Origin of the sequence: Blautia sp. CAG:237 (assembly GCF_000436615.1) — a bacterium.
In the GTDB taxonomy this organism is placed as follows: Bacteria; Bacillota; Clostridia; order Lachnospirales; family Lachnospiraceae; genus Blautia_A; species Blautia_A intestinihominis.
Map to the genome: position 1 here is coordinate 45354 of NZ_FR886712.1, position 53711 is coordinate 99064.

Genomic DNA, 53711 nt, shown 5'->3' on the forward strand with positions numbered 1-53711 from the left:
TCGTTGAGGACAACGCCTACAGTCAGTCCGAGGAATTCATGGACTTTACCCATCCACTCAGCATCTCGTTTTGCCAGGTAGTCGTTGACAGTTACGATATGGACACCCTTGCCTTCGAGAGCATTCAGGTATGCAGGAAGGGTAGACACGAGGGTCTTACCTTCACCAGTCTTCATCTCAGCGATACGCCCCTGATGGAGAATGACACCACCGATGATCTGTACACGGTAATGCTCCATGCCAAGAACTCGTTTCGCACCTTCACGAACAACTGCAAAAGCCTCCGGAAGAAGATCATCCAGTGTCTCTCCCTCGTCCAGACGTTTACGGAATTCTCTGGTCTTGTCTCTCAGCTGTTCATCTGTTAATTTCTGCATTTCCGGGCGAAGAGATTCTGTTTTCTCTACCAGTGGCATGATTCTCTTTACCTCATGCTCACTACGTGTCCCGAATACTTTTGAAAATATATTCATACTTTACTCCTGTTTGTCTTTATTCTTGTTTGTTCTTCTTATTTCCCATTCTACAACTCCTGCCCACGGTTTCATGACCGCCCGGCAGTTACTCGTTATGGCTTACTTAACACCTTAACGTCACATCTTCTCTATTTTACCACTTTCATAGAGGGAAAACAATGAATTTTTAATAAACAAAATGTGTCCAGATTTTTGGCAAATCCGCTCCTGTTCGTTAGTACTAACTTTTTCTTGTCATACACAGACAGATATGCTATGATTGATTCTATATGGGAACCTGTAAACCGTAACAAACTAACATTTATCTAAGACAGAGGTTTATTTATTTGAAGAAAAAAGAACTGACATTTATCATTGGTATCGTAGTTTTTGCCCTGATCCTGTGGGGCGGGATGTATCTGGTGCGTCAGGGGCATTACGGTTCGATCCGGATCACGGTAGATGGTGAAGAATATGGCACGTATTCTCTTTCAAAGGATCAGGTGATCTCCATCGGAGATACCAATGTATGCGAAATAAAAAACGGCGAGGTCAAAATGATCGAGGCCGACTGTCCGGACCATCTCTGCCTAAAACAGAAAGCCGTTGACAGCACCGGCGGAACGATCGTCTGCCTGCCGAACAAAGTTGTGATCGAGGGGGAAAAGGGTTCCGGTTCCGATGAAACCTCACCGGAATTTGACACTGTTGTCTGACTCTTATTCTACTTTACAAAGGAAAACATTATGAACCAGAAAAAAATCGCCAATCTAGGACTGTTTGCCGCAGTTGCGATCATCTTTGGCTATGTAGAATCGCTGATCCCGTTTTTTGCGGGGATTCCGGGAATGAAACTTGGACTTGCAAACCTTGCGGTACTTTTTATCCTTGAGAAATATACATGGAAGGAAGCGGCACTTGTCTCCGCTGTGAGGATCGTTGTGATCGGGTTTATGTTTGGAAATCTGTTCAGTATCCTCTACAGCCTCGCCGGGGCTGCACTCAGTCTTACCGTTATGACTCTTATGAAGAAAAAATCTGGCTTCAGCATTCTTGGAATCAGCGTCGCCGGGGGCGTGTCACATAATATCGGGCAGCTTATTATTGCGAGTCTGATCACGATGACGTCCGGGCTGATTTATTATGCGCCGGCGCTGTTGATCTCCGGGGTGATCACCGGATTGCTGATCGGGACTCTGACAAGTGAGGTTTTGAAACGTATTCGGTTCTAGGAAAAACCAAAGGGGACGGGTACAATGGCACTAAATCGCCACTGTACCCGTCCCCTTGGTCTTATGCATCGTTTTTAAAGTATAATTCATTTCTCGATGCTCAAAATAATTTTAACACCAAAATAAAGCATCGCAAAATCACATTTGCTCCTGAACTATTGCACAACCTTTACGGTGTAGGTGTTCTTCATTAACTCAAATCGTTCTTTCATCCCGTCCGTCAAATAGATATTCTTGTCTTCATCCACAAACATTGCATCTGCATCATATTTCTCCAGCAGTTCCATTGCATCATCCATTCCAAGAACGAAACATGCGGTGGAGAGTCCGTCTGCCAGAAGTCCATTGTCGCAGACGATCGTCACGGAATCTAATCCGTTCCATACCGGATAGCCCGTCTTCGGGTCCAGGATGTGGTGGTAGCGTTTGCCGTCTTCCATGAAATATTTCTCGTAATCACCGGAGGTAGAAAGGAACTCGCCGCCTTTGATCGTGATCGCGCCGAGATAATCACCTTCTGTGTCTCTCGGGTCTGTGACTGCTACTTTCCATGGGGAATCGTCTGGTTTCTGTCCATAAGCCATGACACTGCTGCCGCCCAGGTTCAGGATCATTCCCTCGACTTCTTTCTGGTCTTTGAGAAATTCTGAGATCACATCGCAACCAATCCCCTTGCCGGTCGCACCCAGATCCAGAGTGGTATCCTCTGCCAGAGTGACTTTGTTCCCATCCAGAGTCACGTTCTGATAGCCAACATCCTTAAGAAGTGCTTCAAGCTCGGACTGCTCCGGCACATGCGGGTCCTCGCCGTCGATATCCCACAGACGGATCACCTTGCCAAGTGTCGGATCGAAAGCTCCACCTGAATCATCAGCAAGCTGCTCGATCTGTGCAAGATACCCGGCAAGCTCATCGGAAACTTCCGTCATCTCCCCCGCTGCCGCATTCAGCTTCGAAATCTGTGAGTCCTCGTCCGTCCAAGACAGAAGTCCGCTTTCGATCTCCCGGAGCTTGTTTCCGATCTCTGCGTTCAGGTCATCTCCTGTTGTATACAGCGTCTCAGAAACTACCGTATCCATCGCAAAATCTGTATTTGTATATTTCTCCGCATCTTTCGCCAGAACCGGCACTGCTCCCATAAGCGTGCCACAAAGCATCACACCTGTCAGTGTACAGGCGATTTTTTTATGAAAATTACGCATATATTTCTCCTTTATAACCGAAATACGCATCCGCTGTGACATACAACGAATGCGTTTTAATTTTTCGGTTATATCTTACCACAGTTTTGTTTTTGCGGCAAGTTATATATTATTAACTTGTTACTATTCGCAGTAACTTCACCATTATTTTGAAACAGCTGCACTTTTCTCTCGCTTCACTGGTGTTTTTGAAACTGCTGCTTCTTCTTTCAGTTCCTCCACTTCCTGTCCGATCTGGATATTCTTACGCGGGCAGGTTGCCTCGCACGCATGACAGCAGATACATTCACCGGAAAGAGGGGTATCTCCGTCAATATCAAGATGTGCAGGGCAGCGTTTTTTGCAGAGACCGCATTTGGCAGGGCATTTGGAACGGTCTCTTTTGAATAACGCTGACGGCAGGATCGGCATCAGCGCAAAAACAGCTCCCATCGGGCACAGGAACTGGCAGAAGAAACGCTCCTGTGTACACATGCCAATCAGGATCAGGACAAGTAAGATGATTCCGATCTTGTAAGAGGCATTTGGAAGTTTCCGCGCTGTCAGCATGGAAAATACATCCCACGGGCTCATTCCCTGGAGGTTTGCATACCATCCGGTGAAAATGGAAAGGAGGATAAATGCCAGAAGGATATATTTCACTTTCTGCAGACAGCGAACCACTTTTTCCGGATATCCATGTCTGCCTTTCTTATGAAAAACTTTCTGGCGGATAAATAAGGTCAGCTCGTACATGGCATCTCCCAGAGAACCAAAGGCACACGCATATCCGCAGAAATGTCTTCCGAACAGTACCGTGATCAGAAGCAGTGCGCCTGTAACATCGAGGAAGGAATTCCATGTCACCGGCTGTCCTGCCGCGATCGCCTGAAAGATCGACTTAACTCCCGCAAACGCGGTGGAAAAAAGTGCCGGTGCCACAATGAAAAATACAAGCTGTATGGCAGCCCGGATCAGACGGACTTTTCTCTGCCTTTTTTTCATCAGTTTTCCGCCTTTCCTAATGCATCTACAACTGCATTGATGATTCCGGTAGAGCTGAAGGTTGCTCCGGAAATGGTATCAACATCTGTACTCTGTGCGGAGAGAATGGAGCTGATAACGCCCTCTCCCTGTGAGAGATAAGCAGAATCCTCGCCCGGTGCGCTTGTCACCTGGATGTCGGTGATCTCATCGCTGGCAAGTGTTACCTGAACCTGAATGGTTCCACCAAATCCCTGTGCTTCACCTGTGTAGGTTCCGTCTTTGTATACATTATCAGCATCAGATATGTCTGCATTGCTGCTGTCCGCAGCTGTGATATCACCTGCTGTCTCCTTTGAAGAAGCGTTTGCGGCTGCAGCCTTGGCTTCTTCCTGCGCTTTTGCCGCATCTTCGAGGGCAGTCAGCATTTCCTGCTGCTGTTCTTCCAGCGCACTCACGCGGTCTGTAAGCTCTGTGATCTCCTGTGCCTGTGTATCATTTTTCTGCATAAAATTATAGCCCAGGACTGCGCCGATGATCAGGATCAGGCACAGAACTCGCATATAAAAACTATGGTATTTCATTTTTTCTCGTTACTCCTGTTGATTATTTTTTAATATGTGTTAATTCTGAGCCTGACTCAGTGCATTCTGAAATGCCTGAATAATGCCCTGTGAGGAAAAAGTTGCCCCAGATACAGCATCCAGACCGTCAGCTGACTGACTTCCCATTACCTGATTATAAATAGAATTCCATGCTTCATCAAAATACTCTTCATCATCAAGTGTACTGTAGGATGCTTCAACAATCTGTCCTCCGGAGATAGTAACTGTTACTGTTACGCTTCCTGCTCCATAATTTCCGGCTCCGCTTCCCGTGTAAGTTCCATCTCTGTATCTTCCTGCCGGTTCTTCAGTCGGTTCCGGTGTTGGAGTCTCTGTCGGAACAGCAGTCGGTTCCGGTGTTGGAGTTGCTTCTGGTATTACCGTTGGAGTTGGTGTAACAGTAATTTCCGGTGTCACTGTTGGAACTGGGGTTTCTGTTGGGGTTGGCGTAATTTTTGCACCTTCCAGTGCTTTCTGGGTTCCACCAAGAATTCCATTCGAAGAATACGTTGCTCCGCTTACGGTATCAATTCCATCTACAGACTGTTTTTCCAGAATTGCAGGCTGTAATACTTTCCATGCTTTCTTAAAGAAAGAATCTGTGTCTGTGTTCGTATTCGTCAGTTCTATAATTTTTCCATCCTTAATAGTTACTGTAATATAGACAAATCCAGAATACCCTCTTGCTCTCCCTGTGTAAGTACCATCCTGATATTCAGAAGTCGGTGTATCTGGTTCTGGGATATCTGGTTCTGCTGTCGGAGTAGGCGTAGCTGTTGGTTTCACAGTCGGTTTGGCAGTTGTTGTCTCTGCTTTCGCCAGTGCTTTCTGAGCAGCTTCCAGAATACCATTGGATGAGAAAGTTGCTCCACTTACGGTATCTACGCCATATACGCCCTGCTTCTTGAGAATTGCAGGCTGAATCTTAGACCATGCTTTGCTAAAATATTCCTTCGTATCTGTATTTGTATTTGTGATTTTTGTGATTTTTCCGTTTTTGATGGTAATTGTCACTTTAACCGGTCCGTCAAAGCCTTCTGCTTCTGCGCTGTATGTTCCGTCTTTATAGGTCACATTTTCTGCCGGTTTCGGAATAGATGCCGGTTTTGGTGTTGGTTTTGCTGTTACGACCGGCTTCACGGTTGGTGTCGGTGTTGTCTTTGCATCTGTATTCGCCGCTTTTGACAGAGCATCCTGTACTGCCTGAATGATTCCATTGGAGGAATAGGTTGCTCCACTGACAGCATCAACATTCGGAGTCTGACCGGAGATCATCCTGCTGATCACCCCCTGTGCAGAGGCAAAATAAGAAGGAGTTTCGCCGGAGGCACTCAGAACATCAATCGAAGTAATTTTTCCACCGGAAATCGTTACCTGAACACTGACCGTGCCTCCAAATCCTGTGCCGCTTCCCTGATAAGTACCATCCTTATATCCGCCTTCCGGGACGGATACAGTCGGAGTAGATGTAGTTCCCTGTCCTGTCGCAGAAGTTTTCTGAGATTCATCCGGAAGTGTTTTTGCCGTTCCTTTTTTGATTCCGGCTTTTGCCTTTTTGGAAGCAGTTTTGCCTGTTTTTGCTGAAGAAGAAGTTCCATCTGAAAAATCCTCATAGGAATATGCTGTTGTAATCAGCCCGGTCAGTTCTTCTGCATCCTTAACATCGGCACTCTCTGACTGTACTTTCTGCGTACTTCCGGCCTTTCCCTGAACGCCAGTCACCGCCACTGCTGCGATCACTGCCGCTGCCGGAAGAAGCTTGATATAATTTTTTCTGTCCGGAAAATCCTTTTTGTCCTGTTTTTTCATAGTGTCTCCTGTATTATCTCAAAACGTACAAAAGCAGGGGCTGTTAAAAAACGGCCCCCGTCTTTTGTGCTGACTTTATAACTTTTTATTTTACAGTTACTTTAAATTTTGCTGTCATGCCGCTGCATTTCACAGTGATAACTACTGTACCTTTCTTAACGCCTTTTACAACGCCCTTGGAAGTTACAGTTGCAACGCCTTTGTTGCTGCTTGTGTAAGTAACTTTTCCAGTTGGAACTGCACTTACTTTGATGGTAGTTGTTTTGCCTCTGTTGATTGTTGCTGCTGTTCTTGAAAGTTTCAGAGATGCATTTTTAACAGATACCGTTACTACCTTTTTCAGCTTTCCTACCTGAACTGTGATCTTAGCGGTTCCGGCTTTTTTCGCTCTTACAACACCTTTGGAATCTACGGTTGCAATGTTCTTGTTGCTGCTTGTAAATTTCGCAGTTCCGGAAACACCGCTCTTGGTCACTGCGATTGTTGTAGAAGTCTGACCTTTTGTATAAATAGTTGTTTTTGCTGCTTTTGCTGCAATGCTCGGATTCTTAACAGTTACTTTGCAGGTGATCTTTGCTTTTCCGGCTGTAGCTGTGATTACTGCTGTACCTGCTTTCTTTGCTGTTACAACACCTTTGGAGCTTACAGTTGCAACGCTCTTGTTGCTTGTTGCATATTTTACTGTTCCACCGATTGCAGATGTTGCTTTCAGTGTATAGGAAGCAGGTGTTCCTCCAACATAAACTGTGACAGCTGTTTTGTTGATGGACATTGCATTCTTGACAGTTACTTTATAAGTTGCTGTTTTTCCATTCAGAGTAGCAGTGATGTTTGCTGTACCTGCTGCTTTGGCTGTTACAACACCCTTGGAGTCTACAGTTGCAACTTTTGTATTGCTGGATTTCCATGTTACAGTTCCTGCCAGGTTGGTTGTTACCTTGAGGGTTGTAGATGTTTTATCCTGAGTATAAAGTGTTCCTGAAGCAGCGTTAAGTTTGAACTCAGCTTTTACAAGTGAATCAATTGCTTCTCTCAGATGTGTAATCTGCTCATCAACGCCATTCTGTGTCTGTTTGTCAATATTTGCAAGCATTTCTTCGCACTCTTCAAGTTCGTTTGCAACATTTACCCAGCTTGCCGGAGTATAGTCACTTTCTTTCAGTGCTTTTGCTTCTGCGATCACTGCCTCAAGTGCAGTTGTATCCACTTCTTTTTTTGCTGGTTTTACAATATTTGCATCTGTTGCCTGGAACTGTACAGTAAAGTCTTCGTATCCAAGAGCATATACGGTCAGTGTCCAGTATCCTGTTCCGTCGTATCCTTCTGGAAGCTGGCAGCGCAGGGATTTTGTAAGGCCAAGCTGAATACCCATAGATTTGTGCATCCAGTTATCTGCTGCAAATTTTGTTCCGTAAGTCTGAAGTGCATTTGTGCAAGTGCTGTCGTTTCCATAGTATGTCCATTTAACAGCCTGCATTGCAGCACCAAGATCTCCGTATCCATCTCCTGTAAGGTCAACTCTCAGGAACTCACCATAGTTGCCACTTGCTTCTTTTACAGTTGTGGTAATATTTTCTGCTTTTTTGAGGGCTGCATCTTTAACACCTGAATCTGTTCCATTTGCTCTTGCGCTGAAGCTGAATGTACCATCTTCATTCTTTGTAGCTGTCTTAAGACCATTTGTATTTGCCGTAACATCTGCTGTCAGATTATAAGACTGAAGATTAAATTCTCCGTATCCACCAACCAGTGTTCCATCATTTTCTACTACTGTATAAGCCTTTTTGAAATCTTCATAATCCGAAGTTTTTACTTTAACCGGTACATATTTCAGACCGCTTACTTCATAGTCAAGCATTTCATCTGTTGTACCATCTTCAAATGTAAGAGTTCCCCTGCTATATGTAGCTTTTGTTCCGTCTGTGAATACAACTGTTGACTGTCCTTCCCAGTAAGAAACGGCATAAGAACCTTTCTCGCCTTTAATAATTGCAGTTGTCTGGAAGCTTCCTCTGTGAAGACCGTGGTTTGTAGTTGCTCTTGTTACAGTATCAAACGCTCCAAGGTCTGCCTCACCTCTTGTATCTTTGTCTGCTGAAGCAGTTGCATCACCTGCTGCATATACACCTTCTGCTGCCCAGTACTGAGCCCAGGTAAGTCCTGCATATACATATTTATATTCTGCAACTTCATAATCGAACGCAAAATCATCATATCCGCTGGAAGTTACAACAAATTTAGTTCCGTTTGTTACTTCAATACCTGTAAGATCCAGTGTTCCGTCTTCTTTGACGATCACTTTTGAACCTTTTCCGGTGGCCTGATAAGTCTTATCTCCTACTGTTACAGCAGTGATTGTCTTGATGTAAGCTGTCAGCTGCTCTTCTGTAGAGCCTTCTGCCGGTACAAGTTTACTGTTTTCAGCATCGTAAGCTGCCGGTACAGCTGCCTCTTTTGCAGAGAAAGAAGCCTGGATCGGTGCATATTCGCCATTTTCATCGCTGATAACCAGAGTATGGGAACCTGCTGCCAGTGTTCCGGTTGTGATCTTGCCATCTGCATATGCAACTTCTGTTCCGTCAACAGTATATTTTGCTGCAAAACCTTCCGGAAGAGTGCCATCCAGAGTGACTGCTGCTTCTGTATCTGTTGTATGAATGTTTGCAACTGTTGCTTTTACGCCTGTTTTTGTCAGAACCTTTTCATCATTAACATCAAATGTGATAATTCCCTTGTCAGTGTAATAAGTAACACTGTCAATGGTTTTTCCCATCATGGATTTATAATGTTCAGATGAAGTCGGGCATCCATGAACACTTGTAGTAAAACCTGTGCACCATGCCAGTTCATAGCCTTTCCAGATATTTTCCAGATGACGCATACCGTACTCTGTACCATCTGTTGTATTAACCGTTGCACCATAGATTTTATCCGTGCTTGTACTGATCAGGGAAGAGAAGGTTTCATTATTGATCTTCAGCTGATAATCTCCATATTTGCTCTGTGTTTTCAGTTCTGCTGTTGCTTCAACTGTTTTCTCCTGTGCACCCTTAACATCACTGAAGGTAAAGCTTCCATCTTCATTTACTGTCAGTTCTTTATAATAACCCGGAACTTCTGACAGTACATAATAAGAGTAGGAAGCATTCTCGATCAGAGAATCTTTTCCTGTATAAGTATTGCTTGCTGTCTGTCCTTTGTTTGTGACTGTGATCGTTACGGAATCATCGTCTGTCACCTTTTTCTGATCCTTCAGAAGTGCAAGATCACTTACTTTAACAGGGAAGGTGACACCTGCCAGATTTGTTCCTTCTACATCTGTATGATAAGCTGAATTTCCATTCATCATACCCGCTGTTCTGGATTTGTTCAATGTGGCAGAGGTAAATGCATCGACTTTGACATCGTTATTCTTTAATTCTGCCTTATAGAAATCGTCATAAGGAATGTTCATGAGAACGTATGCTTCGCCTGTTGTCTGGTCATCGCCTGCCTGATCAGAAAACTCGTCCTCTGTTAACTCGGAGCTGAACAGATCTTCCTCAGAATCAGTTTCTGCTGTGTCTGCATCCTCATCTTCTACCACATCTACATCTGCAGTATCATCAGCAACTTCTTCTGTATCTACCTCTACTTCTGTCTCAGTCTCCGCATCCGGTGTTTCTTCTACTTCTACAGCATCTGAAACTACATCACTGTCTGAAAAATCAGCCGCCATTGCAACTGTCGGCATACTTGTCATTGCCATAGCTGCACTGAGCACTACCGGAGCTACTTTCTTTAACAATTTCTGATTTGCCATCTTCTTCCTCCTCTTTCTTTCCGTTAGGTATTTCTAACTATTATTTTATACCACAAACCTATATTCCTGTCTATATTTCAGTTAGAATTTTCTAACCTGCGAATTGACTTTTTTTCTCATTTAACATCTTATTGATAATTCTTTTTCAATAAAAGTATAACAAAATACACCTGTTATACCAGGTAAACATTCCCGATACAGCAGGTGCATATTATTTGTCATTTATTCAGTTTTACTTTTGTGGTCCCTTCTGCCGAACTGTCTCTCAGTCTCTCAAAAGCTTCTTTGCTTTCTTTCCACGCTTTCGGTGTACCGCCGATGATCGAGCAGCCTTCGTGGAGTGTGATCGGACTTCCGTCGATCTGTGTGATCACGCCACCGGCTTCTTCCAGGATCACGGATGCCGCCGCATAATCGTATGGCTGGAGTTTCAGTTCCAGATAGACCGTATTGCTTCCAGATGCCGCACGGCAGAGTCCCAATGCCGCTGAACCGCCACAACGGATGGAAAGGCTGTTCTGGAACATATCTTTGACCACACGGAACAGACAGTCGATTCCGGCTTCGTTGTATCTTGCACAGCCGAACTCCACGATTCCCTCCGTGACGGATTTATCCGCAAGCTGGATCCGTTTGCCATTAAGGTAACTTCCCTTGCCGCGGATCGCAATATACATATCATTAATGTACGGATGATAGACAAAACCAGCGATCATCTGATCCTTATGTGCAAGCCCGACAGAAATACAGCTGTGATGATAATCAAACATAAAATTCGTCGTGCCATCAATCGGATCAATATAAAAGGTAAACTCGCCATCTGCCTGTGCACCGGCATTTCCCTCGGTATCTTCTTCTCCGAAGAAAGTTGCTCCCGGAAGGATCTCGCTGAATCCTTTGATCAGGAACCTCTGGATCTCCATATCGTAATCGGTACAGAAGTTCGCAAGCCCCTCTTTCTGATGGATCATTGCATCGGATGGTCTGGCCTTGACCATCTTTTTGCCGGCTTCGCGGATCAGACGCTCGATCGCACGGTATCTGGAATCCATTCGTTCCTTCGGATCTTCTTTGATCTCAGGTGTGGCATTTTCTTCCATTGCTTCTGAAACAGAGCGGTCCATGGATGGATTCTCCGTCATTGCATATGTGCCGGAAGATTTCTGCTCCTCATCCGCGGATCTCCATGGTGTCACATCCCAGCCGCCAAATCTGCGAATCGCACTCTCAATCTTTCTGCGGCTTCTGTCAAATCCCCAGTACCAGATTCCACCGAGAAGTCCGCCCACTGTATTAAAGAACAGGTCTGCAAGCTGGAAGGTTCCCAGTTTGAAAAACAACTGACAGAACTCGATGCCGAGCGAAAACAGGAAACTGATCTTGAAACTTAAGATCAGGACATCTTGAATACTTTTTTCCTTATAATGGTCTCTTTCTTCCTGTGCCCAGAACAAAAGGACGATGAACGGAAGAAACAGGATCAGGTTTTCAAAATTCTCTGTGTAAAGCTCTCCATTATTATGTAAACTCCAAATGCCGAGCACATGATCCAGAGGATTTCCCCAGATTGTCCGGCACAAAAGTGTCCGAAACAGCATCATACTTACATAAAATACCAGGAAAAAATGTTTCCTGAACCAGCCGCTTGTGCGGAACTGACGGATCCATGCCCGAACCACTGGACCGGCTCCCTGTTTCCTGCCAAGCATATAGACGCACATGACAAGTGCCGCCAGCAGAAGGGATGCTCCCGCTGTCTGGTAGAGCGCTGCCAGAACATCTGCGATGATTTTTACAACATATTCCATAGTCTGTCTCCTCATTTCGTGCGGTGAATATCCGCCGCACCAGTCAGTTCATAATAAAAAATATACTGCTGCATGATTCCCCGAAGTCCGTGATATCTGCGGTTCGGGAATCCTCTTTTGTAGTGTATGTCCAGAACCTGGCGGATATGTGTGTCGATCGGGAATGCATCCATGTGGTGAAGTGCAAACAGACAGATGCAGTCAGCAACCTTCTCTCCCACGCCGCTGAGTTTCATCAATTCCTGTCTTGCCCTGCGATAATAACACATGCGGTAAAGTTTCTCCAGCGAGACCTCTCCGCTCAGAATACTTCGTGTCGTTTCCACCAGATATTTCGCGCGATAGCCCATTCCGAGTGCCCGGAGTTCTTCCTCCGTCGCCGTTCCCAGCTGTTCCGCTGTCGGGAAAGTCCAGTATTCCACGCCTTCCTCAGAATATTTCTGCTCACCGTATCGTTTACATAATCTGTCAATGCATCCACGGATCCTGGAAATATTATTCTGCTGTGAGATCAGAAACGTAATGATCATCTCCCACAGATCCTGACGCAAGATCCGGATGCCGCTCCCGCACTCTGCCGCCGCACTCAGGTAATGGTCACGTGGATTGATCTTCTCGATATAGCCTGCATAATCCGCATCAATATCAAAGTACGGAACCCAGTAACAGAGAAATTCCACATCACTGCAATGAAAAGTTACGATCGTCCCTTCCTGTGTAAGTTTGAGATACTGATCTCCTGCGATCAGTTCATACGTGTTTTCTTCTGTCTCTCTCATCCGGAAACACTGACCGGACTGACAGATCTGTTTCAGGCTGAAATTATCCAGCTCTACTGTAATCATATTTTTCTCCGTCCCCTACATCTGATGCCGAACTACTCTGTATTCATCTCCATTGCGATAATACGGGCATTCTTTATATTCTGTGCTGATAAAACGGTAATACTCGTCCTCGTCCAGATTTACATCGCAGTAATAACTTTCACTTTCTTCGTCATATACATAATTCGCGCAGTAATCGCAGCTTGTTGCTTTCATCTGTTATTTCCTCTTTTCTATTCCCAGATCTTCCACGGTGCATTTCCGCTCTGCCAGAGACTTTCCAGGAGATTTTTTTCACGAAGGGTGTCCATGCACTGCCAGAAGCCCTTGTGGCGGTAGGCATTTAACTGTCCCATGCGGGCAGCCTCTGCCAGAGGATATTTCTCAAACACAGTATCATCCCCTTCAATTAGATCCATGATCGAAGGCTCCAGGACCATGAATCCGGCATTGATCCAACCGCCGTCTTCTTTTTTCTTTTCTTTGAAGTTGGTGATCGTTCCATCGTTTTCAATATCAAGGATACCGAAACGTCCTCCCGGCTGTGCCGCTGTGATCGTCGCCATTTTGCCGTGGGAGCGGTGATACTCGAGAAGTTCTTTGATGTTGACATCAGCCACGCCATCCCCGTAGGTCAGCATGAACGTATTTCCATCGAGATATTCCTTCACACGTTTGATACGTCCGCCGGTCATGGTATTGAGTCCTGTATCGACCAGGGTGACTTTCCACGGTTCCAGGACATTGTTGTGCACGATCATCTTATTTTCCTGGGTAAAATCAAAAGTGATGTTGCTGTTGTGAAGATAATAGTCTGCAAACCATTCTTTGATCACATGCTGTTTGTATCCACAGCAGATAACAAATTCATTAAATCCATAAGCAGAATACATTTTCATAATATGCCAGAGGATCGGCTTCTCCCCGATCTCGATCATCGGCTTCGGCTTCAGATGGCTCTCCTCGCTGATACGGGTACCAAAACCGCCTGCTAAAATTACAACTTTCATATTTATTCTCCAATCCGTTTTATCTGTTTTGCGTATGATATCCTATATTCTAATACAATCCCCGCAAAAAAGAAAGCATTCCGCCTGACATTTATAAGTAAAAAACCGCCTGCTCACATCCCTGGTCTCAGGAATACAAGAAGACGGTTTGAGGATTTTTATTTTATCGAGGTGCAGATTATTTTGCTGCGGCTTTCGCTGCCTTTGCTGCTTTTTCTTCCTCCCACAGTTTGTCTGCTACAGGAGCCCATTCTTCTGCATAATGTACGCATTTGCTGCAGAGATGTTCCGGTGTTTCCTGGGACTGGAGGTCTGTGGAATGTGCGCCGGATTCCTTGACGATACGCTGCAGGATCTCCGGGTTCTCCAGCATCGGGCATGGACGGAGCATGTTGTCATTGAATGGCTGGTTATCATGGTAAGCCATGAACAGCGGCTGTTTCAGGATCTCGAGAATTGTATTCTCGTGAATATTTCCATTAGAGTAATGAATAAATACGCATGGTTCTGCATCACCGTTTGCATTGATATGGAAGTAGTTTCTTCCACCTGCGATACATCCTCCTACGAATTCACCATCGTTCTGGAAGTCCATGGTAAAAATTCCAGGGCCGTGTTCCATATTACGGATCTCTCTTACACGATTTTTCACATAAACACGCTGTTCCGGATTCAGAAGCAGATCAACGGAAGCCGCGTTTCCAACCGGCATATAGTGGAAATACAGAGCGTAACGGCATCCTTTGTCGATGAGCATCTGGATGAACTCTTCACTGGTAACACTCTTGTAGTTTGCGCTTGTGTAGCAGATAGAGGTACCAAATACAAGCCCGTGCTCTTTGAGCAGGTCCATCGCATGCATAACTTTGTTGTATACACCGTTTCCACGACGCATGTCGTTTACGTCCGGCTCACCCTCTACGCTTAAGCCAAGGAACAGGTTTCCGACTTCCTGCATCTGTTTGCAGAGTGCTTCGTCAACCAGTGTACCGTTGGTATATGCAAAGAAGACACAGTCGTTATGTTTTCTGCAAAGTTCGATGATATCTTTCTTTCTTACCATCGGCTCTCCGCCTGTCATCATGTAGAAATAAACGCCCAGTTCTTTACCCTGTGTTACGATAGAATCCATATCCTCAAAAGAAAGATTCAGTTTATTTCCGTATTCTGCTGCCCAGCATCCTGTACAATGCAGGTTACATGCGCTGGTCGGGTCCATCAGAATGATCCACGGAATGTTGCAGTTATGGATCTTTCTCATCTCACGGATGGTTTTGGTTCCATTGTAAAGAGCCTCAAATCCAAGATTCATCAGTGTGGTCTTGAGTACATTCGGGTGGAGATCCTTTACGATCGATGTCACGTAACGGTTCAGTGTGTATTCCGGATTACAGGCAACTCGTCTCAGATAATCCCAGTTTACTCCTGTCTGAAAATCTTTCATATGTTTCTCTGCAGTGTCAATGATCTTTTCGTATGCTTCCTCCGGGTTCTTGTTTACCTGTCCAATTGCATAATCAACTACTCCTGAAAAAACGGTCTTGGCAGCTGCATGTGTAAGCTTATTCATTACAATTTCCTCCTCTGTTCCATCTTCCCTATTACTTTATCCGATTTACTGGATCCGCATTCCTCAAAATGGAAGAAAGCCCTCAGGTGCTTGTTATTTTTTATTTCTTATATTATATTCGCGGATTCTTTCCTTTTTCAATGGACAAAAAGAGGTCGATGGTAAATTATCTTACCACCGACCTGATCTGTAAGGTATTGTATTTTCTTTGTTATTCTACGTAATAAACATAAGAAGCTTTTCTTGGTGCGGCCTTCGGAGCATCACCGTCTGCATAACCGAGGATGCAATGTCCGATTCCTTCATAATCGCCCTCGATTCCAAGAGATCTGAGGAGTTCTTTGCCTTCTTCACTCTCGAATTCTTCTTTGGCTCTGTGGATCCAGCAGCTTCCGATTCCCTGTGCTTCTGCTTCCAGCATCAGATTTCCCATAACGAGGCTTCCGTCATAAATGTATGTCGGACGTGCCTTGTCAGCCAGCACGATCAGAACGACCGGTGCGCCGTAGAACGGATCGATCTCAACTCCCATGATCTTTGCATTCATGGCAGAAAGTTTATCGCGGAGCTCCTTGTTTGTCACAGCAATGATGATCGGGGACTGTTTACCCATTCCTGTTGCCGCGTAGGTTCCTGCTTCGATGATCTTCTCAAGTTTGTCCTGCGGGATCATGTCGCTTTTGTATTTGCGGATGCTTCTTCTGCTTTTGATCGTTTCAAGTACGTCACTCATGTTTTTTACCTCCTATTTCTTGCTGCGGTATGCTTCTGCTTCCCAGTGTGTAATGAAATATGTAATGTCATCTGTCATCTGCAGTGCTCCGCCAAAGCTCTCTGCATATACTGCAAGTTTGATGGCATCTTTGACCAGGAGCTGTGCTTTTGCAGCTTTTCCCTTGTCATCTTCCATGATAAAGCCGCCAACGCCCTGTACCAGAATGAGGCGTGGTTCTTTGTCATTCTCTTTCATAAATGCGTCCAGTGCTTCTTTTGCCTGATCGATATTCTCTACAAATAACGGATATGGTCCGCAGTACACAATATGATCCGGAGTAAATGGTTTCAGAAGCGGTGCTGCTGATGCTTTGTCCTTTACGAAATTGTCCATTTCTGCTGCCGGCACAACTTCCACCGCATGTCCCAGTAATTCGGAAAGTTTCTGCGCAGCCTGCTCTTTCTCCGGTGTGACAGCTTCGCTTACGTCAGCGGTTCTTTTAACCTGTTTCTCTAACTTACTGATGACGCCGTCAAATAAAACGCCAATCTCCTCCACAGTATCTGCCGCAACAAAAATGCCGTGATTCTGAAGCAGAAGAACCTGAACATCCTTTCCGGTTTCTTCTTTGTAGGCGTTCATTTTCTCGTAACAGATGCGTGCAAGTGTATATCCCGGTTTGCAGATATCGATCCAGAGAACATCTTTGCCCAGAAGTTCCTCGCAAAGTGCCTGTGCGCCCTTTCCGCAGGTCAGGCCGTTGACAAGAGTCGGGTGAACATGCAGTACATAAGTATAGGCAAATAAATTGTGGAGCAGTGCTTCTACGCTTGGACGTTTGGTCTTGTCATCGTCTGTCACCGCCGCCATGACATCAGCAAGGTATGCAGATTCACGTTTCACGTCATCGGACGGATACTCTGTTTTCATGATTTCATTCAGGCGTGCTCTGCTCATCTCAACAAATTCTTCTGCCTTGATTGTGGCAAGCTGTGTGCCTGAGCCCTTAACATAAAGTGTTGTGTCATCCTTGACAGAAGTATTTCCCCCACCAGCCAGAACATAAGCCGGATTACTTCCGTATGTGTTGGACATTTTTACTAAAGTTGAAAGATCCATAATTGAAATTCCTCCGTTTTTTTATCATTATAATAGGTTTTTGCTAATACCATATCTGCTATCTATCATAGCACATAAACAGACTTTCTGGGATGTTATTTTACAGATTATTCATAGAATTTTCTACTAATCATCCAAACTTACAGATTCTTAAGTGTTTCAAATGGAATCGTTCCGCCAAACAGATCCAGGGCACTTCCGACGGTCACATCAAGTCTGCCTTTGCCGTGAAGCTTCAAAAGTTTGATGTCCTGCATGCTTCCTACACCACCGGCATAGGTGATCGGGCGTTTCTGGTATGCGGAAAGGAGGTCCGCGAGTTCTGTCTCGATGCCGTTTGCCTTGCCTTCTACATCTACTGCATGAACGAGGAATTCATCGCAATGGCTTCCGAGTTCTTCCATCACTTCGAGGGTTACCGGTACGTCGGTAAATTTCTGCCAGCGGTCTGTGACGATGAAGTACTGGTTGTCTTTTTTGCGGCAGCTGAGATCAAGTACGAGATGTTCTCTGCCTGCTGCCTGTTCCATCCTGGCGAGGTTTTCCCAGGAAAGTCTGCCGTCCTTAAAAACATAGGAGGTGACGATCACATGGCTTGCTCCGGCGTTCAGATAGTCCTGCGCGTTTTCCGGGCAGACACCGCCTCCGATCTGGAGCCCTCCCGGATATGCCCTGAGAGCCTTAAGTGCCTGGTTTCTGGTGGCTTCGTAGTATTCAGAATCTTTTCCATTCAGAAGGATGACATGTCCGCCTTTCAGTCCGGCGTTTTTGTATAATTCTGCATAAAAAGTCGCATCCTGTCCGGATACGAAGTTTTCTTTTGCCTGGTCTCCGGCATCCTTGAGGCTGCCGCCTACGATCTGTTTTACTTTTCCATTATGTATGTCGATGCATGGACGAAATTTCATAGTCTGTTTCTCCCTTCAATATAAAACCCCCGGATTCTGATAGGTCCAGGGGTTTTGCATGATCCTGTTCAGGTTTTCCTGAGGATATCATAATATGGTTTTCTGTTTCATGCAAGCGTTTTTACTTTATCATGCTAAATTATTAAAACCGATATAAGATCTTATCGTCCCTCTACTGCATTTCCAACGGCATCGCCGACATCTTCCACCGCGTCACCCACGCCGTCGCCGAGATCTTTGACTCCGTTTCCGAGTGCACCTGATACTGTATCGTCGTTGTTGTCTGCATTATTATTCATATTTTCTGTATTGTTTTCTGCTGTTCCGGCTCCGTTTTCTGTCACGGTTCCGTTATCCCCGGTTCCTTCTGACATCGTATCGCCATTGTCTATCGCAGCATCGTCTGCACCAGAGTTTGCGTCTGCATTGTTTCCATTGACATTGTCGTTTGCCGTAGTATCATCCGCATTATCGCCCATCATATCATTTTCTTCCGTCACAGTTCCGGTCTCATCGGCTGCATTATTATTGTTTCCACAGGCAGTCAGCATTCCAAGCGTCATGATAAGCAATGTACCTGTCAGGATCCCTTTGAATTTTTTCATTGTCATTCTCCTTTACCATGGATTTTATCTTGTGGTAATAATATGTACCGGATTTCGAGATCCTATTCTGGAAGAAACTGGAATTACATAAAAAGGCATGTGCCACAAAAGACACATGCCCATGAAATTTTAATCTTCTTTTACATAATTTGCACCGAGTTTTGCAGGTACGTTGAACTGTTTTCTACATACGGTCAGTACGATGACCAGAATGTACGGCAGTGCACTGAACAGCTCACTCGGAACAGAGGAAGTTCCCATCGCTCTGACGAAGATACCAAGTGCATCGGAAATACCAAAGATGATTCCAAAGATCAGCGCGCCGACCGGATTCCAGTTTCCGAGGAAACAGATACCGAATGCAATCCATCCACGTCCGCCGATGATCTCTGCATTGTACATGCCGACGTTGCACAGCGGATAGTAAGCTCCGGCGATACCGCCAAGGCATCCGGCTACTGCTACTGCAAGAAAACGTGTACGTGTTACATTGATACCGGCCGCATCTGCTGCCTCCGGGTTTTCACCACAGGATCTCATGGACAGACCAAGAGAAGTCTTGTATATCACAAAGAAAATGATCGGCACCAGAATATACGTAAAATAGGTTACCAGGTTCTGGGAAAAGATCGCCTGTCCAATGATCGAGATCTTACTCAGAAGCGGGATCTTGATCGTCTTGAGGATGTTTACCTTAAGCGGTACTGTCTGGATACCAAAGATCACACGGTAGAAAAATGTACAGCATCCTGTCACAAGGATCGCAACAGCAGTTCCCATTACGATCTGGTGCTGATGCATGTAAATCGTCGTCACGCCATAAAGCAGTGACACGATCAGTCCGCATACCATCGCAAGCAAAAATCCGATCAGAAGATTTCCGGAAAGATAAGCTCCGATAAATCCTCCCCACGCGCCAACGAGGAAAATACCCTCGATCGCCGTTACCATCATACCTGTACGTTCTGCCAGAACCTCACCTAATGCGCCCAGAACAAGAGGCGTACTCATAAAAATAGCTCTTGTAATCAAATTCACAAAAATCTGCATACTCAAACCTCTCCTTTCTGGATCTTCTGTTTCTTCATGCTTCTGACTTCCAGTTTCTTTCTTACAAAGAAGGACATCAGTACGAACAGCATTACGAAACCGAGCATTACATCAATAACACTTGCCGGCGCATCTGTAGAATGGCCAAGTGCAGTACCTCCGACCTGGAGAGTACCAAACAGCAGTGCCGCAAAGATGACACCGATCGGGTTGGCATTTGCCATGATCGCAATACCGATTCCATAAGAACCGATATCGGATTCCAGTCCGGTAAGAAGCATATGCTGCATGCCATTGATCTCAGTGAAACCTGCAAGACCTGCAACTGCGCCACTGATAAAGAAAGCCAGCATGCACTGTGTTTTCGGATTGATACCCGACATTGCCGCTGCATCCTGATTGAATCCCATAACACGGATACGATATCCCATGGAAGTACGGTACAGGATGAACCAGATCACGATCGCTGCTGCAACCGCGATCACGATACCAAGTGAAACAGAAGTTCCATTGATGATCTTTGGCAGCCATGCGGAATTATCAATGTAGTCTGTTTTTAAATATTCATGCTTTGACTCCTGGAGAACAGTTCTCAGAAGGAGCTGCATAACATAAGTAATAACATAGGTAGACATCATACTTACAAGGAACTCATTTGCATTGAATTTCGCTTTGAGGAATCCAATGATGAATCCTGTAAGACCGCCGCCGATCATACTTGCAAGGCAGGCAGTGATCAGAACGACCGGTCCTGGGACTTTGGTCTGGAGCTGCAGTGTCACTGCAACCGCACAGATACATCCAACATAAAACTGTCCCTGTGCACCGATGTTATAAAGGTTTGCTTTGTATGTAAAAGCGAATGCAAGACTGGTAAGGATCAGAGGTGTTGTCTTTACCAGGATATTTCCCATGGAAAATTTATCTGCAAACGTTTCTGAAAGCATGATCTTGAGAGATTCTACCGGATTTACACCAAGCAGCGGCAAAAATGCAAAACTGATCACCAGTCCAAGGATGATCGCCAGAACGGTCCACAGCAGAAGCTCTGCTACTTTTTTCTGTTGTTTCATGATTCTGCACCTTCTTTCTCAGGCTGTACACCAGCCATCAGCAATCCGATCTTTTCTGTTGTAAGTTCTCCGTTTTTGAAGATTCCCATGATCTTTCCTTTATAGAGAACCGCAATCCTGTCGGAAAGTGCAAAGATCTCTGAAAGTTCTGTCGAAACAAGGAGAACTGCTTTTCCCTTGTCTCTTTCCCCAAGGATCGTCTTATGTACATAGTTGATCGCACCAAGGTCAAGTCCACGGGTTGGCTGGTCAAAAATGATCAGCTTGTCACCCATATCAACTTCACGGGCAACGACCATCTTCTGCTGGTTACCACCGGAGAGGCTTCCTACCGTAACAGTGTGGTCCGGTGCTTTGATCGCATATTTTTTGATGCTGTCTTCTGTATAACGGTGAAGTGCTGACCAGCGGATCAGTCCGTGATTGACCCATTTGTTCAGGTAACTGGATTTGAGGAGCATGTTTTCGGACATGGACATCTCTGCAACCATTCCATAACGATAACGGTCTGCTGCCGCATATCCCATACCAAGTTTGATCCTGTCTTTGACAGATTCGTTTGTGACATCCTCTCCGTCCAGTTCGATCCTGCCGGATGTGATCGGGATTCCTCCGTAGATCGCCTCACAGAGTTCCTGCTGTCCATTGTCGGAAACTCCCGCAAATCCAAGAACTTCTCCCTCATGGATCTCAAAATTGATGTCTTCCAGAAGCGGTGTATGGCCCTTCGGCTTAATGCTTAAGTCTTTGACCGCAAGGCGTACTCTGCGATTGCTCATATCTTCGGTTCCTGGTTTTTCCAGGGTTTCCAGTTCATGACCGATCATCATATGTGCAAGTTCTGTTTCAGAAGTATCTGTCTTCTTTACAGTACCGCAGATGCTTCCGTTTCTCATAACAACGATCGTATCAGAAACCGCCATAACCTCACGCATCTTGTGCGTGATAAATACTACAGAATTGCCTTTCTCAACATAGCGGCGGACAAACTCCATCAGCGTATCGATCTCCTGAGGCGTAAGTACAGCAGTAGGCTCATCCATGATCAGGACTCTGGCATTGAGATAAAGCGCCTTGAGGATCTCAACTTTCTGCTGAGTTCCTACGGAAAGATTCTTTACATACTCTCCTGCCGGAACCTGAAATCCGTACTGCTCTGCAAGCGCCTGGATCTCTTTTTCTTTTTTCTTGATATCCAGCTTTCCCTTACAGTTTCCGAGAATGATATTCTCTGTAACTGTATGTGCCGGAACCAGTGAAAAATGCTGCTGGATCATGGAGATACCAGCGTCCATTGCTTCTTTTGGTGTTGCGATCTTGCGTTCTTTGCCGTCGATCCAGATCTCTCCGGATGTTGCGTGGTACAGGCCATACAAAATCTTCATGATCGTACTCTTACCGGCTCCATTCTCTCCCAGAAGAGCTACAACTTCGCCCTTGTGGATCGTGATGGAAACATCATCATTTGCCAGTACTTTGGCAAAGCGTTTGGTAATGTGTTTCAGTTCTATAACAGGCTCATTCATGATTTCGCCATCCCCTTTCCTTATAAAATTGACAGTGCCAAAAGGCACTGTCAATCTGGAAACTCATATTCTCATCAACGATTGTTATTCTGCTTCAGAGAAATACTGTGTGAAATCGATCTTGCCATCTGTGATATCCTGTGTTGCCTGCTCAACTGCACTCTTGCATTCATCTGAAACTGCATCTGTATAGATTGCTTCAAATACGCCTTCTGCTACGCCGACTTCCTGAGCACCTTTCAGTTCACCGGAAGCGATTCCTTCAACGATCCAAGGATAAACATTTGACCAGTTCATATTTACAGAAGCAACTACACAGTCGCTCTCGTCGTTCTTATTAGCTGCAAATGCAACGAATTTGGCACCTTTTTCTTCTGCAGACTGAACAGCACCGGATGCACCTTCGTTGGAATAGCAGAATACGGTATCAGCACCATTGTCGATCATCTGGTCTGTCATGGATTTGGTTACGGAAACGTCTGTCCATGTATTCAGGAAGGATCTGTTTGCCTCTGCACCTTCGATTCCTCTTTCTTCTGCAACTTCTTTGGCTGCGCCTTCGTATGTATCAAGAAGTTTGACCATTGCTGCATTGGACTCGCCGCCCTCTGTTGCAAATTTACCATTTTCTGTTGTGTATCCTGCGATGATACCTGCAAGATAGGAACCTTCATATTCTTTCGGGAATACAGGAACCATGTTGTCAGAATCGCTTGCTGTACCATTGATAACAGTGTATACAGTGTCCGGATACTGAGGTGCTACTGCTGCACTAGCCTCATCAAACTGGCTTCCTGCTGCCATTACCAGATCATAGCCTTTCTCGCCATATTCTGTAAAGGTGGATTCAAATTCTTCTACCGGAACGGATTCAACAACTTCGATGGAGGTGCCAAGCTCCTCGTCACATTCTTTCGCTCCTGCATTGTTGCTTGCATTCCAACTCTGGTCATCAATGCTTCCCGGAAGGATCAGAACGATCTTCATTCCTGCATAATCTGCATCGTCTGCCAGTACCGGAACTGTCATAGTTGCTGTGAATAATACTCCACAAAGTGCTGCTGCTAATGCTTTTTTCATATTGAATTTCCTCCTTTTTCCCTCAGTTCTCCGGCTGATGTGTCACTTTTCAGTGACTTTTTTTGTTTTTTATTTAATACACGACTTTTGATATAGTTACTATATCACAAAAATTTTGAGAGTTCAATAATATTTTTGTACAATTAGTCGAATAGTTTTTTGTCTACTTTTTTAGTTTTTCGACATTTTCAACAGGCCTGTTCAGTCAAAGTTACGCCAAATGCAAAAAGGCGCAAACACCATATGATGTTTACGCCTTTGTAAATTCGATTGTTCTTTGATTGATGAGGTCATAATAGCACAATATTTTTTTGATTGCAAGAACTTTTTTTAGTTTTTGGCATGTCAAAAAAGCGTCCTGATGTTATTTATCCCTCGATCACATCAGCCATATCATATCTTCCTGCCGGTTTGCCTGCGAGGAATTTGGCTGCCTCTACTGCGCCCTTGCCAAAAACAGCTTTGGAATATGCAGTGTGCTTGAATTCGATCACTTCATCCGGACCTGCGAAAATTACTTCATGGTCACCTACGATGGTTCCGCCGCGGACTGCGGAGATGCCAATCTCCTTGTCGTCACGCATCTCGCGCTTCTGGCTTCTGTCATAGACATAGTGATACTGGTTATCCATAGCTTCGTTAAGGCTGTCTGCAAGCGCCAGAGCTGTACCGCTCGGTGCATCTACTTTAAGACGGTGATGACGTTCTACGATCTCCATGTCAAATCCTGCTGTTGCAAGAACTTTGGCAGCATCCTGAATCAGTTTGAGCAGGGTGTTGATGCCAAGGGACATATTTGCAGATTTGAGGACAGGGATCTTCTTTGCTGTCTCCTCTACTTTGGCAAGCTGTTCTTCAGAAAGTCCTGTTGTGCAGAGTACAACCGGAAGGTTACGCTCTACGCAGAAATCCAGCAGTGCATCTGCTGCCTTGGCTGAAGAAAAGTCGATCACTACATCTGCCTCTGTCTGACATGCTTTGATATCTGTGAATACCGGATATGTGGTGTTTCCTTTGTCTGCAATATCGATTCCGGCAACGATCTCTGCATTTGCATCCTTCGCAACCAGATCAGAGATCACCTGACCCATATGTCCACAGCATCCGTGCATAATAATTTTTACCATAATCTTAGTTTCCTCCGGGGTATCTTAAGCAAGTTTGATTCCAAAATTTTTCATTGCTTTGATCAGTGTTTCCTTGCTTGCTTCTTCCATCTCGCAAAGCGGCATACGAAGCGGTCCTACATTCATTCCCATAAGGTTCAGAGCAGTCTTGACCGGAATCGGGTTTACTTCGCAGAAAAGTGCATTGATCAGCGGGATCGCATCGATCTGGATCTTGGCAGCTCCTTTGGTGTCTCCCTCAAAGAATTTCATTACCATATCATGAGTTTCCTTCGGTGCAACGTTGGAAAGTACGGAGATAACACCCAGTCCGCCCAGTGAAAGGATCGGAAGTACCTGATCGTCGTTTCCGGAATACAGTTCCAGGTCTTCGCCAGCCAGAGAAACTGTCTTGGCAATCTGGGAAAGGTCTCCGCTTGCAGCCTTAAGACCTACGATGTTCTTGACATTCTTAACAAGAGTGGCAACAGTTGCCGGCTGAAGATTACATCCTGTACGGCTCGGAACGTTGTACATAATGATCGGTGTCTCCGGTACTGCGTTTGCTACTGCAGTATAGTGAGCGATGAGTCCCTTCTGAGTTGCCTTATTATAATAAGGAGTTACTACCAGCAGAGCGTCTGCTCCGTAGGATGCTGCTTCCTTGGACATCATGATCGCAGTTTCTGTGCAATTAGAACCTGTTCCTGCGATAACCGGAACACGTTTGTTTACTTTGTCAATTGCAAATTTGATAGTTTTGAGATGCTCTCCATGTGTCATGGTTGCAGACTCACCTGTGGTACCGCAGATGATGATCGCATCTGTGCTGTTGGCAATCTGATACTCGAGCAGTTCTTCCAGTTTGTCGTAGTTCACCTTTCCGTCTTCATACATAGGGGTAACGATCGCTACACCTGCACCTTTAAAAATTGCCATTTGAACTCCTCCTTTATTCTTCTGTAATTTAATATATTCTGATAATCTGCCGGATGCTCACTGCTGTTCGCAGGAGTGATGGACTTCCTCGGAATTCAGTGTGGTTATCGTATCCACATATGGCTTAAGTTCCTCCGGAAAATTCCAGCCGGTCATTACTATATGCATGGACTCGTCCTTCTGTTTCAGAATGTCTATAATGGCATCTACCGTGACGATCCCACGATCCAGAAGTCCCAGAATCTCATCAAGCAAAAGAAAATCGCATTCCTGTGTCACAACAACCTTGCGGGCAAAATTCAATCCGTTGAGGATATTGGATCTCTCCTCCGCTTTCTCTTCCTCAGTGAGCTGTTCATAACAGCAGTCCCTCTTTTCAAAACGGAAAATCTTGAAATCCAGATTGTCCAGATCCTCCAGAAAATCCAGTGAACGCTTCTCACATCCCTTCAGGAACTGGATAACGATCACACTCTTGCCCTGCACCGCTTCACGGATGCTCTGTCCGATCGCGAGTGCGGTCTTGCCCTTTCCGTTTCCACAGTATACTTCTGTTAATTCTCTTTCCATAACTACTTCCTCTTAACGTTGGTAAAACTAATCCTTGCATTAATGGTTTTATCTTACCTCAGTTCCGGCAAAAAAGCAAGCTGTATCTGTCCTCCGGACGTTTCCCAGATATTTCCTAATCTACGTACTCCAACTTGCTCACGGATACTTCATACGCTATGCGCTTCTCGGACTGATTCTCACCGATACGCTTCATATATTCCCTGCTCTGGATCCTGCCCCACAGAAGTACATGTCCGCCTACTGCAAACGCCGAAGCATATCGCGCATTTCTGCCCCAGCAGATGCATGGTATGTAATCTGATTTTCCGTAAGGCCGGTTCACTGCCAGCAGGATATCTGCAATTTCTCTTCCAAGAGGAGTCTTGCGGTAAACCGGCGGTTTGCATATAAAGCCATCCATAAAGATCTGGTTGACCGGAACATTTTCATCGTCCTCCTCCACAAACTTCACTTCACGCGCAAAGACAGAGAGCACCAGTCGATTGTGCTTCTCCTCATGGCGGTTATAGGAACGAAACTGTCCATGGATTTCAATATACTCTCCTATATAATCCTGTGTGACATCGATCAGACGCTCTGACACCATGACCGGGATCCTGTCCTCAGAATCACTCAGACGCTTGACGATCAGCTCCATTGTATAAAAGCCCTCGCCAAACACCAGATGACTGAATGTAAAGCCTGTATCAATTTTTCCCATGATCGATACCTGATTGTTTTCAATGATTTTGTCTGCCATAAATAGTTCTCCTTCCTCTTTGGGTATTTTGTTTTTTATAGAACTATGAATATGAAGGCTTATGCAGATTTAGAACTACTTTTAAAAAAAATTTTTCTCAACACCTTGTAATCTGCGAAAAATGTGGTAAACTGGAATGTCGTATCATGGAAAAAACACATTAATATAGAAGAAAAAAGAAAGGATTTCGATTTTTATGAATATCAAACGCGAAGATGTACGCAACGTAGCCATTATCGCCCATGTCGATCACGGCAAAACCACCCTGGTAGACCAGCTTCTGAAGCAGAGCGGTGTATTCCGTGAAAACCAGGAAGTTCAGGAACGTGTCATGGACTCCAATGACATTGAGCGTGAGCGCGGAATTACTATTTTGTCCAAGAACACTGCTGTCCACTACAAAGGAGTAAAAATCAACATCATCGATACCCCAGGTCATGCAGACTTCGGCGGCGAAGTAGAGCGTGTACTGAAAATGGTCGATGGCGTTATTCTTCTGGTAGATGCTTTTGAGGGTGCTATGCCTCAGACTAAATTTGTTCTGAAGAAAGCTCTGGAGCTGAACCTGCACGTTATCGTCTGCATCAACAAGATCGACCGTCCGGAAGCACGTCCTGATGAAGTTATCGATGAAGTTCTGGAACTTCTTATGGACCTTGAAGCTTCTGACGAGCAGCTTGACTGCCCGTTCCTGTATGCTTCTGCAAAAGCAGGCCATGCAGTTCTTGACCTCGCAGATACACCGGAGAATATGGCTCCGCTGTTTGAGACAATCCTGAAATATATCCCGGCTCCGGAAGGTGATCCGGAAGCTGACACACAGGTTCTTATCAGCACCATCGACTACAATGAATATGTAGGACGTATCGGTGTAGGTAAAGTAGAGAACGGTAAGATCGCAGTAAACCAGGAACTTACCCTTCTGAACCATCACGACCTTGACAAACGCAAGAAAGTCAAGATCAGCAAACTTTATGAATTCGACGGACTGAACAAAGTTGAAGTTAAAGAAGCATCTGTAGGTTCCATCGTAGCGATCTCCGGTATCGAAGATATCCATATCGGTGATACTCTCTGCGGCGGCGACAACCCGGAGGCAATTCCATTCCAGAAGATCTCCGAGCCTACGATCTCCATGAACTTCCTCGTAAACGACAGTCCGCTTGCAGGACAGGAAGGTAAATACATCACTTCCCGTCATCTGCGTGACCGTCTGTACCGTGAGCTCAATACAGATGTCAGCCTTCGTGTAGAAGATACTGAAACTACCGAATGTTTCAAGGTTTCCGGACGTGGTGAACTTCACCTTTCTGTCCTGATCGAGAACATGCGCCGTGAGGGTTATGAATTCGCAGTAAGTAAACCGGAAGTTCTGTATCACACAGACGAACGCGGCAAGAAACTTGAACCAATGGAAATCGCTTACGTTGATGTTCCGGAAGAATTCTCCGGTACCGTTATCCAGAAACTGAGCGAGCGTAAAGGTGAACTCCAGGGAATGAGCACAGCCAGCGATGGTTCTGTCCGCCTGGAATTCCATATCCCGTCCCGTGGACTGATCGGTTTCCGTGGAGAGTTCCTTACTTCCACCAAGGGTACCGGTATCCTGAATACAACCTTCGATGGATATGCTCCATACAAAGGAGATTTCCAGTACCGTAAACAGGGCTCCCTGATCGCATTCGAAGCAGGTGAAGCTGTTGCATATGGTCTGTTCTCCGCACAGGACCGTGGGACACTTTTCGTTGGACCTGGCGAAAAAGTATACAGCGGTATGGTCATCGGACAGAATGGTAAAGCTGAAGACATCGAACTGAATGTCTGCAAGACCAAACATCTGACCAACACACGTTCCTCTTCCGCCGATGAAGCTCTGAAACTGACACCGCCTAAGGTTCTCAGTCTTGAGCAGGCGATCGAGTTTATCGACCAGGATGAGCTTCTTGAGGTTACACCATCAAGCCTTCGTATCCGCAAGAGAATTCTTGATCCCAGAGAAAGAAAACGTGCTGCATTCCGTAAGCAGTAAGAGTAAATCACAGGACACGCCGCTGGCGTTCCCTGATATACAGAGCAATAAAAGAATCGCCCTGAGTCGTAACATTTTAACGGCTCAGGGCGGGTTTATTTGTAAAAATTCAATTATCGGCAGTCACACCTGAAATTTACCGGATTCCCAGTTTCCGGTACAGTGCTGCTTTCACCTCATCTGCTGCAAAAGCTATGTCCACTGCATTCTTCATCAGGAGCGGAAGTTCTTCATCACGGATCCCGTAGGTTCTCTGGATGAAATCCAGTTCTTTGGTCAGATTTGTATTGCTGACTGTCCGGTTGTCGGTGTTGATCGATACCTTCAGTCCTGCATCCAGGAATTCACGGAGCGGATATTCTGCGGTACTGTTGACTGCTTTTGTCTGGAGATTGCTGATCGGGCACATTTCGATTCCTATGTTTTTCTCTGCAAGTGCTCTCTCAAGTTCTTTATGACCACGCATGGCGATACCATGTCCGATCCTCTTTGCTCCGACCTGCACAGAATCTATGATATTCTGAGGATTTCCACATTCTCCTGCATGGAGAGTAAAAGGTATCCCCAGTTTCCCCGCTTTTGTAAACAGTTCCATGAACTCCGACATTGGATATACTGCCTCTGCTCCAGCAAGGTCTGCTCCGCATACACCGGAACCGAGATATTCCCTTGCCGCCTTGAGCATACGATAATTCTCTTCCTCGCTATGATGGCGCATTGCACAGGTGAGTACTCCGTACTCTACTCCAAAATCTTTCCTGCCGCGTTCCAGACCACTAAGAAGTGCTTCGATCACTTTGCTGCAGTTCATATCCTCTGTCTCTGAGAACAGCGGAGCGAAACGGATCTCTGCATAGCAGACATTTTCCTGGCTCATGCTGCGAAGTACATCATAACCGGCTTCCGCAAGTCCCTGTTCGTCCATGAGGCATCGGCCCGGGATGTCAAATTTCTCAAGATATTCGGCAAGACTCGTACAGTCGTCAGAAACTGTAAGTTCTTCCTGGCTGACCTGTCTTCCAAGTCTTTTCTCTATAAATTCTCTGCTGAGTGAACCGTCCAGATGACAGTGCAGCTCTACTTTTGGCAGTTGTTTCAGTTCTTCTTTCGTCATATTCATTCTCCTTTTCCTTCCATTTCTGAAAAGAACTGATCCGGCGGGCATCACGAGACTGCACCTGAATCAGTTCTTAATTACTTTGAATCAATGTTTCTGTTGTTTCTTTTTCTTCAGAAGCTGAACCTTTGCCTCAAGAAGTTTCTCTCTGGAAAGTTTCGGCTCGGAAGATTTTTCCTTCGGTGGTTCCGGCTTGTGGAAGCTATTATCGTATTCTTCTCTCATGTCTTCTTTGTGGTTCTTCTGAAGTCCTCTGTTTGTCAGTTTCCTGATAATATCATAGAGTACGCCAAAAAGCGGAACCGCAATGACCATTCCCACAAGTCCCCATAATCCGCCAAACAGAAGAATAGAAAACAGCACCCAGAAGCTGGAAACGCCTGTTGTGTTTCCGAGGATCTTCGGTCCAATGATATTTCCATCTACCTGCTGAAGAATCACGATAAAGATGAGGAAATACAATGCCTGCCACGGGTTGTCAAGAAGAAGAAGTAATGCACACGGGATTGCACCGATAAAAGGTCCGAAAAACGGTATGATGTTCGTCACACCGATGACAACACTGATAAACGCTGCAGATTCAAATCCCAACAACGTTGTCCCTGCAAAACAGATCACACCGATGATTGCAGAGTCGATGATCTTGCCAACAAAGAATCCATTGAACATCTTGTCTGTGTAATGGACTTCTTCCTCGATGATCTGTGCCCATTTGTTCGGGAATATACCATACAGGAGAAGTTTCGCCTGTGCGCCAAACAGTTTGCGGCTGGCAAGGAGATATACTGCAATCAAAAATCCGAGGAACATATTCTTGAATACACTCAGGACTTCAATCAACTGTACGGTAAGATTCCCTATAATCCCCTGAATTGTCTGCATCATACTGGAATTCGCACTCAGAATGTCATTCAGACCACTTTCAATCTGTGAAGAAAAATGATTAAAATATGCCTGAAGCTGCGGCTGATCCTGGAGCACCTGATCTATCATACGATTGCAGTATGCAAGCCGTGCCGGAAGGATACGGATGATTTTGATCGTACTGTCCCATACCTGCGGTAAGATCAGCAGGATCAGCAGAACTACGAGAGTCACTGCACATATGATCGCTATTGCAATGGAAAGAAACTTCATTCCCTTTTTCTGTTTCTCAGTTGCATTTGGACACCATTTCAGGAATCTGTCATCCATCCGGTTGCACATCGGTGCAAGGATATAGGCGATCAGTGCGCCATACAGGAATGGTTTCAGGATATTAAAGATCACGCGGATTCCTGCTGCGATACTCTGGCTCTGGTTCAGGATATACATGATCGCAAATCCAAACGCCAGGACTGCTGCACCTGTAATTCCAAGTTTCACGTATTTTGTGTTTTCATTCTGTTTCAATAATCATGCCCCCTGAAGCTTAACGCTTCCTTTGTTCCACATAAGATGTATGTGGTTTTTGTTTGATTTTACCATATCTGTTGGTGTTTATTGTAACATTCGTGTTCTTTCTTTTCAACACACAAAGTCTTAAATTTGTCCGCGCAAATCTTAAACAAATCTTAACTGCCATAAAGCAACTGCCCCGGCACTACGTTCCTGTAATGCCGGGGCAATCGCCGCTTATATTATTTATATTTTATGGAAGAAAATATATCGTTTTAATTATTTACCATAGTAAGCTTTCAGGTAGATTTCTTTGAGTTCTGCGATGAGTGGGTATCTCGGGTTTGCACCAGTACACTGGTCGTTGAATGCCTGCTCGCTCATCTCATCAAGAGTCTCAAGGAAGTATTTCTCGTCTACACCGTAATCTTTGATGGTAGGTTTGATCTCGATGATCTTCTTGAGTTCTTCGAGTTTCTCCAGAAGTTTCTCAAATACTTCTTTGTCATCTTTTCCTGTCAGTCCTACGAAACGGCCAACCTCTGCGTAGCGAGCCAGTGTCTTCGGATACTGATACTGCGGGAAAGTACCCATCTTAGCCGGAACTTCTGCTGCATTGTAGCGCATAACATCTGTAAGTACCAGAGCGTTTGCGATACCGTGCGGGATGTGATGGAAAGCGCCCAGTTTGTGAGCCAGGGAGTGGTTTACTCCGAGGAATGCATTTGCAAATGCCATACCAGCCATGCAGGAAGCATTTGCCATATGATCTCTTGCCTCTACATCGTTTCCGTTTCTGTATGCTCTTGGCAGATAATCAAATACCAGTTTGATTGCACGGAGTGCAAGACCGTCTGTGTAGTCAGAAGCCATCATGGATACATATGCCTCAAGAGCATGTGTCATAACGTCGATACCAGAAGCACTTGTCAGTCCTTTTGGTGCACTCATCATGTTGTCTGTATCTACGATCGCCATATCCGGTAACAGTTCGTAGTCAGCCAGAGGCCATTTGATTCCTGTTTCTTTGTCTGTGATGATGGCGAAAGGTGTTACCTCAGAACCTGTACCGGAAGATGTAGGTACGGCGATGAAGTAAGCTTTTTTACCCATTTTCGGGAATGTATAGATTCTCTTACGGATATCCATGAAGTCCATTGCCATATCATCGAAGTCTGCATCCGGGTTTTCATAGAGAACCCACATGATCTTACCAGCATCCATTGCGGATCCACCACCCATTGCGATGATGCAGTCTGGTTCGAATGCACGCATTGCTGCAGCACCTGCTCTTGCAGAAGCGAGGGACGGGTCTGGTTCTACATCAGAGAAGCATGTATGAACGATTCCCATTTCGTCAAGTTTGTCTTCGATCTTCTTGGTGTATCCATTCTTGTAAAGGAAGGAGTCAGTTACGATGAAGCAGCGTTTTTTGCCCATCACGTTTTTCAGCTCATCAAGAGCAACCGGCAGGCAGCCTTTTTTGAAGTAAACTTTTTCCGGGGTTCTCATCCAGAGCATGTTCTCTCTCCTCTCAGCAACAGTCTTGATATTGATCAGGTGTTTAACACCAACGTTTTCAGATACAGAGTTTCCACCCCAGGAACCGCATCCAAGTGTCAGAGACGGAGCGAGTTTAAAGTTGTAGAGATCTCCGATACCACCCTGAGAAGATGGAGTGTTGATCAGGATACGGCAGGTCTTCATTGCTGCTGCATGTTTTGCCATCTTTTCTTTCTCATTTACGTTGATGTACAGAGAAGATGTATGTCCATATCCACCGTCAGCTACCAGCTGTTCTGCTTTTGCGATAGCTTCGTCGAAGGTTTTTGCCTTGTACATTGCAAGTACAGGAGAAAGTTTCTCGTGTGCGAACTCTTCGCTGATATCTACAGATTCTACTTCACCGATCAGGATCTTGGTTTCTGCCGGAACAGTAACTCCTGCCATCTCAGCGATCGTAGCTGCTTTCTGTCCAACGATCTTGGCATTCAGTGCACCGTTGATCAGGATTGTTTTTCTTACTTTTTCGATTTCGTCTTTCTTAAGGAAGTAGCATCCTCTGTACTGGAACTCTTCTTTTACTGCTTTGTAAATGCCTTCAAGAACAGTTACGGACTGCTCAGAAGCACAGATCATACCATTATCAAATGTTTTGGAATGGATGATGGAGTTTACTGCAAGACGGACATCTGCTGTGTCGTCGATGATAACCGGTGTATTTCCGGCTCCAACACCAAGTGCCGGTTTTCCGGAGGAGTATGCTGCTTTAACCATTCCAGGACCACCTGTTGCAAGAATGATGTCAGCTTCCTTCATTACGAGGTTTGTAAGCTCAAGGCTTGGTACATCGATCCAGCCAATGATTCCTTCCGGAGCACCTGCTTTTACTGCTGCTTCAAGAACAACTTTGGCAGCTTCAATAGTGCTTCCTTTTGCACGTGGATGTGGGCTGATGATGATTGCGTTTCTTGTCTTCAGAGCGATCAGGGTTTTGAAGATTGCTGTGGAAGTCGGGTTTGTTGTCGGGATAACTGCTGCGATCAGACCGATCGGTTCTGCAATTTTCTTGATTCCATAAACCGGATCTTCTTCCAGTACACCACAGGTCTTGGTGTTTTTGTATGCATTGTAGATGTACTCTGCTGCGTAATGGTTCTTGATGACTTTATCTTCTACGATACCCATTCCTGTTTCTTCAACGGCTGCTTTTGCAAGCGGAATACGGGCTTTGTCTGCTGCTGTTGCGGCTGCTTTGAAGATCTTATCTACCTGCTCCTGAGTATAGGTAGCAAAAATTTTCTGAGCTTCTTTCATCGCAGCGATCTTGGCTTCAAGTGCCTCTGGAGTGTCGATAATTGCCGGGATGTGGGTTTCTTTCTTTGCCATTTCTGAATCCTCCTGTTTTCCTCTTGTGATTTGATTCTTTCTGGTTTTAGTAGTGTGTTTGATGGTTGTGTGTGTTAATGAATTAACGTTAATTATTTATCAATCTTGCTGATGAGGTTATTATATTAGATTGTTAATCATTTGTCAATATATTTTAACCACCTAAAAAATCCACTAAATCCCTTTTTATTTATTCTTTTTATGTAATTTACACAACTATGCCCGGGGCATTTTTGTATATGTTTATTATATTTTATGGTCACTTATTTTGCAATTTATTTTCATATGGTATTTTATATAAGTTTTTTTGTTTTTCTCTGTATAAATTAGTTATTTTGTATATAATAGAATAATGCACCAGAATATATTGTCATATTCCTATTTTATCCTGCATAGATTAGAGGATAAGAGATGACACAGAACTATTCCCTGTTCTGCGCTTCTCTTCTGTTTTACTTTCTTTTAACATGATCAATCTACAGATTTATTATTGAAGGAGTATTCTAATGGGAAGCGGTAATGCAATACGGGTAACAGAACCAGAAACATTCACACTGATACAATTAGAGGAAGAAAGACAGAAATTGAAAAAGAAAGAACTATTAAAGAATATGCTGACCGACAGCGAGTTCAGCATCCAGGGACAATGTGCCATCAATCTTATGATGACCAAGATCGATATCATCAACACTTTTCTGCTGATGAAGACCGGACGAAACTACATACAGATGAAGACCGGACGACTCAAGAGCTACGACAGTGTCTGCAAGAAAATGCAGAAAAAAGGCCTCGATATGAATTTCGCGCAGGCAGTGGAGAAGATCAACGACCTGATCGGGGTCCGTGCTGTGTGCGCTTATGTGGACGATATCTACAAGGTGGCTGACCTGATCCAGAAACAGCAGGACATCCGCATCATCAAGATCAAGGACTATATCAAGCAGCCCAAGAAATCCGGCTATCAGAGCCTGCATCTGATCCTGGAGATCGCAATTCCATTCCAGAATGAGAATCAATGGGTCAAACTGGAGCTTCAGCTCCGGACGGCTGCAATGGATTACTGGGCAAACCTCGACCACCAGCTCCGTTATAAGAGAGGTCAGAAACAGGCTGCCGTTATCAATGAGGAACTGCAGCAATGTGCCTCTATGATCAGCCAGCTCGATCAGAAGATGCTGGCGATCCGCAAGAAAATTGATAAGATCTGATATAATGCCATGTAAACGTAGACAGGAGCCTCTGCCTTGTATTTCTACAAGAGGGGCTCCTGTTTTTGTGGTTTTATCTAAAATCCTGTATAAATAGTGTTTTATATTGTTATTTTTTTGTCATTCTTTTGTTGTTTCATGTGGATTATTTGCCCAGTCCATACTCCGCAGCCAGTTTCTTAAACTCCGGAAGGGAATTCTGGATCGTCTCATAGGAAACACAGTATGCCAGCCTCACATATCCCGGGCAGGCAAAGGAGCTTCCCGGAACCATGAGGATATTGTATTTCTTGCCGGCCTCACAGAACTGTTTCTCATCTGCGATCGGAGATTTCACGAACAGGTAAAAAGCTCCCTGTGGTTTGATGCACTCAAATCCACATTCTGTCAGTCCATTGTAAAGTGCCAGACGGTTTCTGTCATAAGCTGCAACATCTACTTCTGCGTCTACGCATTTCTGGATGACTTTCTGCATCAGGGACGGTGCATTGACACTTCCGAGTACACGGTTTGCGATCGCTGCTGCTGTGATGACGGTTGCGCTGTCTTCCAACTCATCCGGAATGACCAGATAACCGATACGCTCACCCGGCAGAGACAGAGATTTACTGTAGGAATATCCTACAACCGTATTCTTGTAGTATTTCGTCAGATACGGAACTTCTACGCCGTCATAAGCCAGCTCTCTGTATGGCTCATCAGAAATCAGATAGATCACAGAACCGAACTCCTGCTGTTTTTTCTCCAGGATCGCTGCAAGTTCTTTGATAGTATCCTCGGAATAAACGACACCTGTCGGATTGTGCGGTGTATTTACGATCACTGCACGAGTGTTGACTGTAATTTTTTCTTCCAGTTCTTTAAGGTTCGGCTGAAAGGTCTCTGTGTTCGGTGAGATTTCCACAAGCTTGCCATCATAGTTGCGGACATATGCACCATATTCCAGGAAATACGGTGCAAAAACGATCACTTCCTCTCCAGGATTCAGGATCGTTTTGAGGATCACGTTCAGGCCACTGGCAGCACCAACAGTCATGATCAGATTATGTGCAGAAAAAGCAGTTTCGAAACGACGGTTCAGAGACTGTGCGATCGTCTCTCTGACATCCTCGAACCCGGCGTTACTCATATATCCATGAAGGACAGTCGGTTCTTCGTTGTTTACAAGATCTATGATTGCTTCGCGTACACAGTCCGGTGCCGGAACACTTGGATTTCCAAGGCTGAAGTCATAGACTTTGTCCGCACCGTACTTTGCTCGGAGACGGTTTCCTTCTTCGAACATCATACGGATTGCTGAATTGTTCTGTACGAAAGGTTTCATTTTTTCTGCTATCATAATACTTGTGCCTCCTCTTAATTCTTATTGTTTGCGATACTTACGGATTGTTCCGTGGTATCTTATTTCTTTTTGCTGTGTCCGAATGAGATCCATCCTGTCAGTGCCAGCATGGCAATACCAACGATCATCCATGGGATCAGATAAGCATTTCCCTTTGGCTGGAACATGTCATAGTAACCTTTGAGATAAATGATCGCTACAACGACCGGGATCACCCACAGCATGTAATTTCTGATGAATGCCGGGAATTTCGCTCCTTTTCCTGTGTTGGCTTCTCTCAGGAAATTCTTCCATCCCCATCCGTTCTTAGATGTACAGAAAATCACGAATATTACAGATCCAAGCGGCAGGATGTTGTTTGAGATAATAAAGTCCTCAAGATCCATGATAGTTGTTCCTTCACCAAGGATCTGGATTCCGGACCATGGTCCAAAGCCAAGGATTGCCGGCATGGAAAGGATAATGATCAGAACGATATTAAATGCAACAGCCTTGTTGCGTTTCCATCCCCACAGATCCATTGCAAAGGACAGGATATTTTCGAATACTGCAATTACTGTAGACAGTGCCGCAAAAGACATAAACAGGAAGAACAGTGCTCCCCAGAGTCTTCCGCCAGCCATCTGATTGAACACATTTGGCAGAGTGATGAACACAAGTCCCGGACCTGCTCCCGGCTCTACATTGAATGAAAAACACGCCGGAATGATAATAAGTCCTGCCATCAGTGCTACGAAGGTATCCAGGATCAGGATGTTGATGCTTTCTCCTGCAAGGGTACGTTCTTTGCCCATGTAGCTTCCGAAGATCTCCATCGCTCCGATACCGATACTCAAAGTAAAGAATGCCTGTGACAGTGCCCCAAAGATTACATTTCCAATTCCTGCCTCGCGGATATTGTCAAGATTCGGTACAAGGTAGAATTTCACACCTTCCATTGCTCCATCCAGTGTTACGGAGTGAACTGCCAGTACAACGATCAGTGCCAGCAGACAGATCATCATAATCTTAGTGATACGCTCGATTCCGTTCTGAAGTCCCAGGGAACATACACCAAATGCCAGCAGGACCGCTGCGATCATCCATCCGGTCATCGTTCCTGTAGATGTCATCAGATTTGAGAAAAATCTGCTCACTTCTTCGGAAGAAGCTCCGCTCAGTTTCCCGGTTGCCATAACATAACAATAGTACATCATCCATCCTGCAACCATCGTATAAAACATCATCAGCATGTAGTTACCGATCATTCCCATATAGCTGTATTTATGGAAATTAGAACCTTCCGGCTCCAGTTTGTGAAATGCTCTTGCCGTACTCAGTCTGCTGCTTCGTCCTACTGCAAATTCGCTTACAAGGATCGGAAGTCCAAGCAGTACAAGAAAGCCAAGATAGATCAGGATAAAAGCGGCACCGCCGTACTTACCTGTCATGTACGGAAATTTCCATACGTTTCCAAGACCTACTGCACATCCTGCTGAAACCAGGATGAATCCAAGTCTTGATCCAAATGTTTCTCTTTCTTTCAAAAGATTTTCCTCCTCCATTTTCATTAACTTATCTATTATAACACAAGGACAGTCCGATGTGAACTGTCCTTGCAGGAATTGGGATTTCAATTTGAAGTTTTATATATAGTTATATCAGGCAAGATGTTATACGGTCGTTACAAGTGCCTCAAAAGCACCTTCCAGTTCATACTCACCGATATTGGCTGTGACAAAGAGGCTGTCTCCTTTTTTGAAAGTCAGGGTTTCTTCCTTATCGCGGATCGTACCTTTTCCTTCCATGACGAGAATGCTTACGAAGGAAGTCTTGTCGATCTCGCCGAACACTTTTTTGACGTGCCGTCCGTCGAGAACGAGCTTATCTACGGTAAAGTACGGGCAGGATACGATATGCGGTTCGAAGGTCTACTTCTTTCAGCCATGGATATTCTTTTTTATATCCGGCCGGTGTATTTTTCAACATCTTTTTTTCTTTCTGGTAATGACTGATCTTATCTGCAAGCATCTGGTTATAAAGAAAACGGCAGCAGCCGATTGTTTTCTCTATCTGAATTATCTGCTCTTTATTTGGATAGATCCTTATTTTTACTGCCCGGTTTATTTTTCTCACCCTGACTTTCTATATACTGACGGATTGATTCCATTTCTATGAACATATTGTTCTTGCTTCATTATAAAGTATTGGCATACAACCTCTGCATTGCATTAAACAGTATTTTCGGCGAAACCTGCGAACTTGGAAAAATCAAAGAATTGATATTCTAAAAAATTTATTTATCAATAATAACAGGGATTCTTTGCGGTTTTTACAAGTTTTAAACGTTTTATTTGAAATAGCACAACAGGTTAATTTATTTCCCATACAGATAAGAGCTGTACTCTGGAGCATCCAGATTCGTGGTATCGATCCATACAGGATCATAGTATACAAATTTCTCCAGACCGCTGGAAACTTCCTCATACGGAACGGTCAGCTGTACGGCTGCAAGGATCGTCTGGTATCCCAGCTGATACGGGGACTGTGAAACAATGCCTGCCTCTGAACCATTACGAACTGCGTCCTGCTGTTTGGTAGTTGCATCCACTCCAACCATGACCGGTGCTGTACCCTCTGCTTTCTCAATATCGAGATAAAGATCAGATACATCTGCATTCGTACAGAACACGCCTGCCAGATCCGGATATCTCCGAAGAGCATCTTCCATGGCAGTTTTCATGTCATCCACCTGATCTGTATATAATTCCTGAACAACTGTAATGTCCGGACATTCTGCGAGAGCTTCCTTGAATCCTTCTACACGTTTCTTAGAGCTCTCTGTCTTCTCCTGAGCGGAAAAAATTGCGACTTTACCGCTTTTTCCGATCGCATCGCTTAATTTCTCTCCCGCCATCTTTCCTACATAAACATTATCTGTTCCGCGGAAAACGGCGATCATATCACTGTCACTTACATTGGAGTCAAAAGCTACTACTGCAATGTCATTCTCTCTGGCTGCCTCAAGCTGTGCCTGGCAGGAATCCTCGTCGCCTGCTGAAAGACATAATACCGTTGGATTCTCTGCAATAACTGCATCCAGTGTATTAACCTGCTTCTCCACATCCTGCTCATCACTTGCGCCTTCAAAGGTCATCGTGATCTGGTCATCGGATGTAAAACCGTATGCCGCATTGACATCCTTAATCGCATCTTCCATACCGGAATGAAGTGCCTTCCAGTACTCACCATCCACGCTCTTACTTACAACTGCAATTCTACTTCCCTTCGTTACGGGTGCAGAAGTATCGATCTGTGCTGCCAGTGCAGCTTCTTCCTCTGATTCCGGATCTGAATCTGTCTCTTCCTCTGTCTGTGTTGTCTCGTCATTTGCCTGCACATCCGCTACAAAATTCTCAGAACCGCTTTCTTTGTCGAGTCCCCCTGCCACCAGTATGGCACCAGCAAGGATAATTCCGGCTGCAGCCGCTTTTCTCATTATTTTCCCTCTTTTCTTAATCCAAACTTCATACAAATGCGCTTCTTTTTTACATTATACACATTTTCTTTTTTGCGTCCATAGATTTCATAGTTTTTTCATTATTTGAGCGGAAAATAATACATTCTTGCTGATATGCTTTACAGTGTCAAAAAGCCTTTGAATGTCTCACCTTTCGGTGTGACTTTAAATTCCATTTTTTTTCCGTTTGCCGGGTGGCGGAAAGCCAGATGGCAGGAGCATAATCCTAACGGAAGGTCAGACTTATCTGCGGCGTTATATTTCCGGTCTCCAAGGAGCGGCATGCCTTTGTGAGCCATCTGCACACGGATCTGATGATGTCGTCCTGTATCCAGGATGATCTTAACAAGGATTCTTTTTCCTGTTGCGGTGCGTTCGTCTTTGATTTCTTCCTGAATACTGTAATCCAGGCTGGCTTTCTTTGCTCCGGGAGTCTTCGGAGTGACCACGGAGGAAGAATTTGTCCGGTTATCTTTTTTGAGGTAATCTTCCAGATGCCCCTGCTTTTCCTCTGGCAGCTGTGCGGTTACTGCCAGATATTCTTTTGTGACAGTTTTAGACGTGATCTGTCGGTTCAGTTCGGCGGCAGCCTTTGGCGTTTTTGCAAATACCAGAACGCCCTCTACCGGCTGATCCAGTCTGTGTATGATCCCGAGATACGGCATCTTGCCCGGTGTCTTAAGTGCCAGATGATTCTTAAGGCTGCTTTCCATATCTGCCATTCCAAAGCGGGCACTCTGCACGGCAACGCCCGCCGGTTTATGGCACACCAGAATATCCTTATCTTCATAAAGAATACAATCCTGTATATTAAAACTTTGCATAAAAAATCTCTCCTTTTGAGGAGAGTATAACATACAACACGTAAGACGACCATCACTTCTATTTATTCTTCGCGAATTATTTATAAAAGGATGGTCGTCTTAACACTCTTCACTATTCAATTTTTAATAACCTCTTAGTTCTTTCAAAACTTATCGTCTTGTTTGCTAATTGAATTCCTGTGATATATCTACATCATATATCTCTGATCCAATTCTCTGTATTTAGTTTTTATATTAATTTCGATATCATATTGATGTCTTGATTTGTGGTTGCGATTGTTTTATTCCCTGCTCATAAACGATACGATTTTTATCACTTCGTCTATTTAGAAAGTTTATAGATTTTAAATTATAATCTACGAATTATAATTTATTGAGAAACTTAGGATATTCTTTTTCATTGGATTAGAGCAGCTCCAAACTTAACTTCTTAAATTTCAAACTGTTTTCCTTTGAAATAAGATTCCTTATAATCTCTTCTTAACATCTGTTGTGAGGAGATGTTCTTCTGATGCAAAGTTTCAATCCATATTAGAATAAATCTTATATGCATCTCAAAGTATCTTGCTTATTTATCTTCAAGCTTCTCTGGATCTCTGCTTCCAGACGATGCTCTAAAATAAGGAGTTATACTTTTTCAAAAATGTTTCTTTACACATTTTCGAAAGTCTCTGTATCAGGTGCGTGATAGTTATTCAATATAAGTAATCGATTCTATATACCTGTAATACTTATGATAAACGATCATTTCTTTTCATGAAGTCCTGTTCACCAGGCTGTAAATTTCATCTTTCTTCTCTAAGAATATGATTATTTCTTAAATTAATGGGCTAATATGTATCAGGTCTTTCTTGCAGGAAACTCGATTCCTATCACTTCTTATATTGATTGTGATTAGTAACTACTGTCCCAACGGTATCACCCTTGCCTTTCTTTTGATTTTCATTCCTTTCATGTTCTCTATACTATGAATTGAATGAGTTTCTTTTGTGTTTTGTTTTTGTTTTCTTTTGATGTCATTATAATAGCACTGTATAGTGTATTTGTCAACACATTTTTCGATTATTTTTTAATTTATTGTATATTTTTCGTGTTTATAATATTATTCTTGTTTTATTTGTGTGTATTTTTTATTATTTTCTGATAATTTAAACATATTATAAAACTCCTCTTCCATACAAAAAGCAGTCCCGCGGGAGGCTGTGGTAAGCCATCCTGCGGGACTGCACAAACAGGGGTTGGTTCTGTATGTGGGGTGCCAGAACCAGTCTTATTTTCTGTTGTAGTTGATCAGACATCCTTTGAGGATGATCTCACGTTCGTCATCGGTCAGTTCTCCGAGTGTTACCTGGAACTCCTTAAGTCCGTCTTCTTTGACTACATATCCGGTGATGCTGTCGGCTTTATCAGCAACAGCTTCTCTGATATGCGGGAAGAACAGGAAATCACCGTTGGTAAACGGAAGCTCTCCCTGCGGGATCAGGAATGGAAGCATGCCCCAGTTGATAAGGTTTGAGCGGTAACGTTTGGTAGCGTACTCGTTTGCGATGTTTGCCCATCCGCCGAGAACCTTCTGGCAGGAAGCGGCCTGCTCACGTGCAGAGCCATCACCAGGTTTTACAGCGAAGATCGTACTTCCGACTCCGACGTTTTCTTTGCTGATATCTGCGAACTGTTTCTTAACAGCTTCCATAACCGGTTTCAGTTCCGGAACTGCCTCTGCCGGACATTCTCCTGCTTCGATCGCCTTCTGTGCCTTCTGGATCTCTTTGGCACGTCCAACGTACTCCGGATCTCTTCTGGAAAGAGTGAACTCTGCCAGTCCAAGCGGATTGGAACGGAAAGAGGAAGTCTCACCGGAAGGAATCAGCTCGTCTGTTGTTGTAACAGGATCATGGATCTCAGAAACAACTTTGAGAACAAGGTTCTCTGCCAGCGCAGGCATCTCCGGCCAGTCTTTGATGTTTGGTCCGAACTGGATCTCAACGCTTGGATCTGCAACGCCCTTGCTGTCAAAGATACGGTTCTCATAAATTGTTTTGTCGAAGAAATATTTCTGATGTCTGTAGCTTCCGGTAAATTCTTCTGCGGAAGTCAGGAAGCCTTTGTTTGCTGCTGTTGCTGCGATGGATCTCGCATCCATAAGTGCAACGGAAGAAATCTGTCCGTTCTGGACCTTGGAACCTTCACGGTTCGGGAAGTTTCTCGTTGTATGACGGATACTGAACGCATTATTTGCAGGTGTGTCTCCGGCACCGAAGCACGGTCCGCAGAAAGCAGTCTTGACAACTGCCCCTGTTGCAAGGAGGTCAGCCAGGACACCGTTTCTTGCAAGTTCCATATAGATCGGTGTACTTGCCGGGTAAACGCTGAGTGTAAAGGCGTCTGCACCGATGCTTGCTCCGCGGAGGATGTCTGCTGCTGCACAGATATTCTCAAATCCGCCGCCTGCACATCCGGCGATGATTCCCTGCTCTACATAAAGTTTACCGTCAACGACTTTGTCCTTGAGAGAATATGGAACTTTGCCGTCGAGACTGATCTGAGCCTTTTTCTCTACATCATCAAGGATGTCATAGAGGTTTTCTTTGAGTTCATCGATAGTATAGGTATTGCTTGGGTGGAATGGCATTGCGATCATCGGTTTGATCTCACTTAAGTCAACCTCTACGCAGCCGTCATAGTATGCAACCTTGCCCGGTTTGAGTTCTTTGTAGTCTTCTTTTCTGCCATGGATCTCGTAGAATTCTTCGATGGTCTCATCTGTCTGCCAGATAGAAGAAAGACAGGTTGTCTCTGTTGTCATAACGTCAATTCCGATACGGAAGTCTGCACTTAAACCTGCAACTCCAGGTCCTACGAATTCCATAACTTTGTTCTTAACGTATCCATTGGCAAATACCTTGCCGATGATCGCCAGAGCAACGTCCTGCGGTCCTACGCCCGGTCTCGGCTGTCCCTTGAGGTAGATTGCAACTACGCCCGGCATATTGATGTCATAAGTCTGGGAAAGGAGCTGCTTAACCAACTCACCGCCACCCTCGCCCATGGCCATGGTACCAAGTGCACCATAACGGGTGTGGCTGTCAGAACCCAGGATCATCTTGCCGCCGCCTGCAAGCATCTCACGTGCGAACTGATGGATGACTGCCTGATGAGGAGGTACATATACTCCGCCATATTTCTTTGCACAGGTAAGTCCGAACATGTGGTCATCTTCGTTGATTGTTCCGCCTACTGCACACAGAGAGTTGTGACAGTTTGTCAGCACATATGGGATCGGGAATTTCTCAAGTCCTGAAGCACGTGCTGTCTGGATGATTCCTACAAAAGTAATATCATGGGATGTTAACTTATCAAACTTGATCTGTAATTTCTGCATATTTCCGGAAGTATTGTGTGCTTCCAGGATATCATATGCCATGGTGTTCTTTGCTGCGTCTTCTCTGGATACCGGCTGATCAAACTTGCTTTCTTCAACAATGTCACTGCCATTTACAAGGTAAACGCCACCGTCGTATAGCTTCATAATAATCCTCCATTCATATAAATTATGCATTGCACGCTTCTGTGTTTTTGCAAAATGTATATTAATTATACTTTATCTCGCTAAAATCTGCAACGACATTTCACAAGAAGATATATAAAAATTCTTGACAAAGTAATAACTGATAACTACAATGCCATTAGCAAACACCTACTATTGATGTAAAAAACAGGGGATAAATTTGAATCAGAGAGATAATACTTTTTTTGAAGCTTATAAACGTCTTGACCGGCTTTGCAGAGATATTCTCAACTGCCAAAATGGTGTTAGTGAATATATTCAGCAAATGGATAAAACTCCTCAGGCGCAGTATACAGTTACCAATTGGGAAAAAGATTATAAAATGTTGAAGCATATCCGCTGGGTCAGAAATCAAATAGCCCATGATACCTCAGACGCTCCATTCAGCACAGAAGCTGATTTGGAATTTACAAATGCATTTTATGATCGAATCATAAATCAAAATGATCCTTTCTCACATTTAAAAAAAGCAGAACAAAGAAAAACCTATGCCAATAACAATTATTATTTTCCGCCAAAGTCTTCAGATAACTCCTTTCATACTCAGTTACCTGACACTTCTAATGACAGTTCATCACATGGACCTCTGGCAGTTATCAGTATCATAGCTGGCATAATTATTATAATTTTAATCGTTTTTTCACTTATAAATATGAACTTATAACCTCTTTACTTGCATATTAAAAGCCATTATACTTAAAATCACTTAGCACTCAAATATTTCTGTCACCTGTGGCAGTTTTGATAGGGAGGTAGGAACACTATGTTTCGTTTATGGGGAAAACTGTGGAAAGACAACCACATGCTGAAAGATCTCGTCATTGATGACGACTCAGAAGATACAAGGACACACAAGATCTTCCGTGCACTGCAGGAGATCTGCTATGATTTTGACCTGGAAAATCCGATCTGGCTGGACAGCAATGTCACGGATTTCAAACGCCATTCCAGAACACGGTTCCGCCAGGACAGTTTTATTGAACATATTGAATTTGATTACCTGGAGATTCAGGTGATCGAGGAAGATTAAAAAAGTGCCGCTCACAGCTTCACGGATAATAACAGTTTGCTGCAAGCGGCATTTTTTCGTATCAGACAATCCACTTACCCAATACCGGTATTTTTTTGATAAGTATTACCGCAAGGCAGCTAAGTCCAAAGATACACACCATGACTATCGGGATCGCAATCACTGTATTTCCGATCATCATGCTGTCTATTCCAGCTCTGTGCAGGATGTCGCGGAAAAATGCATGGATCAGATAGATTCCGAACGTATAACCTCCCAACCGACATATGATCTCTTCCTGTTTCTCGCTCCAATGTATTTTGGACACATGATTTTTGAAAAATAAGAAAATCGCACTTCCCCAGAAAAATCCCGCAAGCGTAAAGTTTTCATAATAGGACTGGAGTTCTCTTCCCACTCTCGGTGACATGTACTGACTGAGCAGGATTGCCGCAAGGATCAGTGAAATTCCCAGAATATAAATCGTTCGTTCCAGCTTCCTGGAAATCTCATAATGTGAAAGGTAATGTCCCAGGATAAAATATCCTGCATAGTCCACGACCATTCCCGGCTGAACCGTATGCATCACATTCATGACGTATTCCTTCAGCGGGAACGAAAAACAGTTTACTGTGTATGGTATGATCTTGATGAGCAGAAACATCAGGATCAGATATTCTTCCCATTTCTTACTTCGTTCACAGTTTACGATTTCCCACAAAAGCGGTGTCACTATCAGGAGTCCTGCTAACATAGGAAGATACCACAGATGGAAATAGGATTCACTGCAATAGATCAGTATTTTCTTAAAAAACGATACAGATCCTATCGCTGGTTTCCCCGCCATTACGATCCTGTATACCGCATAAAAAATCTGCCAGAACACATACGCCACTGCTATCTGAAAAATATTCCTGGTCCAGAGTTTCTTGAGTGACCAGTTTCTCTTACCATCCAGATACAGCGTTCCGCTGATCATGATAAACGATGCCACTGCAAAACGGTTGATTCCATGGTAAAAATTCGAAATTCTCCATATACTGGAATCCAGTGGTGTATCCCGGAAATGCTGTGACCCGGCATGAATGCCGATCACACCGATGCAGGCTGCAATTCGCAGGAGTTCTATCCATGTAATTCTCTTTTTATTCATTTTTGTTTCGTGGGGCTGTCCCCCATTTCTCCTTAATTTTGTGTATCCGCAACTATCTTATTTCTTCACAATTACATATTTCAAGTTTCTCAGATGTTACTGTTCGCTCCGTTCACAGTAACTATCAGATCCTTCTGAAAGTATAACAAACGAACTGCCTTCCTACAAGCAATATTTCTTCCACGATCTGTCATTCCATAAATTCCCGGATGATCTCACGCATGATCTCCTCTTCCTCCGGGCTCAGCATTTTGCTGAAATGGCTTCCGGTCGCCGCTGTCTGGCGGATGCTTGCCGTGATCTTCTCCACCATCTCTTCCTGGAGAACGGGGTCCATCCTGGGCGGCGATGCGACTGGTTCCGCCTTTCGCGGTGTGACTGTCTCCTCTCTTTTGGTCCGTGCAGAAAGGATATAGTCTGCCAGAGAATTCATCACAAGCTCTTCCCGGTAAGCAAAATCCAGAGCCTGTCTCAGAATCATCAATGCAACCGGGATCACCGTTCCCAGATAAAGATACCTAAGCGGCAGCCCACTTGTCCACTTGAGCTTTGTCACAAACAGGATTGCAAGCCCCAGACACAACGTTGACAGAAGCGACGGCAGCCAGACCAGAAAGTTCATCCTGTTCAGCAGTTTATCTCTTGTTTTCCAGAGGTTCAGCCATTTTTCCTTAAGGCTTGTGACTGCATTTGTTCTTCGCAGAGTTCTTCTGTAAGTAAGGTGTACTGCCAGCATGCCAACCGCTCCGAAAGCTCCGGCGGCTGCCATGATGCAAAGCAGTATCTGCAGGTTCATGATTCGCTCCAGCATAAGCCCCTCCTTGCTTTTACAATCTCTCCGACACCTTCTCGGCTTTTCTTCTGCTGTTAATTCCCATTCTACACCTGTATGAACTTGCTGGAAACAAAAATCGTTCGTCAAATTCTCCCTGGAAAATGCGAAAAACTCCTCTGAACGGCTGATTTATCTGCTTTTCGTGATAATTCAACCTCCCATGAGGAGTTTCTGTCGTTTTATATTCTGTCTGGATCTTTCATAACCTGATATTTACATTTCTTCCAGTGCCTTGACAACCTCTTCAAACTGCATGAAATGGGATGCTTTTACAAGGATCGTATCTCCCTCCTGGACAAGATCTCCAAGATGCTCAAGGAGAGATTCCCGGCTCTCTTCATAAATTACTTTAAATTCCTGATCTGCTTTGCGTGCAGCTTCTGCCATATGCACAGAAAGTGCACCAACACAGATGCAGACATCAATTCCGCACTGTGCTGCATGAGTTCCGACTTCTTCATGAAGCGCGATCTCATTTTCTCCAAGTTCTCCCATATCTCCAAGGATCGCCACTCTTCGTCCTTCTCCGTCGTGAAGAACATCAAGGGAAGCTTTCATGGACATCGGGTTTGCGTTGTAGCAGTCATCCACTACCAGGAATTTGTCTGTCTCGATCATTTTGAAACGTCCGCGGATCGTCTCCAGGCTTTCGATACCTCTCTTGATCTCCTCGATGGAAAGCCCGTAAATGCGTCCTACAGCAGCTGCTGCCAGTGCATTGTAGACCATATGGATCCCCGGTGTCGGAACAAGCACATCAAAAGCATCCTCGCCAAGATGAATACGGCAGGCAACGCCCTTGAGTCCTTTGCTCTCGATCTGATCCGCATATACATCTCGCTCTGCATTGAGTCCGAAAAATACCGGTTTGACGCCATTGTATTCACTTACTGTCGCCAGTTTATCGTCATCACCATTCAGAACAATATGTCCTTTCGGGTTCATGGACTTAAAGATCTCTGTTTTGGCTTTGAGCACACCATCGCGGTCTCCGAGATTTTCGAGATGGCAGGTTCCGATATTTGTGATCACACAGGTATCCGGTCTAGCGATCTTTGTCAGTCTGGTCATCTCGCCAAAATCACTGATTCCCATTTCCAGAACTGCGATCTGATCTTCATCTCTCAGGCGGAAAACAGTCAACGGAAGTCCCAGTTCATTATTAAAGTTTCCCTGTGTCTTGAGTGTGCGGTATTTTTCTTTAAGTACAGAAGCGATCACTTCTTTTGTGCTGGTCTTGCCAACACTTCCGGTGATCCCGACAACCGGGATCTGAAGCTGTTTCAGATAAAATTCTGCGATATCCTTCACTGCCTGAAGAGAAGATCCTACCTGGATATATGGAAAATCTGCATTCTCCAGTTCTCTCTCTGAAAGTGTGACAAGCGCACCCTTGCTCATGACATCCGGGATAAAACGGTGTGCATCTACACGTTCTCCTACGATTGGAACAAACAGGCTGTCTTTTTCAATCTTGCGGCTGTCTGTAGTGATGGAGGAAACTTCCCTGTCCATCACGTTTTCCGGACCATGGTATGTACCGGAGCAGACTTCGGTAAGATTCTTTATAGTAAGATTTTTCATATCGATTTCCTCTTTAGTTGTACTTTTTCTGTGAAACGCGGATCAGTTCTTCACACAGTGTCGGGTAATCCATTCCGAGAACGGCTGCTTCCTGCGGGATCAGGCTGGTCGGGGTCATTCCCGGGAGGGTGTTGGCTTCCAGGCAGTAAATCTTTTCGTCTTCGGTCACGATGAAGTCAAGTCTTGCGTAGCTTTCCATTTCCAGTGCATGATAGCCGTCCACTGCTGCTTCCTGAAGGCGTTTTGTCAGTTCCTCTGAGATCGGAGCCGGACAGGTTTCCTGTACTGCACCTGGTTTGTATTTATTCTCGTAATCGTAAAAGCCTTCTTTCGGCACGATCTGGACTACCGGGTAGGCAGTTCCGTCAACGACCGCAACTGTGTATTCCACACCCTTGATGAATTCTTCGATGACAACTTCGTTTTCGTATTCAAAAGCTTCATCCAGTGCTTTGACATAATCTTCCTGATTATCTACGATATAGACACCGATGCTGGAACCACCGCAGCATGTCTTGACAACTACAGGAAATTCCATGCCAAGTGCCGCAAGAGAGTCCTGACGGTCTTTTTTCTTCATGGCTTTTCCGCCCGGTGTGCTTACGCCTCTCATCTGGAACATTGCTTTGGTCACGCCTTTGTCCATTGCCATCGCACTGCTTAAGTATCCGGTTCCGGTATAAGGAATTCCCATCAGGTCAAATGCTGCCTGTAACTTGCCGTCCTCTCCGTTTGCACCGTGAAGTCCGAGAAAAACAAAGTCGGCTTTTTTGCAGAGTTCGATGACATTTGACCCGAAGAAATCTCTGCGGGCTTTCTTTAATTCTTTCATCTGCGGATTAAAGCCCTTGATATACTCTGCTGCTTTTTCGACATCGTATTCCGCCGGGAACGGATCTTCCCAGTTTACGGTTTCGAGGCCACAGAATACATCCACCAGGATCGCCTGATGTCCTTTCTGTCTGAGTGCCTGGCAGATTCCTGTTCCTGATACGATAGAAACATCTCTTTCTGTACTGGTTCCACCTGCTAATACAACAATTTTCATATTCTTCCATCTCCTTAAGGAAAGCAAAAACTGCTGCAAAAATTCACTTCAGAATCTCTGCAGCATTTTACCTGTTCTTATTTATAAATAACCACCGGCATACCGGTTTCTACGTTCTGATACAACTCCCGTGCCGCTTCTTCAGACAGGACAATACAGCCCTCTGTACTGCTCCAGTCCGTCATATCTGAACTGAAATCTGTCTCTGACGAACTTCCAAAACTGTCTGCTTCACTTTCCGTTGCCGTCCCAGGTTCAAATCCCGGATCACCATAGATTCCAAGATCATCTGTAAAGGACATCCAGCAATCCACCGTCATATTTCCAACTGCCTGCTGGTTTTTCTTTTCTTCGATCGAATAAACTCCATCCGGTGTACTGCTGCTGATCGCGATCCCGGTATCTACAACAGGATTTCCACTCTTGTAAAGTACAAGCCTGCGGTCAGTAAGATTGACTTCCACATAAGAATATCCGATATCATTCGTGTCGCGGCTCGCCGCTTCCTGTGCATATACCGGCTCTCTCACCTGTGTTTTCTTATCCATGATCGCCTGATACAAAGCATCCGCTTCTTTCGGCTGGTCGATCAGCCATCCATAAGTGCCACCGGATACGGTGACCTCTCTGTTGTCATAAGTTGAAAAAGAACGCTCTATACCCACTGTATCATATTTTGATGCCAGCTGTCCAACATAAGATGCAATTGCGCTGTGATCCAGCATCAGATTTCCATCCTCATCACGGCTGAGCCATTCCTTGATCAAGGTACGATCAACCGTTTCCTTGCGGTCACTGAAATCATAGGTGACCACAACATCAGTAAGCTCATTCATCTGCTCGCAGTCTTCTGTCAGTTCATCGCCATATACTGCAGGATCTACATAGCAGCCATCCACATCAAGATCTACCAGCGTTCTTCCTGTCGTAACTGCATTGGAAATGTCTTTCTGCAGTTTTTCTTTGTCGATCTTTGTTCCTTCTACTTCCGGTACGACCTCAAATCCGTCATCATTTTGCTTTATGTATGCATCGTAAGATTCCTGATTGTCCTTCATGCAGTTCAGGCTATCGATGACCTGCTCAAATTTGTCCTGATCGTAAGTAACAGATGATGGAACCTCCCAGGATTTGTGCTGGCTGAATGCGAGGAACCACTGAAAGCGCTTCTGTTCATGGAGCATTCGGTTCACGCTTCCATCAGAAGTATATTTCAGGTCGATTTCATCTGCTGAAATACTCTCCCGACCGTTTCCTCTGGTCTGAATAGCCAGAATATATACACTGGTTTCTTCTGCCAGAAGTTTCTCTGTTTCTTCCTGTGTCATGTAAGAGCAGTTAAAACCGTTTACCTGTGTTCCCGGCAGGAAATGTTCTGTAAAATAATATACTCCAAAAAAGTAGGCACCGATGGTCAGTAAAAACAGCACAACAATGAAGCCTACCAGTATCTTTCTTCCTCTGCTCATCCCTGTGTTTTCTTCTGCCATGATGCCTCCTTTATAGCTCCTGTCTTATTCAGCCAAAAGTTTCTCTACGCTTGCGAGTTTGACGCAGACAACGAATACTTCTGCTGCTTTGGCAAGTTCGTCAATTGGCGGGAAGGACGGTGCAATACGGATATTGCTGTCTTTCGGGTCTTTGCCATATGGATAAGTTGCTCCTGCACCTGTCATGACAACGCCTGCTTCTTTTGCTTTGGCAACGATTGCTTTGGCACAGCCATCCATGGATTCGAAGGAAATGAAGTATCCACCCTTCGGTGTTGTCCAGCTTCCGATTCCAAGTCCGCCGAGTTCTTTTTCAAGGGTGGACTCTACCATCTCGAATTTCGGGCGAAGGATTGCTGCATGTTTGCTCATGTGTGCATGAACACCGTCCAGGTTCTTGAAGAATCTTACGTGACGAAGCTGGTTCAGTTTATCATGTCCGATCGTCTGAACAGTCATATATTTGCGGAAATCATCCAGGTTTGCTTTGGATGCTGCTACTGCTGCGATACCGGAACCCGGGAAGCTGATCTTGGATGTGGAAGTAAATTTGTAAACAATGTCAGGATTGCCTGCTTTTGCACATTCTTCCAGGATCTCAAGAAGGAAATCCTGTTTCTCTTCTCCATCATAAAGATGATGTACGCTGTAAGCATTGTCCCAGTAGATACGGAAATCCGGTGCTGCCGGTTTCAGGCGTGCAAAGCGCTTAACTGTTTCTTCTGAATAAGTGTAGCCCTGCGGGTTGGAGTATTTCGGAACACACCAGATACCTTTGATCGCAGGATCTTCGCTTACAAGTTTCTCAACCATATCCATGTCCGGACCCTGTGGAGTCATCGGAACATTGATCATCTCGATTCCGAAGAATTCTGTAACTTTGAAATGACGGTCATATCCCGGAACAGGACAAAGGAATTTTACTTTGTCAAGTTTGCACCATGGAGTGTTTCCCATAACGCCGTGAGTCATGGAACGTGCTACGGTATCAAACATAACGTTCAGACTGGAAGTACCATAAATGATGATGTTCTCCGGAGATACTTCAGAGATTTCTCCAAGAAGGCGTTTGGCTTCCGGGATACCATCCATAACACCGTAGTTACGGCAGTCTACACCTGTTTCGCATTTCAGGTCTGCGCTGCTTGACAGAACATCCATCAATCCCATGGAAAGATCAAGCTGGTCAGCCGCCGGTTTACCACGAGACATATCCAGGGCAAGTCCCTGTGCCTTGATCTCTGCATACTGCTGATCCAGTTCCTTCTTCAGAGCAAGAAGCTGTTCTCTGCTCATTTCACTGTACTTCTGCATAATTTGTCCTCCTCGTGCCGCTTCCAGAATCCTGTACCGGCATAATATAAATTTCTTTTTTCTTTTGATATCTAATATTACTATCCCGTCTATTTTAGTATGCTAAATTCCCGCTTGTCAAGCCCTGCTGCCCCTGTATTTGAAAAAAAATTTCTCGAATCAGTGTGATAAAGTGTGAATTCTGCATAAAGTCCCCTGCTTATACACAAAACGCCACAGTTTTACTTGCAGAATTTCGTTGTTTCACCTATACTGAATAGGCAGGAATATCCTGAATGTTTCTATTAAATGTAATAAAAGAAAGGTTATCATATATATGTGGATTGCAAATGACTGGAAAGAATACGAAGTAATTGACACTTCCTGTGGAGAAAAGCTGGAACGCTGGGGTAAATATACTCTGGTCCGTCCGGATCCGCAGGTTATCTGGGACACTCCGAAGGTAAGCCGTGGATGGAAAAACATGAACGCCCACTACCACAGAAGCAAAAAAGGCGGCGGTGAATGGGAATTCTTTGACCTCCCTCAGCAGTGGGATCTCCATTACAAAGATCTTACTTTCCATCTGAAACCGTTCAGTTTCAAACACACCGGACTTTTCCCGGAGCAGGCTGTCAACTGGGATTGGTTTGGTGACAAGATCCGTAATGCAGGCCGTCCGATCAAAGTGCTGAACCTTTTTGCCTACACAGGCGGTGCAACTCTGGCTGCC

The 53711-nt window shown here is 44.7% G+C and carries 44 protein-coding genes and 2 pseudogenes; 7 read left to right on the forward strand and 39 right to left on the reverse strand.

The features are described from left to right. Positions 1 to 473 (reverse strand): annotated as a pseudogene (gene secA, locus QZL69_RS04615) (preprotein translocase subunit SecA); the annotation flags it as partial. Between the two features lie 329 nt (positions 474 to 802). Here secA and QZL69_RS04620 point away from each other — a divergent pair. Next, on the forward strand, positions 803 to 1171 hold the full coding sequence (locus tag QZL69_RS04620) for a NusG domain II-containing protein (protein ID WP_022214057.1): 369 nt from the start codon (positions 803 to 805) through the stop codon (positions 1169 to 1171). Between the two features lie 30 nt (positions 1172 to 1201). Next, positions 1202 to 1687 carry a Gx transporter family protein gene (locus QZL69_RS04625; protein ID WP_022214058.1) on the forward strand — a complete coding sequence of 162 codons (486 nt, stop codon included), beginning with the start codon at positions 1202 to 1204 and terminating at the stop codon, positions 1685 to 1687. Between the two features lie 155 nt (positions 1688 to 1842). Here the strand turns inward: QZL69_RS04625 and QZL69_RS04630 are convergent, their stop codons facing one another. From QZL69_RS04630 to QZL69_RS04735, 22 genes are all read right to left on the reverse strand, one after another. Continuing rightward, entirely contained in the window at positions 1843 to 2889 is a 1047-nt protein-coding gene (locus QZL69_RS04630) for an FAD:protein FMN transferase (protein ID WP_022214059.1), read from the reverse strand. Between the two features lie 144 nt (positions 2890 to 3033). After that, positions 3034 to 3873, reverse strand: coding sequence for a 4Fe-4S binding protein (locus QZL69_RS04635; protein WP_022214060.1), 840 nt, complete (start codon positions 3871 to 3873; stop codon positions 3034 to 3036). Further along, a complete protein-coding gene (locus tag QZL69_RS04640) occupies positions 3873 to 4436 on the reverse strand; it encodes an FMN-binding protein (protein ID WP_022214061.1) in 564 nt (187 codons plus the stop codon). Before QZL69_RS04640 ends, QZL69_RS04635 begins: the two co-directional genes overlap by 1 nt. Positions 4437 to 4475: 39 nt before the next feature. Beyond that, entirely contained in the window at positions 4476 to 6266 is a 1791-nt protein-coding gene (locus QZL69_RS04645) for an FMN-binding protein (RefSeq protein WP_022214062.1), read from the reverse strand. A gap of 85 nt (positions 6267 to 6351) precedes the next feature. Beyond that, positions 6352 to 10068 (reverse strand): penicillin-binding Tp47 domain C-containing protein, encoded by a 3717-nt coding sequence (locus tag QZL69_RS04650; protein ID WP_022214063.1) that lies wholly within the window; start codon positions 10066 to 10068, stop codon positions 6352 to 6354. A gap of 218 nt (positions 10069 to 10286) precedes the next feature. Further along, complete coding sequence (locus tag QZL69_RS04655; protein ID WP_022214064.1) at positions 10287 to 11876, reverse strand: inositol monophosphatase family protein; 1590 nt, start codon at positions 11874 to 11876, stop codon at positions 10287 to 10289. A gap of 11 nt (positions 11877 to 11887) precedes the next feature. Beyond that, entirely contained in the window at positions 11888 to 12721 is an 834-nt protein-coding gene (locus tag QZL69_RS04660) for a DNA-3-methyladenine glycosylase family protein (protein ID WP_022214065.1), read from the reverse strand. Between the two features lie 15 nt (positions 12722 to 12736). Beyond that, positions 12737 to 12916, reverse strand: coding sequence for a DUF6472 family protein (locus QZL69_RS04665; protein ID WP_022214066.1), 180 nt, complete (start codon positions 12914 to 12916; stop codon positions 12737 to 12739). 17 nt (positions 12917 to 12933) lie between these two features. Continuing rightward, entirely contained in the window at positions 12934 to 13710 is a 777-nt protein-coding gene (rfbF, locus tag QZL69_RS04670) for a glucose-1-phosphate cytidylyltransferase (RefSeq protein ID WP_022214067.1), read from the reverse strand. A 178-nt stretch (positions 13711 to 13888) separates the two neighbouring features. Further along, on the reverse strand, positions 13889 to 15280 hold the full coding sequence (locus QZL69_RS04675) for a radical SAM protein (protein ID WP_022214068.1): 1392 nt from the start codon (positions 15278 to 15280) through the stop codon (positions 13889 to 13891). Between the two features lie 211 nt (positions 15281 to 15491). Further along, on the reverse strand, positions 15492 to 16013 hold the full coding sequence (locus QZL69_RS04680; RefSeq protein WP_022214069.1) for a nitroreductase: 522 nt from the start codon (positions 16011 to 16013) through the stop codon (positions 15492 to 15494). A gap of 12 nt (positions 16014 to 16025) precedes the next feature. After that, positions 16026 to 17114 (reverse strand): class II aldolase/adducin family protein, encoded by a 1089-nt coding sequence (locus QZL69_RS04685; protein WP_022214070.1) that lies wholly within the window; start codon positions 17112 to 17114, stop codon positions 16026 to 16028. Between the two features lie 140 nt (positions 17115 to 17254). Then, a complete protein-coding gene (gene hisA / locus QZL69_RS04690; RefSeq protein WP_022214071.1) occupies positions 17255 to 18022 on the reverse strand; it encodes a phosphoribosylformimino-5-aminoimidazole carboxamide ribotide isomerase in 768 nt (255 codons plus the stop codon). Between the two features lie 161 nt (positions 18023 to 18183). Continuing rightward, positions 18184 to 18627, reverse strand: coding sequence for a hypothetical protein (locus QZL69_RS04695; RefSeq protein ID WP_022214072.1), 444 nt, complete (start codon positions 18625 to 18627; stop codon positions 18184 to 18186). 129 nt (positions 18628 to 18756) lie between these two features. Beyond that, a complete protein-coding gene (locus QZL69_RS04700; protein ID WP_022214073.1) occupies positions 18757 to 19677 on the reverse strand; it encodes an ABC transporter permease in 921 nt (306 codons plus the stop codon). Positions 19678 to 19679: 2 nt separating this feature from the next. Further along, the gene (locus QZL69_RS04705) at positions 19680 to 20750 is read right to left on the reverse strand and encodes an ABC transporter permease (RefSeq protein WP_022214074.1); all 1071 of its coding nucleotides are present in this window, start codon (positions 20748 to 20750) and stop codon (positions 19680 to 19682) included. Next, complete coding sequence (locus tag QZL69_RS04710) at positions 20747 to 22276, reverse strand: ABC transporter ATP-binding protein (RefSeq protein ID WP_022214075.1); 1530 nt, start codon at positions 22274 to 22276, stop codon at positions 20747 to 20749. Before QZL69_RS04710 ends, QZL69_RS04705 begins: the two co-directional genes overlap by 4 nt. Before the next feature lie 84 nt (positions 22277 to 22360). Continuing rightward, positions 22361 to 23356, reverse strand: a complete 996-nt coding sequence (locus QZL69_RS04715) for a BMP family protein (RefSeq protein WP_022214076.1) — start codon at positions 23354 to 23356, stop codon at positions 22361 to 22363. 368 nt (positions 23357 to 23724) lie between these two features. Then, entirely contained in the window at positions 23725 to 24483 is a 759-nt protein-coding gene (gene dapB, locus QZL69_RS04720; RefSeq protein WP_022214077.1) for a 4-hydroxy-tetrahydrodipicolinate reductase, read from the reverse strand. A gap of 24 nt (positions 24484 to 24507) precedes the next feature. Further along, positions 24508 to 25401 (reverse strand): 4-hydroxy-tetrahydrodipicolinate synthase, encoded by an 894-nt coding sequence (gene dapA / locus QZL69_RS04725; protein WP_022214078.1) that lies wholly within the window; start codon positions 25399 to 25401, stop codon positions 24508 to 24510. Positions 25402 to 25458: 57 nt separating this feature from the next. After that, entirely contained in the window at positions 25459 to 25971 is a 513-nt protein-coding gene (locus QZL69_RS04730) for a cob(I)yrinic acid a,c-diamide adenosyltransferase (RefSeq protein ID WP_022214079.1), read from the reverse strand. 115 nt (positions 25972 to 26086) lie between these two features. Further along, positions 26087 to 26713: a single-stranded DNA-binding protein gene (locus tag QZL69_RS04735; protein ID WP_022214080.1), complete on the reverse strand. Its 627-nt coding sequence runs from the start codon at positions 26711 to 26713 to the stop codon at positions 26087 to 26089. A 196-nt stretch (positions 26714 to 26909) separates the two neighbouring features. Here QZL69_RS04735 and typA point away from each other — a divergent pair, with 196 nt between their 5' ends. Then, positions 26910 to 28742, forward strand: a complete 1833-nt coding sequence (gene typA, locus QZL69_RS04740; RefSeq protein WP_022214081.1) for a translational GTPase TypA — start codon at positions 26910 to 26912, stop codon at positions 28740 to 28742. 136 nt (positions 28743 to 28878) lie between these two features. On the opposite strand, the gene add is transcribed toward typA, so the two are convergent. The 3 genes from add to adhE form a co-directional block, all read right to left on the reverse strand. Continuing rightward, positions 28879 to 29856: an adenosine deaminase gene (gene add, locus QZL69_RS04745; protein WP_022214082.1), complete on the reverse strand. Its 978-nt coding sequence runs from the start codon at positions 29854 to 29856 to the stop codon at positions 28879 to 28881. A 90-nt stretch (positions 29857 to 29946) separates the two neighbouring features. Next, on the reverse strand, positions 29947 to 31251 hold the full coding sequence (locus QZL69_RS04750; RefSeq protein ID WP_022214083.1) for an AI-2E family transporter: 1305 nt from the start codon (positions 31249 to 31251) through the stop codon (positions 29947 to 29949). 264 nt (positions 31252 to 31515) lie between these two features. After that, complete coding sequence (gene adhE, locus QZL69_RS04755) at positions 31516 to 34125, reverse strand: bifunctional acetaldehyde-CoA/alcohol dehydrogenase (protein WP_022214084.1); 2610 nt, start codon at positions 34123 to 34125, stop codon at positions 31516 to 31518. A 506-nt stretch (positions 34126 to 34631) separates the two neighbouring features. Here adhE and QZL69_RS04760 point away from each other — a divergent pair. Continuing rightward, a complete protein-coding gene (locus QZL69_RS04760; protein ID WP_022214085.1) occupies positions 34632 to 35333 on the forward strand; it encodes a GTP pyrophosphokinase in 702 nt (233 codons plus the stop codon). A 145-nt stretch (positions 35334 to 35478) separates the two neighbouring features. Here QZL69_RS04760 and QZL69_RS04765 read toward each other — a convergent pair whose 3' ends face one another. The 7 genes from QZL69_RS04765 to QZL69_RS04795 all read right to left on the reverse strand — a co-directional run bounded on the left by QZL69_RS04765 (position 35479) and on the right by QZL69_RS04795 (position 44527). Then, positions 35479 to 36672 carry a pyridoxal phosphate-dependent aminotransferase gene (locus QZL69_RS04765; RefSeq protein ID WP_022214086.1) on the reverse strand — a complete coding sequence of 398 codons (1194 nt, stop codon included), beginning with the start codon at positions 36670 to 36672 and terminating at the stop codon, positions 35479 to 35481. 62 nt (positions 36673 to 36734) lie between these two features. Then, positions 36735 to 38225 (reverse strand): sodium-dependent transporter, encoded by a 1491-nt coding sequence (locus QZL69_RS04770; protein WP_420314286.1) that lies wholly within the window; start codon positions 38223 to 38225, stop codon positions 36735 to 36737. Between the two features lie 102 nt (positions 38226 to 38327). Next, positions 38328 to 38507 carry a hypothetical protein gene (locus QZL69_RS04775; RefSeq protein ID WP_118251849.1) on the reverse strand — a complete coding sequence of 60 codons (180 nt, stop codon included), beginning with the start codon at positions 38505 to 38507 and terminating at the stop codon, positions 38328 to 38330. A gap of 31 nt (positions 38508 to 38538) precedes the next feature. Next, positions 38539 to 38790: a helix-turn-helix domain-containing protein gene (locus QZL69_RS04780; protein ID WP_291518369.1), complete on the reverse strand. Its 252-nt coding sequence runs from the start codon at positions 38788 to 38790 to the stop codon at positions 38539 to 38541. A gap of 241 nt (positions 38791 to 39031) precedes the next feature. Further along, the gene (locus tag QZL69_RS04785) at positions 39032 to 40153 is read right to left on the reverse strand and encodes a substrate-binding domain-containing protein (protein WP_022214089.1); all 1122 of its coding nucleotides are present in this window, start codon (positions 40151 to 40153) and stop codon (positions 39032 to 39034) included. A 140-nt stretch (positions 40154 to 40293) separates the two neighbouring features. Continuing rightward, on the reverse strand, positions 40294 to 40998 hold the full coding sequence (locus QZL69_RS04790) for an RluA family pseudouridine synthase (RefSeq protein WP_022214090.1): 705 nt from the start codon (positions 40996 to 40998) through the stop codon (positions 40294 to 40296). 1270 nt (positions 40999 to 42268) lie between these two features. Beyond that, the gene (locus tag QZL69_RS04795) at positions 42269 to 44527 is read right to left on the reverse strand and encodes a hydratase (RefSeq protein WP_022214091.1); all 2259 of its coding nucleotides are present in this window, start codon (positions 44525 to 44527) and stop codon (positions 42269 to 42271) included. A gap of 199 nt (positions 44528 to 44726) precedes the next feature. Here QZL69_RS04795 and QZL69_RS04800 point away from each other — a divergent pair, with 199 nt between their 5' ends. Together QZL69_RS04800 and QZL69_RS04805 are read left to right on the forward strand one after the other, a co-directional pair. Continuing rightward, positions 44727 to 45230 (forward strand): DUF6548 family protein, encoded by a 504-nt coding sequence (locus tag QZL69_RS04800; RefSeq protein ID WP_022214092.1) that lies wholly within the window; start codon positions 44727 to 44729, stop codon positions 45228 to 45230. 99 nt (positions 45231 to 45329) lie between these two features. Next, the gene (locus QZL69_RS04805; RefSeq protein ID WP_022214093.1) at positions 45330 to 45596 is read left to right on the forward strand and encodes a hypothetical protein; all 267 of its coding nucleotides are present in this window, start codon (positions 45330 to 45332) and stop codon (positions 45594 to 45596) included. A gap of 61 nt (positions 45597 to 45657) precedes the next feature. On the opposite strand, the gene QZL69_RS04810 is transcribed toward QZL69_RS04805, so the two are convergent. The 6 genes from QZL69_RS04810 to QZL69_RS04835 form a co-directional block, all read right to left on the reverse strand. After that, positions 45658 to 46728: an acyltransferase gene (locus tag QZL69_RS04810; RefSeq protein ID WP_022214094.1), complete on the reverse strand. Its 1071-nt coding sequence runs from the start codon at positions 46726 to 46728 to the stop codon at positions 45658 to 45660. A gap of 190 nt (positions 46729 to 46918) precedes the next feature. Next, entirely contained in the window at positions 46919 to 47539 is a 621-nt protein-coding gene (locus tag QZL69_RS04815) for a hypothetical protein (protein ID WP_022214095.1), read from the reverse strand. A 237-nt stretch (positions 47540 to 47776) separates the two neighbouring features. Further along, a complete protein-coding gene (locus QZL69_RS04820; protein ID WP_022214096.1) occupies positions 47777 to 49147 on the reverse strand; it encodes a UDP-N-acetylmuramoyl-tripeptide--D-alanyl-D-alanine ligase in 1371 nt (456 codons plus the stop codon). Positions 49148 to 49160: 13 nt separating this feature from the next. Next, complete coding sequence (locus tag QZL69_RS04825; RefSeq protein WP_022214097.1) at positions 49161 to 50195, reverse strand: D-alanine--D-alanine ligase family protein; 1035 nt, start codon at positions 50193 to 50195, stop codon at positions 49161 to 49163. Positions 50196 to 50272: 77 nt separating this feature from the next. After that, positions 50273 to 51685 carry a L,D-transpeptidase family protein gene (locus QZL69_RS04830; protein ID WP_022214098.1) on the reverse strand — a complete coding sequence of 471 codons (1413 nt, stop codon included), beginning with the start codon at positions 51683 to 51685 and terminating at the stop codon, positions 50273 to 50275. Between the two features lie 24 nt (positions 51686 to 51709). Then, positions 51710 to 52999 (reverse strand): transcriptional regulator, encoded by a 1290-nt coding sequence (locus QZL69_RS04835; RefSeq protein WP_022214099.1) that lies wholly within the window; start codon positions 52997 to 52999, stop codon positions 51710 to 51712. 316 nt (positions 53000 to 53315) lie between these two features. Between QZL69_RS04835 and QZL69_RS04840 the strand changes: the two are divergent. Continuing rightward, positions 53316 to 53711: pseudogene (locus QZL69_RS04840) on the forward strand (class I SAM-dependent methyltransferase); the annotation flags it as partial.

What these genes read in the sequence shown, in the direction of transcription:
- QZL69_RS04625 (WP_022214058.1), top strand. Translation starts at nt 1,202, where the DNA reads ATGAACCAGAAAAAAATCGCCAATCTAGGACTGTTTGCCGCAGTTGCG.
- QZL69_RS04630 (WP_022214059.1), bottom strand. Translation starts at nt 2,889, where the DNA reads ATGCGTAATTTTCATAAAAAAATCGCCTGTACACTGACAGGTGTGATG.
- QZL69_RS04635 (WP_022214060.1), bottom strand. Translation starts at nt 3,873, where the DNA reads ATGAAAAAAAGGCAGAGAAAAGTCCGTCTGATCCGGGCTGCCATACAG.
- QZL69_RS04640 (WP_022214061.1), bottom strand. Translation starts at nt 4,436, where the DNA reads ATGAAATACCATAGTTTTTATATGCGAGTTCTGTGCCTGATCCTGATC.
- QZL69_RS04645 (WP_022214062.1), bottom strand. Translation starts at nt 6,266, where the DNA reads ATGAAAAAACAGGACAAAAAGGATTTTCCGGACAGAAAAAATTATATC.
- QZL69_RS04650 (WP_022214063.1), bottom strand. Translation starts at nt 10,068, where the DNA reads ATGGCAAATCAGAAATTGTTAAAGAAAGTAGCTCCGGTAGTGCTCAGT.
- QZL69_RS04655 (WP_022214064.1), bottom strand. Translation starts at nt 11,876, where the DNA reads ATGGAATATGTTGTAAAAATCATCGCAGATGTTCTGGCAGCGCTCTAC.
- QZL69_RS04660 (WP_022214065.1), bottom strand. Translation starts at nt 12,721, where the DNA reads ATGATTACAGTAGAGCTGGATAATTTCAGCCTGAAACAGATCTGTCAG.
- QZL69_RS04665 (WP_022214066.1), bottom strand. Translation starts at nt 12,916, where the DNA reads ATGAAAGCAACAAGCTGCGATTACTGCGCGAATTATGTATATGACGAA.
- rfbF (WP_022214067.1), bottom strand. Translation starts at nt 13,710, where the DNA reads ATGAAAGTTGTAATTTTAGCAGGCGGTTTTGGTACCCGTATCAGCGAG.
- QZL69_RS04675 (WP_022214068.1), bottom strand. Translation starts at nt 15,280, where the DNA reads ATGAATAAGCTTACACATGCAGCTGCCAAGACCGTTTTTTCAGGAGTA.
- QZL69_RS04680 (WP_022214069.1), bottom strand. Translation starts at nt 16,013, where the DNA reads ATGAGTGACGTACTTGAAACGATCAAAAGCAGAAGAAGCATCCGCAAA.
- QZL69_RS04685 (WP_022214070.1), bottom strand. Translation starts at nt 17,114, where the DNA reads ATGGATCTTTCAACTTTAGTAAAAATGTCCAACACATACGGAAGTAAT.
- hisA (WP_022214071.1), bottom strand. Translation starts at nt 18,022, where the DNA reads ATGAAATTTCGTCCATGCATCGACATACATAATGGAAAAGTAAAACAG.
- QZL69_RS04695 (WP_022214072.1), bottom strand. Translation starts at nt 18,627, where the DNA reads ATGAAAAAATTCAAAGGGATCCTGACAGGTACATTGCTTATCATGACG.
- QZL69_RS04700 (WP_022214073.1), bottom strand. Translation starts at nt 19,677, where the DNA reads ATGCAGATTTTTGTGAATTTGATTACAAGAGCTATTTTTATGAGTACG.
- QZL69_RS04705 (WP_022214074.1), bottom strand. Translation starts at nt 20,750, where the DNA reads ATGAAACAACAGAAAAAAGTAGCAGAGCTTCTGCTGTGGACCGTTCTG.
- QZL69_RS04710 (WP_022214075.1), bottom strand. Translation starts at nt 22,276, where the DNA reads ATGAATGAGCCTGTTATAGAACTGAAACACATTACCAAACGCTTTGCC.
- QZL69_RS04715 (WP_022214076.1), bottom strand. Translation starts at nt 23,356, where the DNA reads ATGAAAAAAGCATTAGCAGCAGCACTTTGTGGAGTATTATTCACAGCA.
- dapB (WP_022214077.1), bottom strand. Translation starts at nt 24,483, where the DNA reads ATGGTAAAAATTATTATGCACGGATGCTGTGGACATATGGGTCAGGTG.
- dapA (WP_022214078.1), bottom strand. Translation starts at nt 25,401, where the DNA reads ATGGCAATTTTTAAAGGTGCAGGTGTAGCGATCGTTACCCCTATGTAT.
- QZL69_RS04730 (WP_022214079.1), bottom strand. Translation starts at nt 25,971, where the DNA reads ATGGAAAGAGAATTAACAGAAGTATACTGTGGAAACGGAAAGGGCAAG.
- QZL69_RS04735 (WP_022214080.1), bottom strand. Translation starts at nt 26,713, where the DNA reads ATGGCAGACAAAATCATTGAAAACAATCAGGTATCGATCATGGGAAAA.
- typA (WP_022214081.1), top strand. Translation starts at nt 26,910, where the DNA reads ATGAATATCAAACGCGAAGATGTACGCAACGTAGCCATTATCGCCCAT.
- add (WP_022214082.1), bottom strand. Translation starts at nt 29,856, where the DNA reads ATGACGAAAGAAGAACTGAAACAACTGCCAAAAGTAGAGCTGCACTGT.
- adhE (WP_022214084.1), bottom strand. Translation starts at nt 34,125, where the DNA reads ATGGCAAAGAAAGAAACCCACATCCCGGCAATTATCGACACTCCAGAG.
- QZL69_RS04760 (WP_022214085.1), top strand. Translation starts at nt 34,632, where the DNA reads ATGGGAAGCGGTAATGCAATACGGGTAACAGAACCAGAAACATTCACA.
- QZL69_RS04765 (WP_022214086.1), bottom strand. Translation starts at nt 36,672, where the DNA reads ATGATAGCAGAAAAAATGAAACCTTTCGTACAGAACAATTCAGCAATC.
- QZL69_RS04770 (WP_420314286.1), bottom strand. Translation starts at nt 38,225, where the DNA reads ATGAAAATGGAGGAGGAAAATCTTTTGAAAGAAAGAGAAACATTTGGA.
- QZL69_RS04785 (WP_022214089.1), bottom strand. Translation starts at nt 40,153, where the DNA reads ATGAGAAAAGCGGCTGCAGCCGGAATTATCCTTGCTGGTGCCATACTG.
- QZL69_RS04790 (WP_022214090.1), bottom strand. Translation starts at nt 40,998, where the DNA reads ATGCAAAGTTTTAATATACAGGATTGTATTCTTTATGAAGATAAGGAT.
- QZL69_RS04795 (WP_022214091.1), bottom strand. Translation starts at nt 44,527, where the DNA reads ATGAAGCTATACGACGGTGGCGTTTACCTTGTAAATGGCAGTGACATT.
- QZL69_RS04805 (WP_022214093.1), top strand. Translation starts at nt 45,330, where the DNA reads ATGTTTCGTTTATGGGGAAAACTGTGGAAAGACAACCACATGCTGAAA.
- QZL69_RS04810 (WP_022214094.1), bottom strand. Translation starts at nt 46,728, where the DNA reads ATGAATAAAAAGAGAATTACATGGATAGAACTCCTGCGAATTGCAGCC.
- QZL69_RS04815 (WP_022214095.1), bottom strand. Translation starts at nt 47,539, where the DNA reads ATGCTGGAGCGAATCATGAACCTGCAGATACTGCTTTGCATCATGGCA.
- QZL69_RS04820 (WP_022214096.1), bottom strand. Translation starts at nt 49,147, where the DNA reads ATGAAAAATCTTACTATAAAGAATCTTACCGAAGTCTGCTCCGGTACA.
- QZL69_RS04825 (WP_022214097.1), bottom strand. Translation starts at nt 50,195, where the DNA reads ATGAAAATTGTTGTATTAGCAGGTGGAACCAGTACAGAAAGAGATGTT.
- QZL69_RS04830 (WP_022214098.1), bottom strand. Translation starts at nt 51,685, where the DNA reads ATGGCAGAAGAAAACACAGGGATGAGCAGAGGAAGAAAGATACTGGTA.
- QZL69_RS04835 (WP_022214099.1), bottom strand. Translation starts at nt 52,999, where the DNA reads ATGCAGAAGTACAGTGAAATGAGCAGAGAACAGCTTCTTGCTCTGAAG.